Source organism: Desulfomonilaceae bacterium (assembly GCA_041662605.1).
Lineage (GTDB): Bacteria > Desulfobacterota > Desulfomonilia > Desulfomonilales > Desulfomonilaceae > CAJBEZ01.
The window spans coordinates 57,672-115,342 of record JBAZSD010000011.1; the positions used below are offsets into that span (position 1 = coordinate 57,672).

A 57,671-nucleotide genomic window follows, 5' to 3' on the forward strand; every position below is an offset into this window, starting at 1 on the left:
TTATCCAGTAAGTCGGGCTGAATCTCTCCGGCAGCAATTCCTTAAACATTAGCCGATAGAAGATTAACGTAATCAATATGAGATACAATGCGCATCCTACAAGGAACATACCAAGAGAAAAGAATAGAATAGATTCCCGATATGACAGGAATTGATTAGCTAATCTCCCGGCAAGAACAGATAAAGACTGTGCGCTGACCGTAGCGAGAAGCCACGCCCCGTTGATTCCCGCTTCAATCGCTGGTTTGTCGCTCCGGACCATAAGAGCGGTAAATAACCAATAAATCAGAAAGCCCCAAAGGAAGCATGCAGCGCAAAGGAACACAAACCCGAGTTGATATGCTTTATCCAGGATGACAAACTGACTCCCAAGAATGCACGTAGCTGCTACTGTGGTCAAATAGCCGACCCCTCGATTAAAATCACTCAGGTCTTCAAGGAATCGACCGGAGTAGAACACGATACGGGTAATTGTGAATAGCCACAGAAGAACGTAAAACGCTACGTTAAGCCATAATAAAGCCTGTGGAATGACACTGAATCCGACCAGGTCGGCGGCTATCGAAATTATCCCGGTCGCCATGACCATGGAGAAATAAGAAGGAGGAAGCTCTTGTACAATTGAAGATAATCTGTGCAGTTTAGTCAATTTGACGTCAATGCTTGAAAGGTCTTAAATGGTGTCCGCAAATCTTCTACGAAACGAAAGATATGGCCGTAGAAAATAGGTCAGGGGAATGCTCCATATATGAACCAACCGTGTGAATGGAGAAAATCCCAACAACGTGAGCGCCGCCAGGATGTGGATCTTGTAAGACCACGGGACCTCGATCATCAGACGAGGATCTGGATGGAAAGTCACAATGCTCCGTATCCACGGCGCAATAGTGGACAAAACGTCAAAACGTTTAAAATAGGTGTTGTATGTGCCCATGAACACTACGAACACCAACAGCGTTAGGAGAATTACATCATTGATGGATGATGTTGATCGAACTCTAGGTCTAATTAATCTTCTCCTAAGGAGAATCAACAGTCCTAACAGCGCCATAGCGCCAAACACCATCCCTGTGTAAATGGCCATGAAATCATGAATCTCTGCAGTAATACCCAACCTGTCGAGGGCCAATTGAGGGGTCAGCAAACCAAAGAAATGTCCTAAGAAGGTGAAGATTATACCCCAATGGAATATTGAGATCCCAACCTTTAGATTGTCACGGTCAACCAATTCACTTGATTTTGAATTCCAATGGTAAATATCTGAACGATAGCGATAGGAATGCCCGAGAGCAAAAACGGTCAAGGCAATATAAGGGAAAACCAGGAACGCCAGTGTATAGAATAAATTTTCCATTGATTTACTCTCCTTCAGAAATCAATTCCCCGCATGACAATAAAAGGCTTTCCATGACGCAGTCGTAGGGATGCCTAATATGTTTTAATCGTTCAGTCAGAATGCTGATATGAGAGATGTGATTACGCAATACAATGGAGGCGGTTTCATCCGAACATACGGATAGAAATTCGAGGACTATGGGCAGGTAATCCGGCAATTCGGAATTCAACTGCTCATAACCTTCGGTCTTGTATAGTTGTCGAAGCTTCGACAGCGCAGCTCCCCTTTCGCAGGTTTCTCCATGTTCATGATAAGTCAGGTAAAGACAAGTGTCAGCGCTGAAATCAAAGGCTGATGTATATGATTCCTGAATCGCCATCAGGGGAACCGTTTCTAAGGTTTCAAAGAAATGATTCAATTTTGAGGTGGAGTTGCATTCCGAAAAGCTTGCGCACTCCCGTCTAAAGTCCTCTAATGAGTCTATGAGCGTCGCATCGGGATAACTCAGAAGCGCCGAGAATAATCTGAACATTGCTCTTTTGTCTTGCTGAATTGGCATTATCTCATGATCCAAATCCAAGTGTGTCAAAAAAATCAGAGCGGATTATTCCGCGGGCCTTAGGGATTTTGCAGGGAAGCCCAGTCGACCTCGACCCTGATACATGTCTTCGGTTTCCTGCCGTGCTGTAGTAGGTATTACAAATCTGTCTTCATATTTTGCAATAGCCAGGAGTCTATACATTTCTTTCGCTACAACTTCCGTCATTTCCACTTCCTCGAGTGACTTATAATCCGGCTTGTCGGAGACCCGAGTTGATCTCATAAATTTGCGCAACTTTATAAGTTTCTTCAGGGCAAATCTGATAGGAGACTCATCCCCTGCAGTGAGCAAATTGGCCAAATACCTGAACGGAATGCGCATAAAATCGTTCTTTTCTACATCAGTATCCTGATTTTCCACCCCCTGGATCAGTGGGCTCAATGGGGGTACGTACCAGACCATTGGTAGCGTTCGGAATTCAGGGTGAGGAGGAAAAGCCAGTTTCCATTCAACCGCCAATTTATATACGGGCGATCTTTGAGCGGCCACCACAAAATTCTTTGGAACGCCCTGATCTAGAGCTTCACAAATGATCTCCGGGTCATTGGGATTGAGAAGGGTTTCAATATGAGCCTTATAAATTCCTTGATCATCAAGGACAGAGGCGGCCTGCTTAATCCTGTCGGCATCGTAGAGCAAAATTCCCAGGTACCGTATACGGCCGACGCAGGATTGAGCGCAAAGTGTAGGTTGACCACTTTCGATTCTGGGATAGCAAAGAATGCATTTCTCAGCTCTACCCTCCGACCAGTTGAAGTAGACTTTCTTATACGGACAACCTGAAACGCAATAGCGCCAACCTCTGCACCGTTCCTGATCGACCAGAACGATACCGTCTTCTTCTCTCTTATAAAGAGCCCCTGAGGGGCAAGACGCGACACATGCGGGATTGAGACAGTGTTCGCAGATACGGGGTAAATAAAACATGAAAACTTTTTTAAATTTGAGATAAATCTCTTTTTCCATACCAGCAAAGTTAACATCGTCTAATCCGGTTTCATGGACACCCGCAAGATCATCCTCCCAATTCGGTCCCCAATTGATTTCGGTATTTTGGCCAGTTATCAGAGATCTTGGCCTTGCCGTTGGTTGGTGTTGACTCGGAGGACATGATGTGAGTTTTTCATAGTCGTACGTCCACGGTTCATAATAATCGTCAAGGTCTGGCAGATCAGGATTGTGGAATATGCCTACAAACTTTTTCAGCCGTCCGCCGGCCCTAAGCTGAAGCTCGCCGTCCTGAAGATGCCAACCTCCTTTTCGGATTTCCTGGTTTTCCCATTTCTTCGGGTACCCAATTCCCGGTTTTGTTTCCACGTTGTTGAACCACATATACTCAGCGCCTTTTCGATCTGTCCACACGTGTTTGCATGGGATGCTGCAAGTGTGGCAACCTAGACATTTGTCGAGGTTCATGACCATGGCCATCTGTGCTTTAATCTTCATGCCACTTCACCCCCTCGGCTTTTCGGACTGCGACGATCACATCCCTCTCTGATCCTGTGGGACAATAATAGTTGAAAGAATAGCTAAGCTGAGCGTATGCGCCGATCATCAAAGTCGGCTTCATAACAATCCGAGTCACACTGTTGTGGCCACCCGACGTCTGTCCTGAGATTTCCGAGTCCGGGACGATAAGTCTTTCTTGAGCATGATACATGAAAGCCTTTCCAACTGGGATTCTGTGACTTACCACAGCTCTGGCCACGGTCAAGCCGTTCACATTGAAACACTCTACCCAGTCATTGTCTTTGATGTCGACGGAAGTGGCGTCCTCGTTGTTCATCCAGATAGTGGCGCCTCCGCGAAACAGGGTGAGCATAATCAGAGTTTCCGCATACGTGCTATGAATGGACCACTTGGAATGAGGAGAAATATAATTCAAGACTATCGTTTTCGAGGCCCGCTGGTCCAGACGAACAGAACCCAGCGCATCCATGTTGAGAGGTGGACGGAAAATCGGCAATCCCTCTCCAAATGCCAACATCCATTCGTGATCCAGATAAAAGTGCGCTCGGCCCGTGAGCGTACGAAAAGGAACCCGTTCCTCATAGTTGATAACAAAAGCGGAATATCTCCGATTTTCAGACTCTACACCACTCCACGTGGGTGAGGTCATTATTTTTCTGGGCTGAACGGTCAGGTCGGAGAATGTGAGTTTTTCCTCTTCTCTGCCTGCGCTCAAATGAGCCAGTTTTAAGCCTGTTCTTTTCTCCAACTCCGTCCATGACTTGACAGCGACACTTCCATTCGTCTCGGGCGAAAGAGTGAGAATTGCCTCTGCCACCTGTTTGCTGTATTTTAGTTCCGGCATGCCGAATGTTAATCCAGGATCTTTGACCGTCCCGAGGATGCTTCTCAGACGCGTGTATTCCTGGGAGGGGTTCCATGTTACGCCCTTTGCGCCAATGGTTCCGTCCACGAGCATGGGTCCGAGGGCGTTCATCATTTTGTGAGCGTTTGGGAAATCACGGGTCAGTATCTGCAGATTAGGCATCGTCTTGCCTGGTATGGGCTCCGCTTCTCCCTTTTTCCAATCCAGGACACGCGACTGAGCGATTTCTCCTGGGGAATCATGGAGTAGAGGGGTTGCTACAATATCCTTGCGGACTCCGAGATGAGATCCGGATAGCTCCGAAAACTTGGCAGCAATTGCAGAGAAATGGTCCCAATCGCTTTTCGTGTCCCACGGTGGATCAATGGCAGGATTAAATGGGTGAATAAAAGGGTGGAGATCAGTTGTGCTGAGATCGTGGATCTCATACCAACTCGCTGCCGGTAAAACCACATCAGAATATAGATCGCTTGTAGACATACGAAAGTCCAAGGACACCAGAAGATCTAGTTTACCTTCCGGCGCCTGGTCTCTCCATTTTATCTCTCTCGGTCTCAATTTGCTTTCATGCCCCAATATGGAGCTATGTGTTCCCAACAAGTTTTTCAGGAAATATTCGTGTCCTTTTCCGCTTGACCCCAGGAGATTGGAACGCCAGATAAACAGCAAACGTGGGAAATTTACAGGGTTGTCAGGGTCTTCGGCCGCAAAACTCAATCGGCCGTCCTTAAGCTTGCCAACAATGTTGGAGATAATTTCCTCATCTGTTACGCATCCCTCAGAGGTCGCTTGTATGCAAAGATCCAGAGGGTTTTGATCGAACTGTGGATAGCTCGGCAACCAGCCCATACGAGTGGAAATTACATTGTAGTCCGCAGGATGTTCCGGAAGATCGGAAGGAGCAAGAGGAGAAGCGAGGCTTCTTGCGTCGAGAGTATCATACCGCCACTGTCCGGTAGCAAAATAGAAGAAAGACGTCCCGTTGATTTGACGTGGTGGCCTAATCCAATCCAGTCCAAACGCGATCGTTGACCAGCCCACGAGCGGTCGAACTTTTTCCTGACCGGTATAATGGGCCCAACCACCTCCGTTCACTCCCTGGCAACCGCAAAGGGATGTCAAGTTGAGGATCGTTCTATAGGTCATGTCAGAGTGAAACCAGTGATTCGTTCCAGACCCCAACAATATCATGGATTTTCCATGGGTTTTCTCAGCATTCTCGGCGAATTCCCTGGCTACTGCAATTACATCGTTAGCCGGCACTCCTGTTATCCCCTCCTGCCATGCCGGTGTATAGGGGTTCGGATCATCGTAAGCCCGAGTGTTGTCAACAAGAGGCTCACGCTCAATTCCGAGGTTAGCTACCATTAAATCAAAGACGGTAGTGACAAGGATCTCTTCTCCCTGTACGAAAATTCTCTTGACCGGCGCGGTTCCTGTCCTGATCTTTGACCCTTCAAGGCCAAAGAAAGGAAATTTTACGGAAACCCATCGATCATTATCATCAGCAAAACTGAGGGCCGGGTTCACTTCAGATCCCGTAATCGAATCCTCCAGCTTCAGATTCCATCTGCCTTCTTCGTCCCACCGACTGCCCATGGTTCCATTTGGCGCAACAAATGATCTGGAATTTGTATCAAAATAAACAGTTTTCCATTCTGGTTTTTTTGTTGGCAAACCAAGGTCGGACGCCCTAAGAAAACGGTCTGAAACGTATTCATCAAGATCCGGTTTTAGACGAACGGCGAACGGCAGATCGGTAAAACTCTTTGCATAGGTCGTGAAATAATCCGACGGGTGATCAAGATAGAATTCCTTGATCACTACAAATGTCATCGCCATGGCCATGGCAGAATCCGTGCCGGCCTTCGCAGGAAGCCAGGTGTCCGAGAATTTGACATATTCAGTGTAGTCTGGTGAAACTGCGACCACTTTTGCTCCTCGGTAACGGGCCTCAGAGAAGAAATGGGCGTCGGGTGTACGAGTCATTGGTAGATTGGTTCCCCACACGATCATGTAAGTCGACTCGAACCAGTCGGCGCTTTCTGGAACATCCGTCTGTTCACCCCATACCTGTGGAGAGGACGGAGGCAGGTCGCAGTACCAATCGTAAAAGCTTGCCATAGAAGCTCCAATGAGCGAAAGGAATCTGGAACCTGAGGCGTAGCCAACCATAGACATAGCGGGTATCGGCGAAAAACCAAAAATCCGGTCAGGACCGAATTTCTTGACGGTATAGACCAAAGAAGCGGCTATGAGTTCTATGGCTTCACTGGTGGAAACCCTTACAAATCCCCCTTTACCCCTTGACTGCTGGTATTTCTTTTTCTTGAATGGGTCTTCTACTATTGCTGCCCATGCTTTTACAGGATCTGATTCATATTCCCTGGCTTCTTTCCATATTTCGAGGAGAGTGGAGCGTATGTATGGGTGTTTGACTCGTACCGGACTATATGTATACCATGAAAATGAGCTTCCACGAGGGCAACCTCTAGGCTCATGATCGGGAAAATCGGGACCGCATCCTGGATAATCAGTGTTCTGAAGTTCCCAAACTATTATGCCGTCCTTTACGAAAACATCCCACGAACAAGATCCTGTACAGTTGACTCCGTGTGTCGATCTGACTTTTTTGTCATATTGCCATCGACGGCGATACAGATCTTCCCATCCCCGACGTCCACAAACGACTTCAGCCCATCCTTGTGATAATTCCTGGTGGCGGCGAGGGCCGACATCGGCAAGAGAGCGTAGCCATCTCAATGATGACAGCAGCCGCTTTTTGGACATTGGCGCCTCCGTTCACACTGAATCCAGGTCCAATGGTGAGTGCACTAATGGGAGAACAAAGAAAGCAATTGGCCTATATCAAAAACTATTTAATATTCAGTCACCATCCGAAGGTGGGAGTTCCGATCCTGGAAGAATTTCTTGTCGGGGGAATGTTCGGAGAAATAATCTTGAAAGCAAGAGAGCCAACAATGTCGTGACGCATGCCACTTCCATCCAGAACTGCGCAAAATACAATCTGTCGACGTAGAATTGCAGCAGTTTCTCAACTACATGAAATTTGGAACTGGGCTCCCAGTGTCCCCCAAAGGGCCAAAATAGGACTTGGAGTTGCAAAAAATCTCCTACTAGATGGGTTCCCCACATCGCTATTCCTGCGATTAGCGTCCGGGAGCTAAGCTTCAGCCAGGTTCTCAGGAGAAACGCTATCGCAATCATGGCGAAAAAAAATATCAGGGTATGGCTGACACCACGTTCCGGTAATCCTAATAGCATGTTTGCGGGTTTATCTATGAGGTCCGGTCCGAAAGCGGCCAAAGATAAAAAGAGTATATTCTCCTTTTCAAACCAGGTCTGTTTCGCTATACCCGCAATTGCAAGATGGCCAATTATCATAGTTTAGAATATAGTCTCCTGGAGAAGTGATATGCAAGCAATGTGTTGAATTTTCTGTCAACTGGCCTAACAATTTCACATTGAGCCGAAGTGTTGACACATAAAATCCCAACTGTTACAGGTTTTTAACCTTATTAAAATATATGCCTTCTGGAATCATCCAATGAAATGGCTCCTGTTTCTGCTGCGCAAAATAGCGCTGACATCTCTGAATCATCCATATTCGGCGCTAATCACCAGCGCAATAATAGCTGCTCTTGGTTTTGCCAGCATGCCCTTTATTGTGACGAGCACAAACCTCCTGGCAGGCGTAGGCAAAAGTAACCAGGTCATAAATCTTACAAAAGAAAACAATCAATATTTTGGCGAACAAGAATCCCTGGTGCTGGTGCTCGAATTCCCGGAGCCCCCAGGAAGGAACCGACTGCAATATATTCAGGATCTAGGCGAAAGCATAGCAACTGTGCCGGGGGTTGAGCGAGTTAGATACAGGTTGATTGATCCAGACAACCCAAAAGACGTTGAAACGCTCTTCAAGCATTTTTTGCTCGGCATGACAGCAAATGAGAGAAAAGGAATAGAGGCGATACTCAGCCCTGAAGGAGTCAAGGACGCATTCAGAAGGACTCGAAATCATCTAATTTTGCTTGAGAATTCTCATTTGGAGAAACAGTTGCTGAGCGATCCCCTCGAACTTTCCAATTTCGTGGCGCAGTCCATGGAAAAACAAACCGGGCCTATTGGGGTAGGTGATCCTTATCTCCTTATATCCAGCCCTGACGCGACATTATATCTTATTCAGATCACTCCGCAATTTCCAAGCTCAGACATAGTAAAGTCCAAAACGCTGGTCGAACACCTGAACAAATTCATTCCTCCGAAAATTGCTGAACTAAACAAAACCGTAAACGTTGTCAAGGACATCAAAGAACTCAAGTGGGAGTTAACAGGTAAGACGGCCTTTCAGTACGAGTCGGATGTAATCTTTGACGAAGAGACATCAAGGCTTCTTATCATAAGCTTCGGGCTGGTTTTGTTTACATTCCTGGCAATATACAGAAGCTTCATTTCAGCCATCATACTCATGATCCCATTGGCTGCCGGCATAGGCCCGAACTACGGTTTACTCTATCTCGCTTACGATGAGGTCAATCCGGTGGTCATGGGGGCTACAGGAGTTCTGCTCGGACTTGGGGCAGAGTATGGTGTTCATCTTTGGGGTCGCTTCCGCGAAGAGTTCGATCGCCATGGTTCTTGTAGGGACGCAATCCTCACATCTTATGAACAAACGGGACCACCAGTGATCTTAGGCGCTCTCACTGGCATAGTAGCCTTTCTATGCCTATGCCTGTCGAATCAGCCCGCGCTGACTCAATTCGGTTATTTCGGGGCGACAGGTCTTGCCTTGACCATAGTGTCAACACTGTTTCTTCTTCCGGCTATGGTCTCGATTTTATCAAGCCAAAAAAAGGACCGTTACCCGAAGATGATGGTGTCATTCGGATTCCTTGCCGGTCTCTACCGACGTAATCCTGTGATAATTGTAGCGGTATCGATCGTTCTCATTTGCGTGAGCGCCTTTTACGCTTCCAGAGTCACCTACGAGAAGGATCTTTTCAAGGTTTTCCTTGCAAGCGATATGACATCTATGGCCGTATCCCAGAAAATTTCCGCGAAATTTCATTCAAACTTCTCTCAATCAACTCAATTGAGCTTTGATGTTAAAGATTTTCAGGAAGGATTGACTGTTCAGAGAGAGCTTGATCGCATACTCGAATCAATCATGGCCAAATCTTCGGAAATAGCTTCTTTTGATTCTATTTCGCGTTTCATGGCTCCTGAAAAAGTTCAGCGGAAAAACATCGAGATCCTTTCGGGAATAGTTAAATCATGGCCAAATTTGAGAAAGATTTTCGAGCGCGAGCTTCAAAACTCTGACTATTCGACGTTTGCCAAGAACAAACTTGAAGAATCATTCGATTCCACCGGGAAGATGATGTCTGATCTTGTTGAGAGCGATCATAATGACCAGGATGTCAACGATCCCACAGAAAAGGCCATGTTCGTAGCCAAGATAAAGGATAAGTATAGATTCCTTACCGACGTCCGGTATTCAGACGCCATTACCAATCCTGAGGATCTGAGAAAAGTCGATCACGAGATTCTGGAGGCGGTTAAAGGGTTGCCGGTTGTCGTCCATATATCGGGAACACGTCAGACCATGGAGGCCATTTTGTCGAGCCTGGTCGATGAACTCGTGCGTTTGGGAATGTATGCGTTTGTTTCATTAATTCTGATATTTCTGGCCGTATTCCCGAATCCTCTGGGAGTTGGCTTGTGTTTGATCCCGATGATCGGTTCCTTTGCCATGACTCTAGGAGCTGCCGGGTTTGTCGGAGCCGGTCTACCGTTTTCGGTGGTCTGTGTTGCGCCTCTCGTTTTTGGGTTTAGTATCCACAATGGCATCCATGTCGTAATGGGCAGCCTTCACGAGCAAAACAGTGACATTCAGAAAACCATGATCAGAGTGACTCCTAGAGCTGTTCTAACTTCTTTGACCATAATGGCCGGTTTTGTGGCCATGGTAACATCGAGGCATTATTCCATGGAGTTCCTCGGGTGGTCCATGATTGTTGGGATGCTTTCAGCCGTGCCTCTGACTTTGGTTACGCTGCCTGCGCTGTTGCTTTTGGTCCAGAGAAAAAGAATGCCGGAAAACCAAATTGAAAACGTCGGCTGAGATAAATACTATTCCGCTAATTGCTTTGGTCCTGTTTACCTTCAGCTTAAGCCTTGCCCTTTTAATTGGTAACATAGGATTTCAGGGGGATGACTGGTGGCAATTTTCCTGGCCCTACTGGTTCCCCTTTCCTCAATCAATTTGGGAATACGTCAAGGCGTCCAGCCGTCCCATAGAAGGTATTTATACTGTTCTAGTTTTTGATGTGTTCGGCTTAAACAGAATTTTGTATACTCTTTCGGCGCTGATCTTGTCAGCAGGCTCATGTTTGCTACTGGCTAGTACCTTAAAACGTGCATTTCCCTCAAAAGCTTCATTGCCTGTAATAGGGGCTTTTCTCGCATTCTTCCTTACTCCGGTTTCAAACCTCATTTATATGTTTCACACCGACAATTCGCGTCTGTCCATGTTGTTTTTCTGGATTTCGGCATTCAGCTTTCAGCGCTGGGCGCAACGTTCCTGTTCATGGATCGGCTTGATCCCGCCGGCTCTTTTCTACCTACTGGCAGCGTTTACATATGAAAACACGACTTTTATCCTTTTTGGCGTTCCGCTCTTAGTGTGGCCAGTCTATAGCCTGGGCGAAAAAGCCGTCAACGAAAAAGCTTTTTTTATCAGGCTGTTTGCAGGTATTGCTGGCAGCTTCGCCCTATTTGTCTTGGTCCGCTTCCTTGTGTTTTCAGGAGGAGCCGTTAAACAAAGTTCCCTGATCCCCCCTATCGACTTGGTGTTCAAATACTTTTCGAACCTTGTAATTTACGCCGCATTTCCGTTCCATGATATTCCGGGAGACTCCGTGTCCTGGTTGTGGGCGACCCCTGCAGCCCTGGTCCTGGCCGCTCTTGTCTTTTATTCACTGAGAAGGAGCCCTCCGTCACAAGTTCAAAAGTTGGAGCGCTGGAACCAGGGTTTCTTATATATCGGAATGTTGGGGATCACATTTGTAATCTTGGGAATGCTTCCGTACCTCATGGCCGGCTACAATTCAACCATTGGTTTCACGAGTCAGAGCAGGATCTATTCGTCAGCTTCTTTCGGGTTAGCCATTCTTCTCGCATCCATCGTTGTGGCTCCTGCTCATCCAAGAACCAGAGCGCTGACCCACACCCTCGCGATAATTGCCATATGTCTAATGGCCGCGTTCATGGCTGGTCTACGCCACGAGTGGCAGGACGCTGAACGTCAGAGGCAAAGACTAACCCGGACTTTGTTGGAGCAAGCCCCTCAAGTGGCTCCAGGATCTACATTCCTGTTCCTCGATTTGCAGTCCTACATTACCGCCGGAGGAGTAGACCGAGCCGTTGTTTTTCAAGGCGTGGACGGCCTTGGAGAATGGGCGAGGATTCTTTATCGAAACAGGAATATTTACGCATACTTCCTTTATTCACAAGGTGAAGCTTTCAAGGACGATGAAGGAAGAACAGCCTCCGTCTCTCCCCAAGGCGTTATTGCAAGGGGTAGCGTAACAAGAGGACTCATTCCTCTTGATAGTTTGATAATCGTCAAGAGAGACGTGAACAGATTGCGGATCCTCGATAGTCTTTCTGAGCAGGACCATGCGGCGGCGATAAACTGGAAAGGCATTTCGCAGATAACTACAAACCGGAACCTCATCATCCGCCCCTGATACATGTTGGTAAAAAGACCATGAATCCCAGTAGACATGATCACTTGGGAACCTGGACGTCTCGACCGATCTGTCAGTTATTCAGATTTTTTTATTCTGCAGAGGTAACACTTCATCGGTTCGCTTCCTGTTTCAGGGTCGTAGCCGTCATTTCCAAACAAAAGATTCACACTCGAACGTTTCCAGCCATATTCCGGGGGCTTGTCTTCAGGGTACCACCAAGCATGCTGGGCGTAAACCACGTCAGGGGCAATGCCGTCAAAGAGCCTGGCCCTCATTTGAACTGAACCGTATGGAGACTCTATCCACACCCAATCCCCATCTGAAATCCCCAAAGAGTCAGCGGTTTTCGGATGAATTTCAACGATCGGGTCGGGGCTGTTCTTGCGGAGCGAAGCAATTTGATGGAGTTCGGAATGGAAGAAATAACGGTTCTTGGATCCGGAGACAAGAATCAACGGATAATCCAGGGCAAGATCGGGTCGCGATACAGGGGAATACGCTGGTTCTCGATACACGGGTAGGGGAGATGCGCCAATATGCTCAACAATAGTGCTATAGATTTCGAATTTCCCGGTAGGGGTTTGAAATCCATCGGTTCTGTACTTGTGATACCGCATTTTCCCAACTACGATTGATCTTTGACAGAACTCGTCGAAATTCATACCGCTATCTTCAAGCAACCAATCAATATAATTTGACCAGCTTGTCCACGGAAACGCTTCCTGTAGCCCTAAACGGCGCGCAATGTCCAGGATGACATGTCGATCGTCCCGAGATTCTCCAACCTGCGCTACTTTCCTGCGAGCGATTACACACCAGATTTTGTGAAGGCTTACAACGTCGTCCTGTTCAAGCCATGTAGCCGCTGGCAGGACCAGATCAGCAAGCTGAGCGGTAGGTGTAAGAAAGAAATCCGAAACCACGGTAAATTCCATGTGGTCTTTTAGGGCCGCTTCTATTTGGAGTGATTGGGTTTGGGTAAGCAAAGGATTTGACCCTACAATCCACATGGCTTTAACACGGTAAGGGTCGCCACTCACTTGAGATCGCCAGAATGATGGAGCATGCGGCGTTTCAGCCCAGAGCGGAAACATGCCACCTGTCAGCATCCGTTTTCTTGATTCGGGCGGCATGAAGTGTTTACCCGCCTGATCGGGGTTGATGAAAACAGATTTTGGCTTTATTCGTTCCGGAGGAACCCAAAGCGCATCCCCTCCAGGTCTATCTACGTTACCGGTAATCGCGCTCAAAATTAGCAAGGCTCGCGCTGTTTGAAAATTGCACGAGTTCATATCCACTCCGTTACCCCACTGAATGCAAGCCGGAGCAGTCGTGGCGTATGCGCGTGCGACCGATTGAATGGTTTCCGCCGGGATTCGTGTAATGGATGAAGCCCATTCAGGGGTGAAAGTATTGACATGTTCAATCAGTTTGTCGAATCCAAAGGTGTAATTTTCCACGAAATCGTGATTGAACAAATTTTCTCTGATGACAACGTGAATCATTGCGAGCGCCAGCGCTGCGTCAGTACCCGGTCTTATTCTGAGCCAATAGTCAGCTTTTTCGACAGGTCCTATCCGACGTGGGTCTATGACGATTACTTTTTGAGCTTTTTTTATAGCTCGTTCCAGCATGCCCCCGCACATTCCGTCTGCGGCTCCCGAGTGAGTGATGTTGCAGCCCCAAATCAGGATGCAAGCAGGTTTGTCTCCCCCGAAACCATAAATGTCAGCCACCGGAAGTCTCCCGAGAGTCATACCGCTTGCCATAACCCTCGGGATGTAACAAACATGCCCGGGGCCAATGAAATTGGGTGTTCCAAAAGCGTTCGCGAATCGAATGGTAAATTCCGTGTAGGGTCGTCCAGTCCCCTGCGCTACCGCCAAAAATTCCGGGCCGTTTTCTTGTCTTATCCGACCGAATTTCTCGGCCATTTCACCTAAAGCTTCTTCCCAGGAAATTGGCGTCCAGCGATTTTGTCCACGCTCGCCCGTCCGTCTCAGAGGGGTGGTGATTCTGTCGGGGTGATAAAGCAGTTCCGGCGCCGCTTTTCCCTTTGGACAGATGTAGCCCCGACTCGTAGGGCTTTCCGGATCCCCGGTCACTTTTGTCACACAACCGTCCTCAGTGTGGACTAGTACCTGACACACTCCGTGACAACCACGACAGGAAGAACGAACGATCTGTTTCATGTTTGGCGCCCTATCCCCGGTGTTTCTTAGGACGAAAAGTCCCATTCTCACTTAGGCCGGTCTGGACCGCATACAGTTGAGGACAACCTCATTTTGCGGGGCTTAAGGGAAGAGCGACATAGAACGTGGTTCCTCGGCCGACTTCGCTCTTAACCCAGACTCGCCCCTTGTGGCCCAACACGATCTTGCGTACGATTGCGAGACCCAGGCCGGTGCTTTCTTCACCATCAGTTGTCTTTACACTTGTCCTTTGAAATGGTTTGAACAGTTTGTCAAGATCGTTCGCGGGTATTCCCTGACCTTGATCTTTGACTGACAAGATGACTTCATCATCAGTTCGGACAAGGTTCACGTTTATGACACTTCCAGAACTAGAGAACTTCAGGGCGTTAGTTATGAGGTTGTTCAGAACCTGTTCGATCTTTGCCGCGTCGATCTGAATATTGGGAATATGAGCATCATGATTAAAGGTATGCCTAATTTGTTTCTTAGAGGCCATCGCGTTGTTTAGAACAAGGTTGCGCTCAATCAAGCCTATCAAATCAGTGTTCGCGAGTTCCAACTCCAATTTCCCTGACTCAATCTTGGCCACGTCAAGAAGATCATTAACAAGCTGGAGCATAAACCGGCTTGAGGAATGTATTATTGAAACAAACCCCATTTGTTCCTGATTAAGGGCATCAGCGGCTTCATCCAGCAAGAACTCGCTATAAATCTGTATTGCGTTAAGAGGGTTTCGTAAATCATGGGCCGCTATTCCGAGAAAACGGTTCTTTTCTTCATTGAGTTTTTCCAATTCAACATTTTTTTTGGTAACTTCCCGTTGCAAATTTGCAAGCTCGTTATTGAGTCGACCCAATTCATCGTAAAGTGTACTATCTGTCTGCTCTCGGTTTTTTACTAGTTGCTCTCGATCTTTCATCGCTGAACGAAGACTATTGATTTGTTCGGCTCCCATCTGAACCATCTCATTAAGGAGTTTTTCCAACCCGTCAGTAGTTTTGGCTCCGATGATCAATAGCCTTTCATTCCATAGAACACCAGCAAAGCTTAGAATCTCAACACTGTCAAAAATACGCATGCCAAGTTGCCAACCAAAGACAGCGCCATGAGACTTGATCTCTACAATAAAGTTCAGGGACTTGATTAGGCTACCCCTATCCACAATAGTAGAAAGAGGCTTTCCTGGGTGCATTCTGTCAGAAAGGCCAAGCCCATCCTGAATCACTTCCTGGATGGTTCCATCAAGATCGCAAGAGAAGACAATTCCCATTTCAGGTCCGTCAGGTTTCATGAAAGAGACTTTTCCGCGACTATTCGATTTGCCAGCGCAATAGCCTGTTGAGCGTCCTCGGCAAAACCATCTGCCCCGAGGCGTTTCCACAATTCCGGAGACGTACGCAATGTGTAACCGCCTACCAAAATCTTCACTTTCTTATTCGGGTCAAATTCACGAATACTTGAGATCAGGTCCTTTAATGCGCTTCTATGGAGTGGCGTAGAGGACGATATTCCGACGACGTCGGCATGCCGTTTATCTATTGCTTCAATAATGCTGGATGCGGGGGTGTTTGCGCCCATGTAGTAGGTGTCCCATCCTTCCATCTCAAAAAAGTCCGCTACCATGCGGACTCCGATTTCATGAAGCTCACCCCCTACGCAAGCGGCCACCAATGTTCGACCGATTTTCTCATTCGAGAAGATTCGCGAGTAAAGTTGCGACATGATGAGTTGAGTGGCGGCCGAGCAGTAATGTTCCTGAGCTACACTAACTCTATTTGAGTGCCACAGGCGACCAATTTCATACTGGGAACGTTGAAAAACGTACAAGTAAATGTCCTTGATGCTTTCACCCTTGTCAACAGCCTCCATTATGAGAATGGTAGCCAAACGCCTGTCACCGTTCAAAAGCGACTCCAGGTATTGCTTGGCCATGTCATGGAGGGGGGCGTCATGTGTAATAAAAGAGGATTGGGTCCCAACTTCATGTTGTATTTGTTTGTTTGCGGCTATTATGTATTCGCCGGTAATTGACGCCATTTCAGGGGAAAGTCGTTCACGCAGAATTTCATCGGCGAGTTCAAGCATCGTTGGTAAGGCTTCGGGCGGGATTCTTATGCCGTCGAAGAGTTGTTTAACCCACACTACATAATCAGCAAACAGGGAAATGTCAGACTCGTTAAGGGCCGCTACAAGATAACTTAAATGATGATTCGAGTCCCGTAGGCTCAATTGTCTACCTTTTTCCCCGTATGGCTTCCATGTTTCGGGTTGAAGCTCATACTGGCGGGAGACAATGGCTTCAGAGATAGCGTTCCTCTGCTCGTCGATAATTCTGGCTATTTCGTCAGTGATGGGCTCCATTTTGACCCCTCATCCACGGAAAGTCTGGGTGTTGGCGCAACATGGCGCAAAACCAGGGTAAATAAACCTCCCATCATATGATCTTATACAAATAATTCTGTCACAAATTCTGATTATTGTCATATTTTTTCCAGATATCTCTCCGGAAGAAGTTTCTTGATAAAAATATAATAATTTCTTAAAGGTAGGAATTAAACCACTACAATCTCGGATTTTGATTACAATACACTTTTGGATAGGAGCGGATCAGAATGGCGAAAGAATTCATGCAAAGATTGAGAGAGGCAATCATGCCTTTACATGATGAAGCGGAGAAAAGCGGTCCCTTGAGCGCTATTGAACAAAAAACGATTACCCTCGAGCGGTATAAAAAAATTCTTGAACGTCTGTACGGTTTTATTTCCGTCGCAGAGGATCTGATCATACATGAAATCCAACCGAGTGGCCTTGATTTCGGTCCAAGGACCCGGACTAATCATCTGGAAAATGATTTAATATTCCTTGGCCACACTCGGGATTCCTTAACGGAAATACCTCTCTGCGATGACATATCGGCCATCAGGACAATACACGGGGCCCTGGGACTTGCGTACCTGTCTGAGGGATCACGTCTTGGGGGGTTGGTGTTGTCTAAAGATCTCGTAGACTGTTTCGGATTCGTAGATTTTCAGGGATATGCGTATTTCGCCTCCAACGGCATGGATGTTCCATCTCTATGGTTGTCTTTCAAGGATTTTATGGAAAATTATGTTGAGTCACAAGGAGGAGGCTCCGAAATCATTTTAGCGGCGAGAAACGGTTTCGCATCCCTTAACGAATGGCTTGCCGGACCCTGACCTAAGTTAAGCGCCTATCGTGATTTTACTCATATTAAGACACGTGGCCAAGAGAACGTTTAAAAAACTACCAGGTAAAACCGAAGACGAGATACTAATCATCTGCGGACGTGAGGAAGCGTCACAGCAAAAGCAATGGCCAGGACAGGAAAAATGAACATTGAGTATAGTGTTACTGTTAGGTCGTAATGGTCGGCGATTATACCCATTATCGGCACAGAGAGACCGCCAAGTCCAATAGCCGCCCCAAGAGTTACACCCGACGCGACACCGATGTGAGATCGAAGATAACTCTGGCCCAGCAATACTACTGTGCTCGCGCTCCCGATTGTGGTCATACCCACAAGTCCAAGGCAGACCAGTCGAAAAACTCCATGCGTGACCATAAACCCCAGAAGTAGTGGAGGAATAACGCATAGCGAACCCACGAGCAAGTTCTTGAGACCAATACGATCCGCGACAAAACCACCTATTCCTGATCCCAAAGCGCCGGAAATAAGCATGACCGTTAGAGCAAAATTGGCTTCAGGTATGGACACCAGTCTCACATGAACGTAATAAAGGGGGATAAAGGTCATCAAACCAAAATAAAGGCATGTCCTAAGAACAATTACGGCAGTCAGTCTGGAAAAAGCGCCCCATTGAGCCGTGTCATCCACAGCGGTCAATCTTGTCGCCTTTACAGACGGGCGAAAAGAAGATAGTCGGGGCAATTCCCTTATCAGGCCGACAGCCACAACAATCGCTGGTATTATCATGAACATCGTTCCAGGTAGACCGAATTTCAGAATCAGAGGCGTCACCATAACAGGGCCGAGGCTAAACCCTATTGACCCGCCCACCGTGAAATAACTCATACCTGTGGCCCGTTGCCCTGACACATAATTTGCGAATCTGGATCCTTCAGGATGGAACGCAGCCACCCCCAATCCACTAAGAAGGACACTCGCTGCTATTAGCGCATATGTTGGGGCTATACCTGTCAAAGCCAGGCCAAGCCCTCCGGTTAAAACACCAAATGGCATCAACCACGGAAGAGGGCGTCTATCCGAGTAGTAACCCAATAAAGGCTGAATTAGGGAAGACAATACCGTAGCCGCCAATACCAATCCAGATGCAGCGACATAGGACAGGCCCCTATCTGCTACCAGGAACGGGAGGATAGCCGGAACAGCGCCCTGGCTGACATCGTTGAACATGTGACTCACAGCCAGAAACACCAATTCGCGGTGATCCATGGCTTCCTTCTTGTCGGAGGAATTTTGAACGCTGTCCGGATAACTCATTTCTTGGGCAAGCTATGTTCGGGGCTCTTGGACAGAGGATAGCCGACCGTCTGGGCCAGCGTTATTTTCTGATCCGTTCCAAGTTTCATAGCCTCACCGAGCTTCGTCCTGTCGATGCCTGCCCGAACCACTGTGGCGAGGCCTTCTGATGCGCAGTATAAATAGACGTTCTGGCTTATAAAGCCGGTGTCAGCGGCGGAAAGGAATCTTTTTTCAGAGTCCTGAGAGGCCCCCATTTTGGAGAAGTCTGCTACGTAAACGAGGTTAAGCGGCGCATCCTTCACATAGCCCTGAAGACCAGCGAGAGCCCGCATGTCTCCAGTCGCGACTGGGATCAAGAGATTGGGTTTGGGGTCATATCTGTATATTCCAGCCTTAGTGACAACATAGATGTCAATTTCTTGCTTGTTTAGAGCAGAAGGAGCTGTTCGTCTTCCAGATTCCGGCCGGTTTATTCCGAAAGCCGCCCAAAGCAAGTTAGAAAGCGTCTGAGGAGGAATGTCCTCCGGAGCAAACTCGCGAGCGGTCCTTCTTTCACTTAACGCCTGCATAAGAGTTTTACCCTGGAGGATCTGTGGTTGAGGAAGCCGGATGGCTTGAAGTTCTGAGGCTTCAGACATGGTCATGGAATTCAACAGGATGGCCACTCCAAAACACAACACTGGGATTAGTTTAAGTTTCATTTTGATTACCTTTCAGCATATTAATTTAACAACACAATTTCAAAGGACAAGCTTCTGATCATTGACTGCCGCCAATTTCTATGGCTGTCGGTGGATGGAAAATTATCTCTACCTCGGAGATCGACTCCACTTTACCCAAAAGCACAACTATGTCATCGGCGAGGATTTCCTGATTCGCCGATGGATTGGAGATGAAGTCCGTTCCCCTTATGATGGCGAGAACCGTCACGCCGTATTTCTTCCTGATTTCAAGGTTGCTGATAGTACTTCCAACTGCCTGCGCGCCGTCTTTTACCCGAACTGTTGATATTTCGGTCCCGGATATTTTCAAAGGGAGGTCCGATACGGTTGCCGGTTTGTGCGACGGACTTCTTAACATTCTGTAATGATTTGACCTAACCTGCGTCACAAACCTGTAGATATCTTCTCGAGGCGTCAGGTATTTCCTGAGAACCCGCACCAGGATTTCTATGGACGCCTCGTACTCTTCCGGCACGACTTCGTTGGCTCCAAGGACGCACAAGGGTTCTATTTCAGACACGAATCTGGTCCGTGCTATGATGTGGACCGCTGAGTTCAATCGACGGGCGGCATCAATAATACGCCGGGTTGCCCCTGGATCAGAAATCATAATTACAAGAGCCCTTGCGCGAGCGACACCGGCGTGTCTCAATACTGGACCGGTTGTAGCGTCACCGTAATAAATAGGCTGTCCTTTGGAGGCTTCCCTGCGAACAGTGTCTGGATTCAGTTCTATTATTACCCTTGGAATATTAGCGGCAGCAGCTACGTGGGATAGATTTTGCCCACCGAGACCAAACCCGATGATTACAAGGTGGTCTTTGTGTCTCGGGATATTTTGCCGTTCCGCTGTCTTGGAAAATCCTCTTTTTATGATCTTGGGGACAGGAATAGAAAGAACGATCGCTGCGAGTCGATTCCCGGAGTCAATCAGGAAAGGAGCGGCGATCATGGTCATGATTGATAACCCCAGGAAAAGCTGATAGGCGCTTTGGTCAATCAGACCCAATCCGGAACCGGTTTCTGACAATACGAAAGAGAATTCTCCAACCTGACTCAAAGCCACTCCGGTCAAGACAGCGGTTCTCAACGGTAGTCCCAGCGCCATGGCGGAAGTCGCCGCTGTCAGGAATTTGGCTACAATTACGATCAGAGTCACACCTGTTACAGTTACTACATTATTAAGGACAAATCTTATGTCCAGAAGCATGCCGATGGAGACAAAAAAGAAACTGGTAAACAAATCCTTGAAAGGTAAAATGTCCCCAAGGGCCCGCTCGCTAAATTCGGATTCCGAAACGATGAGGCCGGCTATGAAAGCCCCCAGGGCCAGTGAAAGACCTAGAGCGGATGTTAACCACGTAGCCCCGAGCGCGACAAGCACGATTCCCAACAGAAACAACTGCCTGTTTCTAAGACGAGCGACTTGAAACAAAAATCTGGGAGCGATCCATTTAGTGGAAACCAATACAATGAGGGAAATGGCAATGGCTTTTAACGCCAGGACAAGCAGAGCAGTACCTAGAGACGAGCCCTTTCCCGCCATAATGGGAGTGGCAAGCATCATGGCCACTACCGCCACGTCCTGAAATATTAGTATCCCCAGTGTTAGGCGTCCATGAGGGCTTTCGGTTTCGGCCCTTTGCTGCAATATTTTCAGGACTATGGCCGTGCTACTCAGAGACAGCAAAAAACCAAAGAAAATAGACCGGTTGCTATCCATCCCCATGAAGCCGGCCAATAGCGCTCCTGCCACGATGGAAAGCCCTACCTGTATTGCTCCACCCACCAGAACCATAGTCTTGATTTTGAACAGGCTCTTGAAGGAGAATTCAAGACCGATCGCAAACAACAGGCACACGACGCCGATCTCCGCCATCTGTTCCACCTGATGAGTGTTGTTTATCAAACCCATACAGTGGGGACCGGCTAGAATTCCAGTCAGCAGAAATCCAACGGTATCCGGGATGGCGAAACGATGGCAAATAAACGCCACCCCAAGAGCGAGCCCACAGATAACTACGATATCTCTAAGTAACGGAATTTCCATCTATGTCTTACAGTCTTGATCCGAGGAATTCGTCAATGACGTGAGTCAGATCCATGAAATCAAATTTCATCTCCTGCTCCAAATTGCGTGTTTCGTCTGGAGCATAACTTATGCCGAAACGTTGATCTATTTGGATTTCTTTCTCTTCGCAGTATTTGGTGAGAGAAACTTTTGTCATGGAGCCTACAATGAGGGCTCCCACTGAAGCGCCCCATTGAAAGTGCGGCCCATCTCCTCCGCTGTCTCCAATTACAATCACTCTGTTGCTTGGAACTCCGACCGAACTGGCCGCAGCCTCAGTATTCCTGGGTTTGTCCTGTATGTTTTTGACGGTGAATCGATACCGAGATTGGTTCTGGTCGTCAGGATAACTGATTAGAGGATTGGCCGCTACCAGAGGAACTTCGGTTATGAGTTTCTTTTCTATGGCCCTTTGAAAGAAACCCTGCATCCCCGTGGTATTGATCATGAAAAGTATGTCCCTGGTCTTGGCCCATTCGATGAATTCAAGCACCCCACGATAGATGGAAAAAGACGTGTCCAGGAAATTATCCATCTGCGACGTGGAAAAAGGTTCAGGCAGCAAATCGCCAATTCTGCTGACAGCAAGCTCCAGTGATATCCTGTTGCCGGTATACTCTCTGAAAATAGAGCTCAACTCAGGCCCCATCTCTGGATAGGCGTACGCAATGGGATCAAAAGGCCCGCTGGGCGCAAGACACTCATTCCAGTCCGAGGAAATCAAGGCCCTGTATTTCATGGTCTATCTCCAAACGATGACATCTCGCTAAATATTCGTAGTCAATCCAATTTTGCGCTGATTTACTTTACAATCAATACAGTGCAGGGAGAAAATCTCGTTATATTTCTGGATGTTCCGCCCCAAATCCGTTCGAATATCCTGCTGTGACCGGTAAATCCCACAATCACAAGATCGAATCCTCCGTCAGTAGCGAGATCTATAATGCTGTCAACCGCGTGACCAGCGGTTATATGAGTGGTCAAGTTGATCCCGGCCTCATCGGCCAAGTCCTCCGCTTCTTCGTTAAGCTTTTGGAAATAAGCGTCTTTCTGAAGTTTTACCTCAGCGAACTCCCCGATTGTAGCTACGTAATGAGGGAGGTCCACTTCGACACATATCGAATGCAACTCAGATTTGAAAATGGCGGACATTTCCACGGCAACTCTTAGCGCTTTTCTTGAACCTTCCGAGCCGTCAAAGGCGACCAATATTTTCTTGTACATTTTTACCTCCTGTTTAGGAATTCGGCGATTTTTTCCATGAATGAGAAGCGTCAGCCTTATTGGGCTGAAAAAACCACTGGGCTATAAGTGTCGGGACAACGGCGCTGGCAATCACGACGGTAACCAGGATTGTGTATTGTTCCTGACTGATAATTCCTCGATTATAACCAAAAAGAGCGGATATGCTTCCAAACGTTAACCCTGTGCTCATGAGAAGTGTGGTGTACATCCCTATCCGGGATTTAAACCTGAAAAATTCGGCCATAGGATACACCCCCAAGAATTTGGCGGCTATCTTTACACCTAACAAAATCAGGATCAATTCGAATCCATGCAACATGGCCGATAAGGAAATAATTGATCCCGCTTTCAGAAAATAGAAGGGCGTCAGGAGCGCAAAGGTAGCGGTCCGTAAATGGCGAACCATTTGCGGGTTTTCTTTGAATATCCCCGCGACCACAAGGCCAAGCAAATAAGCGGGCAATACAGCCTCACTATTTGCGTGTGTCGCCAGCCATCCCAATCCAACAAGGAGTAAAAAGAGAAATTTAATTTCCGGTTCACTAACATGTCCGCCAAAAGTTCTGAAAAACCATCTGGTAAAACCTTGTGTAGCCAGCAACACGAGCGTGGTGAGGAATACGAAAATCGCCAGCCATATATTATAATGAGCGAACAGGACGCCCAAAGCCACGACGGTTCCGAGATCCGTGACAAAACAAGCGGCAAGAATTATCTTACCCAAGTTCGTTTGATTCAGCCCTGTTTCGACCATCACAGCGTAAACAACAGCCACCGAAGTTGTGGATAGCGCAACTCCGCAAATCTTTGAAGCGTCGGCGCTCCAACCTGCCACATAATATGCGTAAGCCATCGCTCCAAGGAAAGGTAGCAAAAAACTTACTACGCCGATTGCGACGCTTTCTTTACCATACTTTTTAAGAATTTCCGGCTCAATTTCAGCTCCAGCCAGAAATGTCAAAAGAATCGCGCCAAAGCCCGAGAGGAAGCTTATCCATTCAACCTTGGGGTCCAGGCCCAGAAAATTTCCGCCGATGACGCCAACGCAAATTTCCACAAGCGCCACGGATATGGCAGTCCTGATTGATATAATACTTGCGACAAGAGCCAGCCCAAGCCATATCGTCGCCACATACCATGTTTGCTCCATCTTAATCTCCTATCGAACCAGGGTCTGACTGTTCATGAATCACAACCGGTCTCCAAAAATGAAAAACCCACCGGATGGTGGGATCTAAAGGCGCTCTCCCACCGCTATACTACGCGGTAGGAGTCATCATCTCAAACGAAGCTTTTTGGGAGGACTCCATCCTCTTGCTTTTGCTGATGGTTACACACTTGTTTTGACCAAGTCAATTACTTCGGTTATAGGTCAAATTTCATACCGGAATACGGATTGTGAACACGCTGCCCTGGCCAACTCCACTGGTGACATCAATCTTGCCGGAATGCAAATTCACAATGTGTCTGGCGATCGATAACCCGAGGCCGGCTCCTCCTGTTCTTCTATCACGGCCTCTGTCAACACGGAAAAATCTCTCGAAAATTCTTGGGAGTTGATCAGACGGAATTCCAGTTCCCTTGTCCTGAACTTGAATAATGACTTCCTGATCAACCTGTTTAGCTGAAATAGACACTTCCGAATCTCTTGAGCTGTACTTGATCGCATTGTCCACCAGATTGGACAAAGCCTGTTCAAACAGCGGTCTGTTCATCATAATTGTTATGGACTCGTCGCAATCGACAACCATCTTGACGCCTTTGTCCGTAGTTGGAGTGTCCAGAAATCTTACAACAGACTGGACGACATCGCAAACTGAAGCCGATTCCAGCTTCATGGCCCCGAGATCAGCGTCCTGTTCCACTCGGGATAACTTGAGCAGGTCTTCTATTATGTTGGTCAACCTGTCGGTATGCTTTATAGCTATATCCAGGAAACGTTCAGCCGTAGCGCGATCATTAATCGCTCCATCCTTCAAGGTTTCCAAAAAACCCTTTATGGATGTGACCGGTGTTTTCAACTCGTGTGATACATTCGCCACAAAGTCTTTCCGTATTTGGTCAATGGCCTTCAGCCTGGAAATGTCATTCATTACGATGAGCGCTCCAGCAGGTTTGCCCTGAGGATCAGAAATCTGGGCGCCGTGGGCCTGGAGAATCCTATCCGGATTTCCGATAACGGTTAATTCTTCTTCAATTGGCGCCGCACTCGATAGCGTCCTTGTCACAAACTGATTCAAGCCCGTGTTTCTAACAGCTTGAAGGAGGTTTCTTCCTTCCGCGTTCTCGAAAACAGTCTGTAAAATATTTTCAGCGGCCTGGTTCATTCGAACTATTCTTTTTTTCTGGTCCACAACCACTACCGCTTCGACCATCTCGGCGAGTAATGATTCGAGTTCATTTTTCTGTCTGGTCATTATGTCCAGACGTTCGCGAAGCTGTCCAACCATGTCGTTTATGGAAGCTGCCAGTTCAGCGATTTCTCTGGCCCCGCCCGGTTGTAGTGTTACTTGACCAAAGTCCCCTTTCGCGAATCTTTCAGCCGCGTCCCTGATCTCGGCGATAGGTTTATTGATTCGATTGGCGAGTAGAAGGCTTATGATTCCTACAGCCACTATTAGGAACAGGATCATGGCGCCGAGCTTGACATAAAATCCCTTGATGATTTGACTCAATCGCTCTGAAGGAGTTGACACTCGAATTATTCCTTGGAGTTTACCGTCCCTTATGACCGGAATGGCCACGTAAACCATATCAGTGTTGACGGTAAAACTGTATCGTGTTGATGCGCCAATGGACCCGGCCATGGCCGCTTTGACTTCCGGTCTGGTCGCATGGTCTTCCATCCTTGAAGGCGATGATTCTGAGTCCCCCAGAACAACGCCGTCAGGCGCCATTACGGTTATTCTGTAACGAGTCTCAGCGGTTAGCCTGTCGCACAGAGCGTCAATCTCTTGAATATTACGTTCGGAAAGTTTGGGGCCGATAATTTCCGCAACCATCTGAGCCTGTTTCTTGAGGCTTTCTGAGATGGTATAAGATTGTAGTTTACGTAACTCTATTAGAGCGAAATAACCCAAAAAAAGCAGTCCCAATACCAAAACTACCATATGTGAGCTATAGAAGCGCCAGAGTAATGTGGATTTGTCGGATGACATATATAGTACTTGCCTGACGAATTGGTCGCTAAGGTTAAAAACTTATCCCTTCGGGCAAAATTAAATTATAGCCGACGGGTCTGAGGAATATACGCTACGTAATTATAAATCGATCTCAACGGGCAATCATAGCCCGCATCATATCAGAAGAATTCTCCAAATGATCAGCTATGTCTCCGGTTGTTTCGACCAAGCGCACAGTCAGAAAAAATGTCCTGGGGGGAATCGACTCGTCTGCGCACAAACGTATAAAAATGGTCTTTTCAAGATCATCGGATTCTTTTTCCCGCCATCGTATTTCCCGTATCATGTCTTTGACCAACTGACGGTCTTTTTCCGCCCGGCTGTTAAAATAGGTGTGCGCCCTGAGCACCATCTCCGGCATAAGGCCTACGTAATCACCAACTTCTTTCGCTAACGTGATGTAGTCCTTTTGTATGTCTTCGGGCAAAATTAAATTATAGTATGACATCCAGTACAAAGCATTCTTGATGCAATCAATGACCTTGTCCGCCTCGCGTAAAAACGCAAAAAACACCGATTTATCTACAGGCATTAACAGCGAAGCCGGCAAGTGGGCCCTTATGTTTCGTTTAATCCTGTCAGCCTCGGCTTCAAGATCTCTAATTTCATCCTTGAGTATCTCAAACTGGTCTCTATCCCCACCGAAATAGCTCTTGATGGCTGTGACGAAAAGAGGCCCGCATTGCGCAATCCTCACTGAATGCTTAAACACATTTTCGAACGGCGACACCCTAAACAGGGTCGTTAGAGGATTTCTCATCAATCACCTGCCTATAAAAATAGTAGAAAGAATAAAATATATCACAGCGCATGTTACAGCAGCGACCGGCACAGTAATTATCCAATAGAGCATAATTTTCCACAGTACTCCCAAATCTAGAGCGGCCAAGCCTCGAGCTAAACCTACTCCAATATAGGCCCCTACGGCCGCGTGGGTGGTGGAAACCGGCAGTCCCAACATTGAGGCGATGAGTATAAAGGTCGCAGCCGAAAACTCGACGGTAAAACCTCGTATATTGTTAAGCTCTGTAATTTTGGATCCAACTGTTTCGATGACCCGGTATCCCCACGTACAGATACCGACGCAAATCATTGAGCCCCCAAATGCTAGCATCCAGACCGGTATAGGAGAAGATTCCGCTGTTGTTCCCGTAGAGTAGATGAAATAAACACCAGCCAGCGGCCCCATGGCGTTAGCGACATCATTTGCGCCATTTCCAAAAGCAACGTAGCAGGCTGTCATCACCTGCAGATACCGAAAAATTTTGTCGCCTTCCCCGAGAGAACTGTTTCCTCTTCTTAACAATATGCCCAATCCAATTTTGAAAACCATGTAACTTGCAATCCCAACGCCTAAAGACGCGATAAAAGCTCCAGTTACACTCAGACCAATTTTGCTTCCTAACGGAGTGTCAAGTAACAGAGACAGGGTCATTATGCTGAGAGTAGCAGCTATCAAGATGGGAGTTGTCCTGGCAACCCCGCCCGTAGTGTCCATTCTCGCAAGCACCGCTTTGTCGATGAACCGGAACATTACGAAAGCGCCCGCCGCAGTTAATAGTGGGGAGAGGATCCACGAAGTCACGATGTATATCACTTGCTTCCAATTGACAGCGGACAATCCTCCGGCTACGATCCCAAACCCGATCATTGCCCCTACAATGGAATGGGTAGTAGAAACTGGAAGATTCTGGTACGTGGCGAGGCATACCCAGAGTGAAGCGGAAAGGAGGGCTGACAACAGCCCGAGCAAAATTATCTGGGGGTCCCCTATGACCTGAGAATGGACGATGCCTTTCCTTATGGTCTGCGCAACGTGCGACCCAACCAGAGATGAGCCGAGGAACGTGAGCACTGTCGCGAGCACCAAGGCTTGACGTAACGTGATGGCGCGAGCGCCAACCGACGAGGCCATGGAATTAGCCACATCGTTCGCCCCTATGTTCCATGCCATGTAGGCCCCGGCAAAAATGCTGAGGCCGAGAAGATAATAATCCGACATTTGATTTATTGAAAAAAGCCTGTTGATATTAAGTCACTTCAGTTGGACTGGGTTGTCCAAGGAAGCCAAATCAGAATATCAGGAAAGGCGGCGCAATGAACAGTAATTTTTTAGGCATTCGCGTTGGTTTTTGAGACTGAAAATCTGATGTGAAAGGTTGTGCCGACCCCTTCTTTGGTATTGACTGAGATATCACCGCCCCATTTTTTTACAATTCCGTAGCAGATGGAAAGTCCTAAACCAGTGCCTTTCCCCACAGGTTTGGTGGTAAAAAAGGGGTCGAAAATTCTTGGTAATACATAATCCGGTATTCCCGGACCATTGTCGGCAATGTCCACCACTAGATAATCATCCTCTCGTCTGGTTGTGATCTTAATTTCCCCGCCTCTCGATTCAATCTCATCCAGAGCGTTATTTATAAGGTTCACAAATACCTGTTGGGCTTCTGAAGGCGAAATACGGGTGAACTGCAAGCCATCGGCAAGCTCAGCCTTGATCATTTTGGACCCGGACGTGACTCTATGTTCACATAACGTGATGGATTCACTAACTATGTCGTTGATCTTTACCTTCCTGGGGACAGGATCGGTTTTTCGAGCAAAGCTGAGAAGTTTGTGGGTAATCTGTTTACAACGGGAACCCTGGGCTTTGATTTTGTTCAGTGACTGTTCAAATTCATCCACCATCGGGATTGAAGGCCAAAAGCTTTATAAGATAGTTCTTAGTGAAAACCAGCTCAAGGCTATCGGTTGGTCGAGCATGCGTTTAATTTTGGCCGTTCGAAATTTTACTATATGATGAGTAGCCTCAATCTTACATGAGCCGGGCAGTTTTATTTCCTGGCATGCCTAGAAAATTAGCCCAAAGGTAAGTCCACCACCGATAGCATACTTCGTAGAACTGGCTTCAGACGCTGATCCCGACCGGTGAACGCCATTATTTCCGTTGGCGTAATCGAAATCCCCTTCTCCCTTTATGCTCATCCATGTCGCTGAACCCCACATTTGCGCTGATAAAGGCGGAGCCACCTTCGGAAGATCGTAAGACGCATTTGCGCTGAGGAACTGTCCTGGCTTGTTGAAGCTGTATTGGAGTTCAATCGGGGCTAATTGAGAACTTCTCAGGGCCATTAGAGATTGCGCATAGATTAGTGGAGTGTAAATCACCGAGGCTGTCAACCCGCGATCAACAAACTGCAACCCCAGATACGGGGCCCAAGTGTTTATCCAGTAATCAGCTCTCAACGTTTGGTCAGGGAAAGGCCTTGTCCCGGTGCGCGGCTCATTGCATGTGTTGGTGAAGTGGTCCCACAAGCTGCCGACAAGCAACGAATATCCAGGAGCCAGAGTTATGGAGGCTCCGAATTGGCCTAGGCGATATTGCGTGTTTTCTCCCGTGAAATTCACTTCGCTCGGCAAAGCCGTCCCATTTACGCTGGTGGGCAACTGGGCATAAACAGGGTAGGTAGTTGGGATGAATCCCAGGAAGCTTGCGAAGATCGAAACGCTAGGATTAATTACGGCGTTCACGCCCAAGGTCCATGACCACAAGTAAACGTCTTTGAGTTCCATGTCCATTGATCCAATTTGCAGCGTGTTATCCACAGGAAAGACCCGTTCGGTCAATATAGGAAACGAACTGTTCGCCGAAACTCTTTGATAACCAATCTGTACGTAGGGATTGAGTATGACTTTTCCGAGCGCAAATGAACCTGGCGAAAAGTTCGGTTGGAACAATGATGGGATGGAGTTGGATTCAGGAGGGGGAGCAGAACTGGTCGCAGGGGACACGAGCGCTCCTTGAATAGAGGACTGGTCAGCTTGCGCGCCATCAATAGAAATAAGCGCAACTAACAAAGAAATCACAACAAGATGTCTCATAACTATCCTCCCATATCCCAAAACAAAACCTTGCATGTGTTAGTCACATACGGGCTCGAATCACAGACTCAGGCACGGTGGCATAGTTGCATCGAAAGATCTTGAGGGTAATCGTTTCAGGCCGACCCTCCGTCTATATGGAGCTGAAATTCAAAATCCTTGGATTGAGGGAAATATATATTCAAGCACGTTATGAAACAACAAAAAGTTTGTGCCGACTGAATTCGCGCAATCTTTCCATGGGCTTGAAAACTTCAATTTAGCGATGTGGATCGCGATTAGCCCGTCCGAGATTAGAGGATTCTATTGGGCTTGATCAGTAATATCAGAATAGGTTTGCGGATTCGGGCTAAAAGGAATGTAATTGAACTTGTTGCCGCCAAAATCCAGTTTCTTTAAATCTATTTTAGTCACTTCCAGATTTTCGTAAGTTCTCTGGTACATGACCCTGTTGGTAAGGTCTTTGAACGTGGCGAACTGGGTAGTCTCTGAATTTGTCACTTTTCCGTCCCTAGCCTTTTCAATGATCAAGCCTTTCGAGATATCGAATGAATTTACAATGTGTTGGGCTAGATTAAGATTTTTCTCAACATCAGGTTGTCGTTCAACGGATTTTACAACTAGAGCCAGTCTCACAAAGCGGCTTGGCGGAGTCATGTCTCCTGGAACGCCGAACATTCCGGATCCGTGACCTGTGGGATAAAGTTTTTCGTTGTCAAGGACTCCTCGGGCCGGTGTTGAGTTTGTCATGCCTATGTACTGGCGCAAATTTGTCATATGCCAAGGGAATTTCGGAGCGTTTGTAAGTATGCCCAATGGGGCATCGTAGATATTAAGTTTTCCGTCCTCATACTCAATTACAATCATTTTGCCGGTCGCGTCCGATACGGCAAAATGGAGAGGAGGAACCATGTTTAATTCCTTGACGAAGTCCCCGAAGATTACCACGTTGCGCAGTTCTCTCCTCACTTCATCGACAGTGGAGAAATTTCCTAGAATCCATGGCCCTGTCAACACAAGACTCAGAGCTTTGGACTCTTCTCCTGTCTTTACCTCTTGATATTTGGTGTTTGGTTCAAACCACAGTCCTCCAACGGTAAGCCCAACCTCGTTCATACCATCAGCTACCGCTCCTTCTGGACCAGCGCCGTAATATCCGACGAAGCCGTATCTAGTTTTCCAGCTTAATCCAGTTTTGCCGTTTGGAGCCTGGCTTTGGAAACTCATGTTCCGCGGAGAAACAACTATTTTATAATTCAGAGGCACACCAAACTCCATGGTTCTGCTCACCATGATCGAGCCATCTGTAGCCGCCAGGGTGAACCACATGCAGCACGGCGCTACCTTGGGTCCAGTCAATAGAGCCAAGCTCATAAGAGTTATGCTAAATGCGATGAGGCGCTTTGTCATGGTGAGTCCCCTTTCGAAGTTTTTCCAATTCTAGGCTATTGACTTAAACGCCGGAAATTCGGTCCGAGGTAGCAATAACATGGCGTTATTGGCCAAGGAGTCACAGACGCTATCTTAGTAGGTAACATGCGATCATGAGAAGAGTCAAAAATAAATTTGCAGGCAAGTTGCGAACATGAACAAGCATGAACTGGCCGTTTCTAATTATTGCGGGCAATAGCGTGGTCATTACTGAGAAATACTGAGAAGTGACTTGATACTGAAGGATGTTGATATCTCCGGATACAATAATATACTGACGCCAATTCCAAACCAATTGACTTAGGTCAAATACATGTCTCCTAAATCGTTATAAAGTCGTACACAAGACACAAATAGAGGAGCAGAAAAAATGGCGGATACATTTTACAAGGCGTGCGCTCCCGTCCAGATCTCGGATGATGACATTTTCTCAGCAATGCGTGAGATTTCCGGCTATCTTGATATAACACCTTCCGATTTCAAGGAAAGCCCTGGTTCGCTGCTGCGATTGCGGTATCTACCGCCATCGCTGTGATGCATCTTACCCGAACCCTCCATCCGCCAGCCGGCGCAACGGCCTTGAACGCCGTAATAGGCGGGGCCAAAGTCCATCAACTCGGTTTTGTTTATCCGATCCTTCCAGTCGCGTTAGGCGCGTTTATCCTTCTGGCTGTGGCGCTGGTTTTTAACAACATACCTAGAAACCGACGTTATCCGGAATTTTGGATTTAGCATTGAGAGAATTAATTTCGGTAAAAGTTATCTGATGACGCAAGTCACGCCGAGTCAAAAGCGAAGGGTAAATCTCGTATGTTCAGGAGCCAATACACGGCGAGAGATTTACATGCTTGGTTCAACGCTCAGCCGATTCTTTGATGGGCTCGACCTCGGCGCCGTCAGCAATCTTGTTTCCCAGATTAATCGCCACCAGCTCACCTTCGTTGAGGCCGGAACCGATTCTCAGAACCTTCCCGTTACTTTCCTGTATCGAAATTGGCTGAAAGCGTACCCGATTGTCTTGAGTTACGATCGCCACAAATTTCTTTCCATTTCTTATTAATAGAGCCTCCGCAGGAACCTGGGGATATTCCGGGACGCTGAAACTCAGAGTGACCTGCACAGAACTACCTGCAAGAATTTTGTTCTCCCGATTGTCAACGTCAATCTCGACGAGGAGTGTACGAGTCTTAAGATTTAGCTCTCCACTAGTTCTCGATACTGCTCCAGATATTCTCGTATCAGGTCGCGCAGCGTCAACGATTATAGCCTTGTCTCCGACCTTGATTGAACCAGCGACGCTCTGGTCTGGATATACATATACCCTCAATCTGTCGATCTGGGAGACCGCTACTAAAGGTAGGGCGGATGTTTCGGTCGTGGCCGCGCTCTGGACCAGTGCGCCTGGATCAGCGTACCTCGCTGTTACAGTTCCATCAAATGGAGCCGTGATTAACTCATATTCTTTTTGGGCTCTGAGCGCTTCCGCTGTGTTTTTAGCAACCTGGGCAGCCGCTTCTAACCTTTCAGTGTCCTGCCAGGACATGGCCCCTGTCTTGTAAAGACCTCTTGCTCTTTCAGCGTCAGCCTCTTTGTCTTTTGCGTCGGCCAGAGCGGCTTTGTATTGGCTATTCAGCTCAGGAGACTCGATCACAGCGAGAACTTCTCCTGCCTTTACCCGAGACCCCTTATCGACATTTATATCCTTAAGGAACCCGCTGATCTTTGAATACAAAGTTACATTAGCGTATGGGAACGCGTCCCCAACCAGGGAAATTGATCGAGTCGTAGGAGACTTGGTCACAGGGACAACCCGGACTCGATAACTGGATTTCAAACCGGCAAGCCTTGTCTTGCGCTCTTCGCTAAGGTAGTTGTCCCGAATTTTATATTGTGCGACAACGATTGCCAGAGCAACAATGACCACAGCAGCTCCACCAAAAATAAACAGCTTGCCTGCCTTTCCGTTTGACTTCAATTCAGGATTCGAGTTGCGCATTAAAGTTTACCGGACCACTTTTCTCCCCGTTCTTCAGCCAGGAACCTTCTTTCCAGTATTTGCTTTGTGGGAAGATCCTTTCGCAACAGGGAGTAGATAACGGGCACCAGGAAAAGAGTCGCGACCGTGGCCACCAGAAGACCTCCGATTACCGCTCTTCCCAACGGCGCATTTTGTTCGCCGGCCTCGCCTAGGGCCAAGGCCATCGGGAGCATTCCCAAAATCATCGCAAGAGCAGTCATCAAGACCGGCCTCAGCCGTGTTTTACCGGCTTCCAGAGCGGCCTGACCAGGAGACGCTCTGCCCTCGAGACGATAGTCGTTAGCGAAACTTACCAACAAAATAGAATTCGACGTAGCCACACCTACGGCCATAATCGAACCCATTAAAGACTCTACGTTAATGGTCGTCCCGGTAAGAGTGAGAATCCAGAGGATGCCGACCAGGGCTCCAGGGACGGCCATGATGATGATAAAAGGATCCAGCCAGGATTGAAACAACACAACCATTAGCAGATAAACGAATAATACCGCAAGAATCAAACCCATCCCCAGACTCTTGAAGGATCGTTCCATTACTTCATACTGGCCGCGAAGAGCTATGCGTGTCCCAGGTGGAAGCGTCCCCAATTCTTCGATCTTTTTCTGGATGTCTCTGGCTACAGAACCTAGATCCCTACCTTCCACATTAGCGTCGACGTTCAGCACCCGTTGAACGGTATAATGGGAAATGTTTTCTGGGGTTACACTGTGGGTTATGGTCCCGACATTCGCCAACGTCTGGGCTGGTATTGTAGGAACAGCAGTTGGAGCGGGCAGAGTCGACGGAGTGACCAGGTCTCCGGGCGAAAGTGGAGGCGTTAGTGGAATGGAGTTAAGATCATCTATGGATGAAACCAGCTTGATGGGCATCTGGACGACAACATTGTAATTGACGTTGTTATCTGGATTTACATAAAAAGATGGGGCTACAAGAATACTTGAGGAAAGAGAAATCAGAACGCTATTGGCCACATCTCGTTCAGTCAAACCCAGTTTGGCGGCAAGAGTCCTATCTACGTCGACCTGTAGTGAGGGATAATCCAGGACCTGGTTGATATGAACATCAGTAGCTCCTGGGATCTCCATCATGGCATCACGCAATTTGTTCGCGTACCCGTACGATCGGGCTAGGTCGAGGCTCTCTATCTGGACGTCAATTGGAGACGGCGCTCCGAAGTTTAACACCTGTGTAACAATGTCAGCGGGCTGAAAATAGAATGTTGAGTCGGGAAAATCATGTGACAGAACCTTTCTCAATGCGTCAGTATAATGGATAGTTGGTTGATGTCCCGGTTTTAACGCGATTAGGATGTCGGCGTCCATGCCACCTATGTTGTCTGTTTGAACGAAGCCTAGATTATAAAATATCGGGACCCCAATCATGACATTTATCGTGTCTATCTCATCAGGCGGGATTACCTCACGAATCCGTTTTTCCACACGGGAGACAATACGGTCGGTTTCCTCAATTCGGGTGCCGATTGGGGCGCGAAAATGAAGCTTCATCATGCCGGCGTCGACGCTAGGGAAGAAATCGGTCCCTACAATTGTGATCAGAGGCAAACTAATAATGACCAGCAGTCCAGACAATACGAGAGTGTAAATCCTGTGACGTAGAACTGTTTCCAGAGCGCTGCTGTACCTCGCCTGAAGCTTCTCAAACCCACGATCTCTCCAGTGGTTCAATCTTCCGATGATTCGAGAAAAAGCGCCGACTGTCCGCGCCGGTATCTCTGGGTTGGACGATTCATTATGCTCACCGGTCATCAGCATTCTGGCAAGCGTAGGCACCAATGTCCTGGAGAGCACGTAAGAAGCCACCATGGCCATAACGACGGCTAAGGCCAGTGGAGTAAAAAGGTATTTTGCAGGACCGTAAAGCAAGACTACAGGGAAAAATACCACACATACCGCCAACGTGGCTACGATGGCCGGGACCGCCACCTGTCGCGCTCCATCAAGAATCGCCACGGTCGCAGGTTTCCCCATACGCAAGTTCCTGGTTATGTTTTCTACCTCAACGGTAGCGTCGTCAACCAGCATACCTATTGCCAGGGCGAGCCCGCCCAGAGTCATGATGTTGATGCTATGGCCGAGGAGATTGAGTCCTACTATTGACGTCAGTATGGACAGTGGTATGGAAATGATCACGATGATCATGGTGCGCAGGCTTCCAAGAAAAACCAGGATCATGAGTGAAACCAGGATCGAAGCAAGAAGAGCCTCACGAACAACCCCCTCAATCGCAGCTCTGACAAACAGGGACTGATCGAAGTCCAATTTGATTTCGAGGCCTTCCGGGGCAACCTCCTTGATCAATGGTAAGACATCCTTGGTAGCCTGAACCACGGCCAACGTGGAAGCGTCGGAATGTTTTAAAATCGCTAGATATGTCGCCTTCTCGCCGTTTACTCTTACAATGTTGGTCTGCTCCGCATAACTGTCTGTGACAGTCGCCACGTCTCCGAGATACACGACGGCGTCGCCGACAATCTTTATAGGGATGCGGTTGAACTCCTCCAGCAACGCGGGACTTGAATTGATGAGAACGTTGTATTCAAGCTCGCCTATGCGAGCCGTACCTGCAGGAAGTATGACGTTTGACGATTGAAGCGCACTGACTACGTCCGCGGGAGACAGGCTCCGGGAAGCCAGAGCGTTCGGATCAATGTCGACCTTGATATCGCGAACTTTCCCTCCGAATGGAGCAGGAGTAGACAGGCCCGGTATTGTAAAAAGCCTTACTCTGATGAAGTTTAATCCATAGTCGAAAACTTTTTCTTCAGAAAGAGTCTGACTGGAAACTGTCAGTTGGGCCACAGGGACGTTGGACGCGTTAAACTGGATTATGATGGGTGGTTGAATACCTGGAGGGGCTATTCTCAAAAGTGTATTTGAAACTGACGAAACCTGAGCGATGGCCGTCCCTATTTCACTGCCGGGGTAAAAATATAGCTTTATTAGACCTATGCTGGGGATACACTGGGATTCTATCCGCTGAATGCCGTTTACCGTGGTGGAATAAGCCCGCTCACTTATAAGGACAATTCGTCGTTCCATGTCTTCCGGGGAAAGTCCCGGATAATTCCAGACGACCACTACCACAGGTATGTCAATTACTGGGAAAATGTCCACCTGCATTCTGCTGAGCGAAAGGACCCCCAAAACAAAAATCAGTGTCGACATGACAGCAACGGTGTATGGACGGCGTAAAGCAAGACGGACTATCCACATAAACTAGACTCCCGTTAAAATCTCCCGGGTCCACTAACCGCAGGAACTGCGCTAAGAGTTCATAATTGAGGAAGGGCGTCGCCTATAGGTCTTGGAACGACTGAATAGCATTCTTATCTATTAATTATAGCGCGGGCTTGCCCGTTGCGCCAGTAGCGTCTTTGAGAGCAAACAAATCAGTTAGGAAAAAACGTGGTAATCAAATTAGACGAATCAGGAACAGAACTTCGGAAGGTCTAAACGCAGTTACATAATGAACAGAAGAAAACGAGCGCTGTTATCGAAGCCGGACGAAGTTGCGATGAGGAGACTTGTCGTTTATCTCCCCATCGCAATCATCAATCGCTAGTGGAATACTCCAAAAGCAAAAACGAAGATGACCAGCAATACAATTCCTAGAGTCAATGATGAAAAAATCAGCTTCTTTTCGATCGGCAGGAGATCATGCCATTCTTCCGGCCCCATTGCCCCCGCGTTTTCCGCTGTCTTCGCTGTGTTTGTTCTTTCTTGCGCCATATCTTCACTCGCCTTTCTTAGGAAGTTTCAATTATTGGGCTAACACCGGTGGCATGATGCCATGATAGAAGATCCAGGATATAAACAGACCCACCCAAAGGATGAACCCGAATAGACATACAGCGTAGACCGCAACTATACGTCCCATTCCTTCGGCCCACAGTTTCCGGACATTGGTCACCATACCGATCGAGAAAAAACATAGGCCAAAGAAGATAGTCCTCAGCGCGTTTGCATTGCCGGATCCTCTTTCTGCCGCCTTCACTATAGTTGGATCGTTCAGACCCATGACCAACAGAACCACGAATGTAAGAGTGAAACCTATTACGAACTTGGGGAACCTGTCCCATATCTCGCTGGCCGAGACTTTGCCGCCGCTGGTACCGCTAGAAACTCCGGTTTGACCAATCTGGTAAACCGACCAGATGATAGCCAGAACGAAAGCCCACACCCCGATAAAGACGTCGATGAAAACTTTGGTGGTAGTAGCGGCCATAAGCATCCAGCCTTCCTCCCACTTGATTCCCAGATCCGCAAGGGCCTTGGCTCTGATCAGCGAGTCTGTTATCGCCCCACTGGCGACGGCGCCACCATCACTTTTGACCGCAAGTCCCATCCATGCGCCGGCCACCATAGGCTCTTTGTACAGAAAAGCCTGCGCGAGCCAGGGAAGGAAAAGAAGCTCAACAGCGACGAAAACGATGATAACTGCGGAAAGGATTACAGGCACCACGGGGCGAGCCCGTATCGCCCCACCTGTTGCAATCGCGGCGGAGACTCCACAGATGGAGATACCGGAGGCGAGCGGAGCCGCCCATTCCGGCGTAAATTTAAAATATCTGCGTGAGACGTAGTAAACTACAGGCCAGTAAATCAAGTAGGCTTCGGCCACGGCGCAGACTCCACGAACTATAACCGTGCTCGCGAGCCCCAAAGCTCCGACGGCCTTTATTCCGATAGCCGCGCCAAGGATAACTATACCTGTCTTTATGAACCATTCAGGTTTTGCCGCGTCTTCCAGGAATTTGGCGACTGACGGGAAGAAATTCCCAATGATCAGGCCAATAATCATGGCTATGACAAAACCCATTTCGCCTAAACTCAAGGACCATGGTATCTTAAAAGCCGCCTGTTTGTCCGGGGTGGCCGCTATATAGGCGTAGTTACCGGCGACCATGCATCCGAACACGATCCAGAAAATTATGGTGAAACTGACGATGTACCTTTTTAGGTTCTTTCCCATCGCGACAATGCCGATGGATGTGAGGACCAGCATAAAGATATAAGTTAACACGGCGGAGGTTATTCCAGACATGGACGCGTATCCGGCTGAAATTGGTTTGAATGATTTGCTGATGTCAACCCAAACCGTATTCTGGACCACCCAGCCCAGGAGGTCCTTTCCATAGATCGGGCCGAGCCCCAGCAGAAAGACGAACAGCCCTAACCATACAGCCCACCAATCTTCACTTTCGAGAACTGACTGTTTTCCGTAGAGATTTGTTGCTTCTCCTGACATAGCCACATCCTTTCTTAATGGTATATCCCAAGCAAAATTAATGAAACGCGTGAGGACGCGCCGCCGAGACTCAACGATCGCCCCTACAGCAGGCGTTTTCGTTGAACGTAAAACGGGCAGCATTAACTGTGCCAGAAAGTAGTTATTGTAAATTAGTTAGGATGTTCAGGCTGTTATGTCCGGAGCCAGTGCGGTGGAGACATCAGGTCTTGTCTCGATGCGATATAAGAAATGATCAGTAGGGTTGCACAACGTTGAATTGTCTAGACTAGGCCTGTTCAAAATACCTGTGCAACTTTCCGTTGCAGCGCAATTGTTATTGGCGCCCGGACCGAAACGAAGTAATTTTTATCCCCAGTTTCTTGATCAGTTTTTGAAAGTGCTGCCTCTCCAGACCACTTTCACGAGCCGCCGCTGAGATGTTGCCGCCATTGCGCTTCAACGCCTGGGAGAGGTATCTGCCCGTAAAATCGTTCACGAGTTTATCCCTTGCCACTCTAAACGGTAACTTTATGTCTCCGGCATTCTCACGATTTAGATCGGCCTTGTCAGGCTCTTCCTTGAAGTCACCCAACTCCAGGCGCTCTCCCTTGCTGAATATCAAGGCTTTCTGAATCACATTGCGCAACTGCCTTATGTTGCCCGGCCAGGGTTGACTCTCAAGATGTCTTGCAGCTTCGACTGAAATTTTCTTTGGAGGAAGATTGAATTCGCCGGAAGCTTCATGCACGAACCTCTGGGCGAGTATGGGTATGTCCTCGGGAATTTCTCTGAGCGGCGGCATCAGGATCGACACAACGTTAAGTCGGTAGAAAAGGTCTTCCCTGAACGATCTGTCCTCTATTTTGGCCTCAAGATCGCTGTTGGTGGAAGCTATTATTCTCACATCCAGCAACTTGGCTACTGACGAACCCAGTGGTTTTATTTCCTTTTCCTGGATGAGTCTCAGAAGCTTGGTCTGGATAGCCGGCGAAATGTCGCCTATCTCATCCAGAAACAATGTGCTCCCCGCAGCCTCCTGAATAAGGCCCTTTTTCTCGGTATCAGCGCCAGTAAACGCCCCCTTTGAGTATCCGAAAAGCTCCGATTCCAGCAGAGATTCCGGTAGGGTAGGGAGGTTTACCGTGACCATGCGGCGTTCCGACCTTGGGCTGAGCAAGTGAATGTGTCTGGCTGCAATCTCCTTGCCTGTCCCGGATTCACCTCTAACTAGGACCGTAACGTTCAGAGACGCTACAGTCCTGATCGTTCTGACTATCTTTCTAATTCCAGGCCCGCCCCACATGAAAAGATCCGCGGCGGAAGAAGCGGTTAGTTTATTCTTTAAATTAATATTTTCCCTGACAAGGTTATTGCGTTCCAGCGCCTTTTTAAGCAGGCGGTTAATCTCATCCGGCGTAAACGGCTTTTGGACGAAATCATAAGCTCCCTTTTTTATGGCTTCTATCGCTGTTTCTATTGTTCCATAAGCCGTCATTACGACAACGGTGATAAATGGGTCGCGAACTTTAATTTCATCCAGAAGCTCGATCCCATTCATGTCGGGCATTCGTATATCCGTTAGGACTAGTTCCACTGGCTGCCCGTCTATCACGTCCAGGGCTTCAGCGCCGGTTGATGCAGTCAACACCCTGTATGGTATTTCTTTAGGTATGCTTCTGGCCAAACCGCGAAGAAAATCTGGTTCATCATCCACAACGAGCAGCGCAGGCAAATGATTCTGAAAATCCATCTCGCTACCCATGAGCCTGTTCCCTGACTTTTTCGGGGAGAGTGACCGTGAAAGTGGAGCCCTTTGTCAACTCACTCCAAACTGTGATTTCTCCTCCATGATCCTTTACAATTCCGTAGCTTACGGACAGACCCAGCCCTGTTCCTTCCCCTGTCTTCTTGGTGGTGAAGAATGGGTCGAAGATCTTGTTAATAATCTCAGGCGCCATTCCTTCTCCGTTATCTCTTATAGTCACTGAGACTAATCCGCTCTTTTTGTTACAGGACGTGCTCACAGTTATTACGCCGTCGCTGTGCTTGATAGCGTGTCTTGCGTTGAGTATCAGATTCATCCAGACCTGTTTCAGCCTGTTGTCGTCAAAACAAATCGGAGGAAGCGAGCAATCGAAATTTCTCTCTACTCTAATTCCATCTTTCGAGAACTGTTTCTCCAGCACTAGTATCACTTGCTCTATGCTGTCGTTGAGGAGCCCTGGAACCGGTATCGTTTCGACGTTTCTCGAAAAATGGAGCAGATCCCTGACCACGGTGCGGCATGTCTCGGTATGTTTTTCGATTACCTCGATGTCCATGAGATGCCCGGATTCTCCAGGAAGTTCCTTTTTCAGCAGTTCTGAGTAAAAAAGGATCAATCCTAGCGGGTTGTTCAGCTCGTGAGCCACACCCGCCACCATCTGTCCAAGCGACGCAAGTTTCTCGGCCTGCATCATGTGCTGCTCCATCCGCTTCTTTTCAGTTATTGACTTGCAATAATGAACCACACTTTCAACCTGTCCGGTTTGCCTGTTGCGGATGGGATAGAAATGAGCCAGGTAAATCTCCTTATTTCCGTGACATACCTCACCGAATGTCGGTGTTTTCTCGTCAATGGTCTTCTCGAGAAGGCAGCCGGAACAAGGAGTATCGAGTTCATGAATCAGTTGATAACATTTAAGGTCCTGCTGATTTCCGTGTATCTCTGAAATTGAGGCTTTGTTGGCCATAAGGACCGATCTGTCAGGCTTTATCAACATAAGCTTGTCGGTGATACCATCGATGATGGAACGCATCTTTTCACGTTGTTCGTATGATTCAACGAGGAGAGTGTCCCTCTCTTTCATAATATTGTTAAGTTTGTCCGCCATGACGTTGAACGAAGAACAGAGTCTCCCTATTTCGTCATTCTGCTTGGTCTCAATTCTACGACTAAGATCTCCTCCATCGGAAACAAACTCCGAGAAGAATTCCTTAACGAATCCGATTCTGTTAACAACTAATGTTTTGAACAGGGCGATGACCATAATCATCGCGGCCACAATAGCCAGGAGCCCTGGCCCCAACACACCCAAGGCCCGCCTCCGAATCTGTCCCATAGCGCTCTCAACGGGGAACGAAAGCACATCCATCCCGCTAATGTCTCCCTGTTTTCTGCCAAATCCAAATTCCGGTCCGTAAAGTCCTATTAATTTGGCCGGCGCTTCATCAGGGGTCCCATGGCATCTCAAGCAGGAAGTTTCCGTGTATATGGGGGACATCCGTACAAAAAACCGCTCGTTATCTCTTCTGACTATGCCGTGCCATTCCTTCAGACGTGGGTCCTGCTCAAATCTCAGAAGTACGTCCTTTTCGAAAGCGTCCGCTTGGTTTCGTAATTCTCTCGGATTGATCGCCGCTCTTTTGTACCCGAAATCCGGAAAGGTCGTCTGAAACCGTTCCATTATTTGCCTGGAAACATACGCCGTGGACATGGCTTCCAGGATGAACTCGTCGGAAGCAACCAGAGTAGAGACCTTCGGTCTTAATATTTCTGCGACATACTTGCGTGTAGCCTCCAGTTCGGCGAGGATGATCTCGGACTTCTCATACACATTGGAGATCAGGGAATTTTCGAGCTGCCTATACAGGCCGTAAGACAGTAGGCATGTGAATAGCCCCAGTATGGCAATAATACCGAGACTGAACTTGGTCTGTAATGAAAGGGCGTGTGAGGCCGTAGATTCGGTTACCGGTTGCTCTTGCATAAATTACAGCCCTGAATTTGAGTTTATTGAAAACACCGGTAAAAATTCTAGCACTACGGTAAAGAATTTGAAAGTGGCAAGGTTTATTCGAATATTCAGCTTAAAAGAATAGACTTGAATCATTTTTCTTTTGGCTGATTTGAGTTTTTTGCGTAAGAATTACTCAACTCATCTTGAAAGGGTTCCCTATGGCCGACTGTATTTTTTGCAAGATAATAGAAGGAAAGATTCCAGCGAAAATAGTTTACCAGGATGATCTCGTGGTAGCCTTTTGGGACGCAAACCCGGCTTCCCCCATTCACATCCTTGTAGTGCCCCGAATACATATTCCAACCTTGAATGATGTTCCTGATGGCGATCCAATATTGAGCCACATCGGAATGGTAGCGAAGAAATTAGCGCGGGATTTGGGGGTAGCGGATACTGGCTACAGGTTTTTCATCAATGTGAACAAGGGCGGAGGACAGGTCATATTCCACTTGCATGCCCATTTAGTTTCCGGAAAGGACATGGGCACAAAATTCATAAAGACTGCAATTGTCCTTGCCGTTGGATGGCGAAAGCTTGTGAAAATGTTCTCCACCAGGAAGGCTCTCCCCAAAAAGGACCCCGAGTAGATCAGTAACAGGGCGATATTAGGGCGCTGCTTATTTGCGGAAGTGAAAATTCCTCAAAATTTCTTGCTTGACCCCCAATCGATCCTTAATTATTATAAGGGGCTTTAATAATTAAGGATCGATCATGAAATCAAATCAAAACTATGAAATAATATGGCACGGTCGCGGCGGACAGGGGGCCGTTACAGCGGCTAAGATGTTCACTGAGGCTGCGTATTATTCAGGCTTCAAGGGAGTCAGCGCAAAGCCCACATACTTCTCCGAAAGGCGTGGCGCCCCTGTCAGTGTTCACACCCGGATTTCCCCTGAACCGATTCGAACTTTCTCAAATGTTCTGTTTCCTGACATAGCCGTTGTGCTGGATGACAATCTTCTCGAAATGGTGAACGTGACTTCCAATCTTAAAACTGGGGGCCTTCTAGTAATAAACTCTTCTAAATCAGCTAATGATCTGAATTTGCAGGGTCAATTCAAGATTGCGATATCAGACGCATATCACTGTTCAGAAGAGGCGGGGTTGATCATAGAGGGCAACGTCCTTGTTTCCACCTCCATTCTGGGGCCATTGGTGGCTGCGACAAATTTCGTTTCAATGGAAAACGTACGCAAGGCCATAGAGAAGAAATTCAAAGGAAAATCTCTCGAACGAAATATCAAAGCCCTGGATCTGGCTTTTCAAAGAACTGAGGTCTCAGAGATCGGAAGTCTTTCCGTCGCTGCGCATGGATAATGGGCTTGATCCCTATTTCTTCAGCAACTGAATCAGTTTGTAAAACAGGAGCGTATTTTGGCAGAAAATTCCATACCTATCCGAACCATCTCGAAGCCGGCAGAGGGAGAAGCTGGAAAGACAGGGGATTGGCGATCTCAAACACCCAGAATTGATCACGATAAGTGCTCTAAAAAGGATTCTTGCTTATTATGCTGGCTTTATTGCCCGGATGGAGTCATATCCTCTACATTTCCTCTCGAGATCAACTTAACATATTGTAAAGGTTGCGGTATATGCGCCGAAGAATGTCCTAGAAAAGCCATCGAGATGGTAGATGACAAGTAGAATAGTATCCCATAAAACTTTCAACACAATATCGACTTTGATTACTACATCAGCAAAGTCCAATAAATGAAATACAGGTCGTGTAAATGGGGCGAATTGAAATAATAACAGCTAACACAGCCGCCGCTCTGGCGGCAAAATTGTGTCGCGTTCAGGTAATCTCCGCTTATCCTATAACTCCTCAAACCCCAGTGACTGAAGAGCTTGCGGAAATGGTGGAAAATGGGTCACTGAAGGCCGAGTATATTACTGTTGAGAGTGAGCATTCGGCCTTGGCTTCCGTTGTAGCCGCATCCCAGGTTGGAGCGAGGGTGTTTACGGCGACTAGCGCCAATGGCCTCTTATACATGCACGAAATGCTGCACTGGGCGGCCGGGAGCAGGGTTCCAATTGTGATGGCCTGTGTTAATCGTGGAGTCGGGGCGCCATGGACCATTCTCAACGATCAGCAGGATACGGTGTCCCAGAGAGATACCGGTTGGATTCAGATTTATTGCAGGAATTCCCAGGAAGTTCTGGACAGTGTAATACAGGCTTATAGGGTCGCCGAGCGGATTCAGATACCGATCATGGTATGTTATGACGGTTTTATTCTATCCCACACCAGCACCCCGGTTGATGTGCCGTCGCAGGAAGAAGTCGATGGATTCCTACCACCCTTGGAGGACAGATCTGGAATGGACGGGCATACTCTCATGAATGTCAACCCTCTCATTCTGAGCGATCCGAGACCTGACCCTGAAGGTAGGTTGATGCCCGGATACATGGAGTTCCGATATCGTTTGCAACAGGACATCCTTGAGTCTGTGAACGAAATTAAGTCTGCAGATGAGGAATTCTCGGCAATTTTTGGAAGAAGTTGGGGAGCCTCGGTTTGGACGTATCGTATGGATGACGCTGAACACGCCATGGTGAGCATGGGCTCCCTTGCTTCAGAATGCACCCTGGCAGCGGATCAGTTGAGAAACGAAGGCGTTAAGGCGGGTGTTGTAGGTGTTCGAGTTTATCGGCCTTTCCCAAGAGTTGAGATGGTGGAGAGCCTCGCCGGCCTGAAAACTGTAACCTTCTTCGAAAAGGATGTTAGCTACGGATATCAGGGCGCACTGGCCATGGATGCCAAAGCCGCTATGTACGACTCAGAACATAGGCCCCTGATCTCTTCTTATATCGTGGGATTGGGAGGGCGAGATGTTAGGCCTGATCAATTAGCCCAGGCGACCCTTAAATGTGTAGGGGGAGAAACCAAACACTGTTGGCTTGACGTGCGTGACCTCTAGTTCCCTCTAATTGGTTCATCAGAGGGCTTTATTGAAAAAGTAGACGAATTCATCAGGAATTGAAGGTGATTCTTTATGCCTACAAGCTCAATTAGACAACTTCCTAAAACAGAGATGATATTACCTGGCACAAGATCTTGCGCCGGCTGTGGTCTGATGCTCACTTACAGACACGCCCTAAAGGCGCTTGATGAAGGGAAAACCATAGTAGCTGTTCCCGCCAGTTGCATGACGGTCCTGCACGGGGTTTATCCAATAACACCCGTTAAAGTAGTCTGTATCAACAATCCGTTTGCCGCTACTGGGGCTTCGGCAACAGGCATTGTCGCCGGTCTTCGCGCCACAGGGAAAACCGGATACACTGTAGTGGCTTTTGCAGGAGATGGCGGGACTTATGACATTGGAATCCAGGCCTTGTCCGGCGCTCTTGAACGAGGGACAGATTTCATTTATGTTTGTTATGATAATGAAGGATACATGAACACAGGGACTCAGAGATCGAGCGCAAGCCCGGTAGGGGCGGTAACATCCACTACTCCAATTCTTGCCAAGCTTCAGCATAAGAAGGACATGGTCAGGATAGTCGAGGCTCACAATCTCCCGTACATAGCTACAGCCTCGCCGTCATTTCCGTTTGATCTTTACGACAAATTCAAATTTGCCAAGGATGTCAAAGGGCCACGTTACATTGAGGTCCACGCCGCGTGCCCGCCAGGATGGGGGTTTCCAAACAAGGATCTTGTCAAGATGGGAAAACTTGCAGTAGAAACCGGTATTCATGCGCTGTTCGAAATTTCTGAAGGCAAGTTTCGCCTGACCTCACGTTCCCTAGCGCTTGCCGAAAAGGGTCGGAAGAAGACAGTAGCGGATTACGTCAAAGGGCAGACTCGTTTCAGAAAGATCTCGGCTGAGAATCTTTCAAGGTTGCAGGATTTCACCGACAAGAGATGGAATGATCTACTAGAAAGGCATTTCAAGGATAACCCTTAATTTTGAAGAGCCCTACTCCTAAATTTAATGAATTGTTTTCCGAAATTGACCAGATTCTGACTGCCACTGGATATTTTGACCGGATCCCTACGGCGACGAAATCTTCCAGTCAGGTCGCGGTCCCGGCCTATTCTTTCCCAAAACTAAAGGAACTTTTCAATAAATCCAAGAAAATTGACGCTGATTTCAGTGAACTTGGGTCGTTTTTGTACGACGAAGCGGTGCCAAAGCTGAGGCAGTTGGAAAAAATTTCGGAAACTCCTGAAAATAGAGATTTGCTGGCTAGATTTTTAAACCGACTAGAAGGTGGGCTCGAGGAAGTAAGAAACAAGAAAGAAATTGTTCGGTCCTATGGTGAACTTCTATCGCTCTATGTCTCGACACTCTGTCACAGCGCTACAACCGGCCATCAACATCCGCTAATCAGGATGATCCTTAAAAACGTTGTTCGTAGAAAAGCTCCTGAATTGAGCAAACAGGTGGTCTTTCGTTCATTCGCCAAACTTCGTCGAACAATCACTGTTGCGATAATAGCCAAACGCTACGCTGTTTATGTCTTGGCTGTTCAGGGATTTGTAGTTTTGTTCAGGGGCGAAATTGATTTCCGTACCTTTGGTGTCTCGCCCGAGGGCCTGGCTCTCCAGATAATGAACATTCTGATCAAGAATGGAGTCAAGCTAGCCGAGGTGACGGATGTCGTGTGTGGGGGAGGGGATTTGGGGCCCTTGCCGGACGGAATCTATGTGTTAACTGAGAATGTTAGGGATGAATCCTGGAAGCGCCTGCATAATTCTTCGCTCAACCGGAGCGCTCTCATTGCCTGGGAGTTGGTCCAACTCCTGAAAGGTCAGAGGGGTCAAGCAGCGATAAACGCTTCGCTGTGCAGTCCACTGTCATTTTCAACCCTTGCGGCCCAGGATTTAAATTTTCTCTTCCGCCCGGGCTCCAGAGAATTACAACAGAGTCTAAAAGGTTACGTAAAGGTAACCCCCTTAAAGTCTATAGCGGCAATTATTTCCGAACTTAAAGGGATAGAGCAGGATAGTCTCAATCTACTGGCGCTAAGCCTGGATGAGCTTTTTGCCTCGGTAGTGCGCAAGATTGGGCCTCGCATAGTCAGAGAACTGGCTGCTCAGGATGCGAACAAGATCCTGATAAACTTTGATTTTTCAAAAATCGTAGAGCATCTGAAACAGGAAAATTTCACAATCCCCCCTCAATTCAGATTGGCCGCCCTGGATATGGGGACCGGTGTGATGGAAGTCTGTGAGCTGCTCATGATCATCGAATCGGGGAAAATATCCGCGAAGCTCGCAAACTCCCTTAACCACGTGGTTGATTCATACGCAAAAAGCACGGCCATGGCCTTGGAAATGTGTTCTTCGGGCGATTCTTCGGAGCGCCCCAATTTCATCATAGTTACCAGTATGAGAGCAAGCGATCCTTATTTTCAGAAACTTTTCGTTAGAATAAGAGATCGCATTGACAATCCCTTTACTCCAGTCATGTGCGTGGACTCCCTGGAGCACGAATATCTCATAGCCAATCACCTGTTTGAAATGTACGTCAACCCTGCTGAAGGTGAAAGCCGTTTGCATTATGGTTTCGAAACACGCAGCATGAAGCAGGCCCTACATGTTCTCCAATCATCCGGCACACTAACCGAAGCGTTTTCATTTTCCACTCTATTAGATGACGTTACGGGTGAAATAAAAAAGAAAACGATCAACCCGGCAAATCTGGTTCTTGTGGGAGCGGACAACGAAGACGCATTGCTCGCGGCCACGAACGCCAAAGAATATGGACTTGTCCGTAACCTGGCTCTTGTTGGTGATCGAGATGATATCCTATCTGCTATAGAGCGATCCAAGGCGAGATTGTCACTGGTAAATGATCCTGATGTTCATGTTATACCGACTGATCCGCTTGCTGCGGACTATGAGGCGAAAAAGAAATCAATGGCGGAGGAATTTGGAAAATTCCTCGTGGATCATCCTGATTTCATCATCATGAAGGGAAGTATCGATACCGCCGCACTGCTTCATGTGGCCCTCTCGATTTACAAGCAGGACCCTTCAACCGTGGATCCCGACAATCCTCCCAAACGCAAGCTGGCGACGTACAGTGGACTTCTGGTGTTCCCTGACAAGCGATTTTTCGCTCTGTCGGACGCTGCGGTCAATCCGGCTTTTACCAGCGCCCAGACGCTTTTGACAGCGATTGAAAATCAACTTGATGTGGTGCGTCGAGTGGTCGGGAGAGATCTACCTTTGAAACTTGCGATCATCACCGCTGTTGAGAAAGAGACGGCTGCCATACCTGCTACACTGGTTGCCGGAGAAGCTGAGGCTTTATCCAAAGACCTTGAACAAAAGTACGGGCCCCTAATTGTGGAAGGTCCTTTGTCCTTCGATCTGGCGACTGCGCCGGAAGTGGCGGAAGAAAAGCATTATCAGGGCAGGATAATGGGTGACGCGAACTGCCTTGTAGCTACGGAAATAAATACCGCAAATGTTCTCTACAAGATGCTTTCAAAAACTATGGGCAGCCTTGGGTTGATGGTCGATATCGGAGGGATTATCACAGCCGGTCCGGGCACGACTCCAATTGTGTTGACATCGAGGGGAGATACGGCTCAGACAAAGTTCAATTCAATCTTGCTGGCATTGGCCTATTCCGCTTCGATCCGTGACAAACTGGAAAAAGGCAACTGAAAACCCTGTGATGAAGCAAAGTTCGAATTGCGCGATGAAATATTTTCAAATCAGAAGCTGGTTTTGGAACTTTACTCTTGAACCAATAGTCAATTATTAGTAAATTACTAAGTTTTAGCGTAACCTTATTTTATTAAATAGCTCAGACTTCTACCGGAGGATCTACATATGCATTGCGATACTGTCAGAAAAGGCGCGAGTTGTTCATTCATGACCAAAAAAGGTTGTAACTTCAACGGGGGGCGCTGCCTCACCATTATTGACAAATGTCAGGGTTGCAACAGAACATCAAGTTTTGAAGAAGAGGTATATTGCTTGGTAGCGGCTAATCCGGCTTCCAAGTGGAATACTGGAGACTGCAATTTCGCAACCCATCTCGAGAAAAAACAGGTTGAAGAAGCGCAGAAGATTAACCCTTTGAAGGCCTCGAAACGAGCCGCCGCAGCGAAGAAATAACATGATGGCGCCCGGAGTCAGCCACATCGGAGTCCGGGCATTTCCTTCTCCACAAGTATCAGTGGTTTTGCGCTGGGATAGGGGGAAGGTTTCTCTTGGGGAAGCTGACAACAAAAGTAGTTCCTTGGGATGGCCTGGACCGGAAAGTAATGCTACCTCCATGTTCTTTCATGATTTTTTGAGTTACCATTAATCCCAGACCGGTTCCTTTATCTCCTTTGGAAGTAAAAAAGTCCTCGAACACATGGTGTTTCAATTCCTTATCAATCCCGACCCCGTTATCGGCGACCTCAATTATAGTTGAGCCGTCAAAACCCGTTCGAGTTCTAATTTCGAGTAGATGAGTATCTTTCCATAAGTCCATTTTGCAGCCGTCCATCGCATTAGTCACCAGGTTCGTTAAAACAGTGTGCAGACCTTCTGGATCTGCCACGGTTTCTTCCACTGCGGCATCCAAATCGAGATGTATCTCAATTGCGTATCGAGCGGCTAGATCCTTGAACAGATTGTATACTTCCGTTACAACCGCATTCGGGTTTACCAACCTGAAATTTGGTTCTCTCTCTCTTGAACAATAAAGTATATCTTTGACGAGGTGGGAGAGTTTTTCAAAATTAAGGAGCACAATTTCCCACCCGTCCTTGATCTCCTTTTGATCATTCCCCTTTATCCCACTGTTAACAATATATATTCCACCGTCAAGGCCCATCATTATATTCTTGATACTGTGAGCCATCCCAGCCACGGTTTGCCCCACCATTATGAGTTGTTTCTGCATTTCCTTGACAGAGGTAATATTGACCGACGTCACAATTATTCCAACCAGTCTGTCAAGGTTGTCATAAAATGGGGATGAGTAAGCGACCACGCTAACTCTTGTCCCCTTCTTCAAGACCAGGGACAGTTCCCTTGAGTGGACAGCGCCATCCTCGAGGGTCTTTTTGACTATACAGTCGCCGCATTGGGATTCCTTAATCTTATATAATTTCCTGCATGTCCTCTCCTTGATGGCGCCAAAATCCCGTCGATGGGCGCTATTGCTCCACAAAATATTCAGTTCACTGTCCTGAAGCGTAACATAACATGGTAGGGCATCGAGCAAGCGTTTCCAATCGTAGTTGGGAAGCTCCGGCATTGTAACTCTCCGTCCTAAAAATCAAATAGGGATCGATTTTAAAACCGGTCCCTATGGAATGCGCGTCGATAGAAGAACTAAATTAATTTGCCTAAGATACTCTGAAAGATCACGAAATAACTTTTACCGGCGCTTGCGCTATCCTATAGCCTTCTTGATCTCCAGGAGTAAAGCATCCCTGTCAATAGGTTTGTCAAACACGGCGAAAGGCTTGGACACCGCAAGGTGACGTCCGGGAAGGCCGCTTATAATTATCACCGGCAGATCCTTGAACGATTTATGCTTTGTCATGTTCCGGTAAAACCGTGTGCCGGTTTCATTAGGCATCTGGAGGTCCAATGTTACCAGGTCAGGTTTTTCTTTCTGTAGGACTTCAAAGGCTTCTTCTCCGTTTGAGGCAAAACAGGTTTCATATCCGCAGTCCTCAAGAAACGTGGTCAAATATTTTACAAGATGAGCCTCATCATCCACTACCATAATTTTCTTTGCCATGGTTTTTACCTCGAAGAAACAATCCGTCAATGTTCTTCCGGTTCATAATCAGGGTGCTCATAGAGTATCGGCATCCTATTCATAATCCATTGAAATGTCAAAATTCCAATTGTTACCACCGTAATGGTCAGTACGACTTCCATCCAGGATGGAAAATACCTGTCTTTCCACGCGAGATGCCAGTTGTATGCGATTATCGAGTGGTCCAGACGATTCAAAATTATTCCGAAAACCGTATAGATTGCGCAACCTCTTACCCAGCCGGCCAGGTTGTTCTGTACGGCGTACATAAATATCATAGCTGGGAGTAAAACAAATCCGAAAACCTCTACCAAATATAAATATCCATAAGGCGTATCAAGATACGACCAGGTGTCACCGTGAGCCAGGCCGATCATTTTCATAAAAAAATAGGCAAAAAGAGTTACAGACGCAGCTTTCCCCAATCCCAGAGTTACTCTGTTCAGATGTTCGGGATCGTGTACTTTGATCTGATGGCTAAAAATTTTGTGAGAAGCGCTGCTCTCTATTATTGTCATAGCGATTCCGCCAACAACCGCTGACATGAAAAAAAATAAAGGAATGTATTCTGAATACCATAAAGGATGAAGCTTTTCCGGCATGAGCAAGAAAATTGATCCCAGCGCAGACTGGTGAAGCATGGAGAGGCAAACTCCAAATATTGTAGCACCTAATGTAGCTTTAATAAATATTTTACGAGCCTTTTTCATATTGAGCCACTCGAAAATGGCCGGGCACCACTCTACGAACTGACAACTAAGATATAGCGCCACATGCCAGGCTACGAGAAACAGCACCGAACTTACGCCCCACGACACAAACATTGGATAGGGTAGTCTATAATATCTTCCCAAATCGAAAGTCAGGGCAATAATTGCGAAGAGGTATCCCAAAAAACCTGTCAGGACTGCAGGCCGAAAAAGAAATCCGTATTCTTTCATGCCGAAAATGTGGACGGCCGTTCCGATCACAAATCCACCGGCAGCCAGCGCAACTCCGCAAAGCATATCAAACCCTATCCATATTCCCCATGGATTGTTGTCGGAGAGATTGGTCGATGGGCCCAATCCAAATATGATCCTATACAATATTACAGGAATCCCCACTAACAGGATGAGGGCGACGACTGCGTTAAACTTCGTAAAGTTACTGCGTACATAATCTCCCCAGGTCATGCCTAAAAAGATTTTATCCCGCATCCAGGAGGATTCGAGCTTCATCGTCGCGGGAGTCGATTCCATTATTTGCCCTCCTTTTTCTCCAGAGCCTTTTTGATTTCATCTTTTTCAATCTCGTCCCTACGCTTCTTGAAGCTATACATCCCCATAGCCAGAGCTGGAACCACGATAAATACAGGAGAAACCAGAGACAGGAACGGTTTACTTAGCGTCGGTATCGGTGTAGTTCCAAGATCAGTGCGAAATCCGATTTTGTCAAATGGCACGGCCGATAGATACATCCAGCTAGTGCCGCCGACCTCGGTTTCACCATAAACGTGATTCACATATCTTCCCGGATTGTCCATAATTTTCTTATGAGCAAGGTCGATCAGATCAGTCCGTTTCCCAAAAGTCATGGTCTCGACAGGGCATATAGATACACAAGCAGGAATTCCGCCTTCTTTGGAAATCCGATCGAAACAGAATGTGCATTTGGTGACTTCCGGTGTCCACGGGTTGTCATATTGGTAAGCGGGGATGTCAAATGGACACGCAGCCATGCAATAACGACATCCTACGCAAAGAGAAGCGTCGTAAGTGACCGGTCCGATAGGTCGCTTGGTAAACGCTTTGACAAAACATGAAGATGCGCAACCTGGCTCGTAACAGTGCATGCACTGTTTCTTTACGAATATGGGTTTGGATGAATCCCTAGGGTTTTCAAAACGATTTACTACCGTGTATGTGTTAGCATGGGTACGCCTGACGTCTTGAAACACGCTCTGATCTTTTTCATATTCCTTGAGGTCCATCTGATCGGGTAGCTTGTTCCACTCTTTGCAGGCCCACTCACATCTTCTGCATCCAATGCACACGGTCGTATCGACCAGGACCCCGAACTGATTAGGATACCCTGGAAGTAGGCCGCCATCAGCCCTGGCAATGCTCGTGCCGCCAAGTGAAGCTGACAAGCCAAGACCTGCTAGTACCCTAAAGAAATTTCTTCTACTGTTGTCCATCTTTGACAGTCTCCTTTTTTGGTCCCCTTGATCCGGCGCAACACGTTCCTGGTTATATTCAATCTTTGTCCTTATATGTCAGGAACCTCCAGAAAGAGATAAATAGGAAGAGATACATGATTACGATAAGATATTCCATTTCTTTTGTATGAGTGAAAAATTCCCAAAGAATGTGCGGCATCTTGGTCTCCTTTTTGTTAAAGCTTTGACGAGCTTACTTTTGTGGAGGTTCTTCCGTAGTCTGCAAGTTGACCTTTCTCGGGGTCTTTTTTTCAGCGTGGCATTTTACACATTCCAGCCCAAGCGGTTTTTGGTTCATTGCCTGGTGACACCCTATACATTGGCGGTGGTACGCCCCCAGGGTTCCTAGTTTGCCAGGATTGCTTGGATTAAACGGTTTTCCGTGGCAGGTCGCGCACGCTGGAAATTTATTGGGCTGATTTCCGCTGGACGCCAACCCATGATGGCAACCGAAACATATAGTGTTCTGGCCCTTTGCGGCATGAAACGTTCTGGCTAGTGAGCTGTCGTTGGAAATCAAATTCAATTTGTTGGCAATTTTTGCGTGAGGAAAATCCACCGCCTTGAATTCCTTTTCCAAGCCCTTGATTATGACTTTCTCGGGAAATTTGTCCTTATCCAGATCAAGAGTAATCGGTGGCGCTTCTGGAAATTTTCCTTGTGATGGTCCCTGATGACAAACAGGGCAAGATGATTGAGGTAGAGCGCTTGACTGTCTCCACTGATGACATCCATAGCATTTTTGACTGGTGACCGTGGTCTGATGGCATCCGGCGCAGGAATCTTTGGCGCTTATCAGGTGAAAGGCCTGTTCATAGCTAATTCCGCCACCCTTTTTGGTGTCACCGGTGAGTGAGTGGCAATTGGAACATTTTTCGAGTGAGTGATGATGACATGAGTTGCAGAATTGCGCTCTTGGTTCATGAGACTTGTGGTTAAAGGGCACAACCTTCATCCTGGGACCTTGCCCTGGTATCTGCTGAGCATCAGGCTTTTCAGGGGTCGTAAGATCAATTACGTCCTTCTGGCCTCTATCAAGCCTCGGTATCAGGGCTATATCTTTGAGGGGAAGAGATTTGTGATCCCCATGACATCCTTTGCATTCAATCGGGCCGGTCTTTTTTTCCTGTTCCTTGGCTTCATGCTTCCGGCCGGATTTTTTACGTTCCTTTGCGATCACATCCCCGACCTTCATGTGACATCCTATACAAGCCGCATGGGACACGTCCGAAATGGATCTGACATTTTTCTGAGTCGTTGATTTGTGGCAGGAGGAACAACTGTTTTCCGTGTTTTCTTTATAGTACAGGCTTTTTAGCTTCTCATCATACAGATGATGGCAGACCATACAGTTCTTGTTTGCATCCTTTACATCTCCAACAACCTGCACTTTTCCCGCAATATTCAAAGGGACCGAACCTTCGAGTTTCTTGACTGTTTCTACGTGCTTTGCGTGGTCCTTGTAATTAAATATCGGTTTCCAGGACCATGACATTTTGGTTGTTTTGGCCTTCCGGTCGTGACATTTGCCGCACATTCCAATTTCCGGCCCACTCTTCTTACCTTCTGATCGCATCTTCTTGTGGCAGTTTATGCACTGGTTGTGGTAGGCGTACATGATGGCCGGCTTGTCGTTCATATCGACACTTGTCTTTGGGAACTTAAACACGAGCGCCTCAGAACCCACTAGAGACGGATCCTTCTCCTTCACTATATGACACAAGGCGCAATTATCCGGATTGTCCTTAAGGAGGACCTTGGTGTGTGTGTCATGATCAAAGACCACAGGAGCACGATCCAGCTTTACTGCGTTTCCCTTGTGGTCGATGATTATAGGCGTGCTCAATTCTTTTGCAGGCTGCTGGCTTACGGGAGACTTGGAGTGGATAAGCTTTGTCCCACCGATAACCATCGCTGCGCAAAGAGCGAGCGTAACTAGAGCTATTCTCAGATTTGTCTTACGCATGTATCCACTCCCTTTTTCTGGGCATTTTGTGAATTAAAAACTTTCATCAGTTAAACTTTGATCTCGTCAGGGATTTCCATCACTTCCATGAGTATCTCGCTAAAAAACTTTACGTGCATGCCCAACTTGTAACCACCGACGATGTCTTCGATTCCACTGTGACAATTGTGACAGGGCGTGATAATAATTTTGGCTTTCGTAGCAGCCAACTGCTCAGCCTTCACCCTGTTCCCCTTAACTCTTGATGTTTTCCAGGGAGGACCACAATTGATCGCACCTCCACCTGCTCCACAACAATAATTGTGTTCGAAATCAGGATCGGGTGGTCGAAAATCTTCACACGTCGCCGCAATTATTTCTCTGAGCTTTTGCCCCAATCCCCGCCCTCTGACGATATTGCAAGGTTCCTGGACCGTGACTGGTGTCTCAAATTTCTTGGCGATCTTTATGCGGCCAGTCGTGATGAGTTCATGATAGAAATCTACGGCGTGTATCAGAGGAATAGGGGGCTGCCGCCACCCGAGCCATTTCGGACCGTCATAGGCAGCTCCTCTGAAAGCATGTCCACACTCTCCCATAACAATCCTTCGAGCTTTGAGCTTTAGAGCCGCCTCATGGTGATATCTTTCTACACGACCCATGGTCTCGAAATCACCCGAGTACATCGCCATGTTGCTATTGTCCCATCCGTCAAAAGATGGCATCGTCCAGTCAACTTTTGCTACAGCCATGATTTGAGCAATGTTGCCGATAAGTTGAGCAAGAATTTTGGGTTCAGGCGCTATCACCGAATAGAAAACGTCCGCTCCCTCCTTATCCAAAGGAATGCGTGCGGTCTTTATTTCTCCCCTGGCTTCTTCTTCCTGCCACTGCAACGTATCAATCCACTCATCCTGTTTGACCCACATCTGGTTCTGAGTGACCGAATGGCTGTTGACAGTATCCTGAAGAAACTGAGGAACCATTCCCAGTTCACTACAGATCCGGCGGACAACCATAATCATGTATGCTATGTCAATACCGAAGGGGCAATACATGCTACATCTTCGGCACACATTGCATTCAGTATGAGCTATCCGAGAACATTCCTTAAGAAAGGCGGGATTCAGAGAATCTTTCCTCCGGATTATTTCCCAAAGAGTCTGTTTAACCTTTCCTACCGGCGAAAATCGCGGATCTCGATCATTAGACAAAAACCAATGGCAAGCGTCCGAGCAGAGACCACAATGAACGCAGGTCTTCATGTAGACCTTGAACCTCGCTGCCGTTTCATTGTCTAATATCCTGTTGACAACGTTTGCTATCTTTTCCGGGGTGAGCTCCTTAACGGTTTCATCCAAACCAGGATCGCTAACTATCGGAATCGCTGGTAAACCCATGGGCTGTATCCTCCGTTTCAATCTCTTCTTACCAATCCTTGGCGTTGCGAACCGCGCCGAATTCAGACCCCATGTAAGCCCTTGTAAAGGGAAAGAAGAGCATGTGGCTCAATCTTGTAAAAGGGATAACCATCAGCATTACTGATCCGGTGATCATATGAACTACCACAGTTGTTTGGTAGTCAAACCACTGCTGGTTGGCGGCCAGACCGGTGAAAAATGGGGCCGCCGCGACTGCAAGCAACAAATAATCTGAGGGGTAGGTTACGAATTGAATTTCGGGCATCATCAGTCGCCTAATTAAGAAAAACAAGCTTGCCAGGACAACGATTATCGTCATATAAGTCCCGGCCACCTGGGATAAAGCCCCCCATTTCAAACCCCAAGCAAACTCGAACATGGCTATGTGCGCAAGTAGGAATATAGGGACCAGAATCAAGCAAATATGAAACAGAAAAGTCACAATAGTCACTTCATATCTGGCCCTCATATTTCTGGACGCAAATGGGATCATCCAGTGAAACAATGACCTAAGCGAATATTTTAGGCTCATATACGGATAGATAACCTTGTCCTTCTTAGCCGATCTAAGCATGGTCACGAATTGATAGACCATCCCTGATACAAACACTATGAAGGCTATCCAAACCAACGGGCCGCTGACGAACTCGTACATCGCTTACTCCTTGGCCATCAGACCAAATCTTTTAAATCAACTATCCGTCGAATATATCGACCATTATCAATGGGTTTAATAAGCAGCTTGGAGCCATCTGGACTGAAAACAGGCTCCCTCATGTCATCAAACGCCTGCGTGACAATTTTCCCGTCGACGATCACGAAATAATCCGTTCCTCGAGCAGCCCTAGTTGCCAAGTGAAGACCGTCAGGGCTAAAAACCGGATCCCACATCATGTCAAAAGTCTCTTTCCAGGGAACATCGTCGACTATGACGCTCCAATTCCCTGAGTCTTTGGCCACTGCCGCAACTCGGCGCCCATCAGGGCTGAATACTGGAGCCAAAACGACTTCACCGAAGGTATTTCTCCATACATTGCCTTCAACCCCAATGGTCCATCTACCGAATTCC

The 57,671-nt window shown here is 47.5% G+C and carries 47 protein-coding genes and 1 riboswitch (2 of these 48 cut by a window edge); of the genes, 12 read left to right on the forward strand and 35 right to left on the reverse strand.

Features of this window, described 5'->3' with window-relative positions; translation table 11 throughout:
* From WC647_10625 to WC647_10650, 6 genes are all read right to left on the reverse strand, one after another.
* A protein-coding gene (locus WC647_10625) for a tellurite resistance/C4-dicarboxylate transporter family protein (GenBank protein MFA6222753.1) crosses the window boundary here: on the reverse strand, positions 1-649 show its 5' portion. Its footprint begins 428 nt before the window's first position; only the first 649 of its 1,077 coding nucleotides appear in the window; it begins with the start codon at positions 647-649; its stop codon lies beyond the left edge, outside the window.
* Positions 650-673: 24 nt separating this feature from the next.
* The gene (narI, locus tag WC647_10630) at positions 674-1,354 is read right to left on the reverse strand and encodes a respiratory nitrate reductase subunit gamma (protein MFA6222754.1); all 681 of its coding nucleotides are present in this window, start codon (positions 1,352-1,354) and stop codon (positions 674-676) included.
* 4 nt (positions 1,355-1,358) lie between these two features.
* Complete coding sequence (gene narJ, locus WC647_10635) at positions 1,359-1,895, reverse strand: nitrate reductase molybdenum cofactor assembly chaperone (GenBank protein MFA6222755.1); 537 nt, start codon at positions 1,893-1,895, stop codon at positions 1,359-1,361.
* A gap of 45 nt (positions 1,896-1,940) precedes the next feature.
* A complete protein-coding gene (narH, locus tag WC647_10640) occupies positions 1,941-3,383 on the reverse strand; it encodes a nitrate reductase subunit beta (GenBank protein MFA6222756.1) in 1,443 nt (480 codons plus the stop codon).
* Positions 3,373-7,062, reverse strand: a complete 3,690-nt coding sequence (locus WC647_10645; GenBank protein ID MFA6222757.1) for a nitrate reductase subunit alpha — start codon at positions 7,060-7,062, stop codon at positions 3,373-3,375. Before WC647_10645 ends, narH begins: the two co-directional genes overlap by 11 nt.
* A 96-nt stretch (positions 7,063-7,158) precedes the next feature.
* Complete coding sequence (locus WC647_10650; GenBank protein MFA6222758.1) at positions 7,159-7,677, reverse strand: metal-dependent hydrolase; 519 nt, start codon at positions 7,675-7,677, stop codon at positions 7,159-7,161.
* A gap of 163 nt (positions 7,678-7,840) precedes the next feature.
* On the opposite strand from WC647_10650, the gene WC647_10655 reads away from it, so the two are divergent.
* The gene (locus tag WC647_10655; GenBank protein ID MFA6222759.1) at positions 7,841-10,417 is read left to right on the forward strand and encodes an MMPL family transporter; all 2,577 of its coding nucleotides are present in this window, start codon (positions 7,841-7,843) and stop codon (positions 10,415-10,417) included.
* The gene (locus tag WC647_10660) at positions 10,401-12,044 is read left to right on the forward strand and encodes a hypothetical protein (GenBank protein ID MFA6222760.1); all 1,644 of its coding nucleotides are present in this window, start codon (positions 10,401-10,403) and stop codon (positions 12,042-12,044) included. Before WC647_10655 ends, WC647_10660 begins: the two co-directional genes overlap by 17 nt.
* 77 nt (positions 12,045-12,121) lie before the next feature.
* Here WC647_10660 and WC647_10665 read toward each other — a convergent pair whose 3' ends face one another.
* The 3 genes from WC647_10665 to WC647_10675 form a co-directional block, all read right to left on the reverse strand.
* A complete protein-coding gene (locus tag WC647_10665; GenBank protein MFA6222761.1) occupies positions 12,122-14,239 on the reverse strand; it encodes a molybdopterin-dependent oxidoreductase in 2,118 nt (705 codons plus the stop codon).
* 88 nt (positions 14,240-14,327) lie between these two features.
* Complete coding sequence (locus WC647_10670; GenBank protein MFA6222762.1) at positions 14,328-15,533, reverse strand: HAMP domain-containing sensor histidine kinase; 1,206 nt, start codon at positions 15,531-15,533, stop codon at positions 14,328-14,330.
* Complete coding sequence (locus WC647_10675) at positions 15,530-16,603, reverse strand: cobalamin-dependent protein (protein MFA6222763.1); 1,074 nt, start codon at positions 16,601-16,603, stop codon at positions 15,530-15,532. Before WC647_10675 ends, WC647_10670 begins: the two co-directional genes overlap by 4 nt.
* 251 nt (positions 16,604-16,854) lie before the next feature.
* On the opposite strand from WC647_10675, the gene WC647_10680 reads away from it, so the two are divergent.
* A complete protein-coding gene (locus WC647_10680) occupies positions 16,855-17,439 on the forward strand; it encodes a biliverdin-producing heme oxygenase (GenBank protein MFA6222764.1) in 585 nt (194 codons plus the stop codon).
* A 98-nt stretch (positions 17,440-17,537) separates the two neighbouring features.
* Here the strand turns inward: WC647_10680 and WC647_10685 are convergent, their stop codons facing one another.
* From WC647_10685 to WC647_10740, 12 genes are all read right to left on the reverse strand, one after another.
* On the reverse strand, positions 17,538-18,677 hold the full coding sequence (locus tag WC647_10685) for an MFS transporter (protein ID MFA6222765.1): 1,140 nt from the start codon (positions 18,675-18,677) through the stop codon (positions 17,538-17,540).
* Between the two features lie 44 nt (positions 18,678-18,721).
* Positions 18,722-19,408, reverse strand: coding sequence for a SagB/ThcOx family dehydrogenase (locus tag WC647_10690; protein MFA6222766.1), 687 nt, complete (start codon positions 19,406-19,408; stop codon positions 18,722-18,724).
* A 58-nt stretch (positions 19,409-19,466) separates the two neighbouring features.
* Complete coding sequence (locus WC647_10695) at positions 19,467-21,479, reverse strand: cation:proton antiporter (protein ID MFA6222767.1); 2,013 nt, start codon at positions 21,477-21,479, stop codon at positions 19,467-19,469.
* Between the two features lie 7 nt (positions 21,480-21,486).
* Positions 21,487-22,239, reverse strand: coding sequence for a hypothetical protein (locus WC647_10700; GenBank protein MFA6222768.1), 753 nt, complete (start codon positions 22,237-22,239; stop codon positions 21,487-21,489).
* 62 nt (positions 22,240-22,301) lie between these two features.
* Positions 22,302-22,724: a universal stress protein gene (locus WC647_10705; GenBank protein ID MFA6222769.1), complete on the reverse strand. Its 423-nt coding sequence runs from the start codon at positions 22,722-22,724 to the stop codon at positions 22,302-22,304.
* A gap of 13 nt (positions 22,725-22,737) precedes the next feature.
* Positions 22,738-23,895, reverse strand: coding sequence for a cation:proton antiporter (locus tag WC647_10710; protein ID MFA6222770.1), 1,158 nt, complete (start codon positions 23,893-23,895; stop codon positions 22,738-22,740).
* A gap of 110 nt (positions 23,896-24,005) precedes the next feature.
* Positions 24,006-24,068: riboswitch (Fluoride riboswitch) on the reverse strand.
* Positions 24,069-24,124: 56 nt separating this feature from the next.
* Positions 24,125-25,903: an ATP-binding protein gene (locus WC647_10715; GenBank protein MFA6222771.1), complete on the reverse strand. Its 1,779-nt coding sequence runs from the start codon at positions 25,901-25,903 to the stop codon at positions 24,125-24,127.
* A 115-nt stretch (positions 25,904-26,018) separates the two neighbouring features.
* The gene (locus WC647_10720; protein ID MFA6222772.1) at positions 26,019-26,687 is read right to left on the reverse strand and encodes a DUF47 family protein; all 669 of its coding nucleotides are present in this window, start codon (positions 26,685-26,687) and stop codon (positions 26,019-26,021) included.
* A 3-nt stretch (positions 26,688-26,690) separates the two neighbouring features.
* Positions 26,691-27,929 carry an inorganic phosphate transporter gene (locus WC647_10725; protein ID MFA6222773.1) on the reverse strand — a complete coding sequence of 413 codons (1,239 nt, stop codon included), beginning with the start codon at positions 27,927-27,929 and terminating at the stop codon, positions 26,691-26,693.
* A gap of 110 nt (positions 27,930-28,039) precedes the next feature.
* Positions 28,040-28,615 (reverse strand): HAMP domain-containing sensor histidine kinase, encoded by a 576-nt coding sequence (locus WC647_10730; protein ID MFA6222774.1) that lies wholly within the window; start codon positions 28,613-28,615, stop codon positions 28,040-28,042.
* A gap of 162 nt (positions 28,616-28,777) precedes the next feature.
* The gene (locus tag WC647_10735) at positions 28,778-29,809 is read right to left on the reverse strand and encodes a hypothetical protein (GenBank protein MFA6222775.1); all 1,032 of its coding nucleotides are present in this window, start codon (positions 29,807-29,809) and stop codon (positions 28,778-28,780) included.
* Positions 29,810-30,112: 303 nt separating this feature from the next.
* Complete coding sequence (locus WC647_10740) at positions 30,113-31,219, reverse strand: choloylglycine hydrolase family protein (GenBank protein MFA6222776.1); 1,107 nt, start codon at positions 31,217-31,219, stop codon at positions 30,113-30,115.
* A gap of 391 nt (positions 31,220-31,610) precedes the next feature.
* Here WC647_10740 and WC647_10745 point away from each other — a divergent pair, with 391 nt between their 5' ends.
* Positions 31,611-31,775, forward strand: coding sequence for a hypothetical protein (locus WC647_10745; GenBank protein MFA6222777.1), 165 nt, complete (start codon positions 31,611-31,613; stop codon positions 31,773-31,775).
* Entirely contained in the window at positions 31,775-31,972 is a 198-nt protein-coding gene (locus WC647_10750) for an HPP family protein (protein ID MFA6222778.1), read from the forward strand. The genes WC647_10745 and WC647_10750 overlap by 1 nt, the downstream gene beginning before the upstream one ends.
* Positions 31,973-32,093: 121 nt before the next feature.
* Here the strand turns inward: WC647_10750 and WC647_10755 are convergent, their stop codons facing one another.
* The 6 genes from WC647_10755 to WC647_10780 all read right to left on the reverse strand — a co-directional run bounded on the left by WC647_10755 (position 32,094) and on the right by WC647_10780 (position 42,277).
* Entirely contained in the window at positions 32,094-33,236 is a 1,143-nt protein-coding gene (locus tag WC647_10755; protein MFA6222779.1) for an efflux RND transporter periplasmic adaptor subunit, read from the reverse strand.
* On the reverse strand, positions 33,236-36,511 hold the full coding sequence (locus tag WC647_10760) for an efflux RND transporter permease subunit (protein MFA6222780.1): 3,276 nt from the start codon (positions 36,509-36,511) through the stop codon (positions 33,236-33,238). The genes WC647_10755 and WC647_10760 overlap by 1 nt, the downstream gene beginning before the upstream one ends.
* A 345-nt stretch (positions 36,512-36,856) precedes the next feature.
* On the reverse strand, positions 36,857-37,027 hold the full coding sequence (locus WC647_10765; GenBank protein ID MFA6222781.1) for a hypothetical protein: 171 nt from the start codon (positions 37,025-37,027) through the stop codon (positions 36,857-36,859).
* Positions 37,028-37,058: 31 nt separating this feature from the next.
* Positions 37,059-38,546, reverse strand: a complete 1,488-nt coding sequence (locus tag WC647_10770) for a putative sulfate exporter family transporter (protein MFA6222782.1) — start codon at positions 38,544-38,546, stop codon at positions 37,059-37,061.
* Positions 38,547-38,862: 316 nt separating this feature from the next.
* Positions 38,863-40,290, reverse strand: a complete 1,428-nt coding sequence (locus tag WC647_10775; GenBank protein MFA6222783.1) for a sigma-54 dependent transcriptional regulator — start codon at positions 40,288-40,290, stop codon at positions 38,863-38,865.
* Positions 40,283-42,277 carry a DUF3365 domain-containing protein gene (locus WC647_10780; GenBank protein MFA6222784.1) on the reverse strand — a complete coding sequence of 665 codons (1,995 nt, stop codon included), beginning with the start codon at positions 42,275-42,277 and terminating at the stop codon, positions 40,283-40,285. Before WC647_10780 ends, WC647_10775 begins: the two co-directional genes overlap by 8 nt.
* Before the next feature lie 188 nt (positions 42,278-42,465).
* Between WC647_10780 and WC647_10785 the strand changes: the two genes are divergently transcribed.
* From WC647_10785 to WC647_10815, 7 genes are all read left to right on the forward strand, one after another.
* The gene (locus WC647_10785) at positions 42,466-42,894 is read left to right on the forward strand and encodes a histidine triad nucleotide-binding protein (GenBank protein MFA6222785.1); all 429 of its coding nucleotides are present in this window, start codon (positions 42,466-42,468) and stop codon (positions 42,892-42,894) included.
* Between the two features lie 124 nt (positions 42,895-43,018).
* Positions 43,019-43,624, forward strand: a complete 606-nt coding sequence (locus WC647_10790; GenBank protein MFA6222786.1) for a 2-oxoacid:acceptor oxidoreductase family protein — start codon at positions 43,019-43,021, stop codon at positions 43,622-43,624.
* A gap of 57 nt (positions 43,625-43,681) precedes the next feature.
* Positions 43,682-43,951 carry a 4Fe-4S binding protein gene (locus WC647_10795; GenBank protein ID MFA6222787.1) on the forward strand — a complete coding sequence of 90 codons (270 nt, stop codon included), beginning with the start codon at positions 43,682-43,684 and terminating at the stop codon, positions 43,949-43,951.
* Between the two features lie 86 nt (positions 43,952-44,037).
* Positions 44,038-45,228 carry a transketolase C-terminal domain-containing protein gene (locus WC647_10800; protein MFA6222788.1) on the forward strand — a complete coding sequence of 397 codons (1,191 nt, stop codon included), beginning with the start codon at positions 44,038-44,040 and terminating at the stop codon, positions 45,226-45,228.
* A 75-nt stretch (positions 45,229-45,303) separates the two neighbouring features.
* Entirely contained in the window at positions 45,304-46,218 is a 915-nt protein-coding gene (locus WC647_10805) for a thiamine pyrophosphate-dependent enzyme (GenBank protein MFA6222789.1), read from the forward strand.
* Positions 46,219-46,220: 2 nt separating this feature from the next.
* A complete protein-coding gene (locus WC647_10810) occupies positions 46,221-48,932 on the forward strand; it encodes a phosphate acyltransferase (protein MFA6222790.1) in 2,712 nt (903 codons plus the stop codon).
* A 168-nt stretch (positions 48,933-49,100) separates the two neighbouring features.
* Positions 49,101-49,388: a PxxKW family cysteine-rich protein gene (locus WC647_10815; GenBank protein ID MFA6222791.1), complete on the forward strand. Its 288-nt coding sequence runs from the start codon at positions 49,101-49,103 to the stop codon at positions 49,386-49,388.
* A 58-nt stretch (positions 49,389-49,446) separates the two neighbouring features.
* Here WC647_10815 and WC647_10820 read toward each other — a convergent pair whose 3' ends face one another.
* The 8 genes from WC647_10820 to WC647_10855 form a co-directional block, all read right to left on the reverse strand.
* Complete coding sequence (locus WC647_10820) at positions 49,447-50,523, reverse strand: ATP-binding protein (GenBank protein MFA6222792.1); 1,077 nt, start codon at positions 50,521-50,523, stop codon at positions 49,447-49,449.
* Positions 50,524-50,661: 138 nt separating this feature from the next.
* On the reverse strand, positions 50,662-51,015 hold the full coding sequence (locus WC647_10825) for a response regulator (GenBank protein MFA6222793.1): 354 nt from the start codon (positions 51,013-51,015) through the stop codon (positions 50,662-50,664).
* A 26-nt stretch (positions 51,016-51,041) separates the two neighbouring features.
* Complete coding sequence (locus WC647_10830) at positions 51,042-52,277, reverse strand: hypothetical protein (protein MFA6222794.1); 1,236 nt, start codon at positions 52,275-52,277, stop codon at positions 51,042-51,044.
* The gene (locus WC647_10835; GenBank protein ID MFA6222795.1) at positions 52,277-53,215 is read right to left on the reverse strand and encodes a 4Fe-4S dicluster domain-containing protein; all 939 of its coding nucleotides are present in this window, start codon (positions 53,213-53,215) and stop codon (positions 52,277-52,279) included. Before WC647_10835 ends, WC647_10830 begins: the two co-directional genes overlap by 1 nt.
* A 214-nt stretch (positions 53,216-53,429) precedes the next feature.
* Entirely contained in the window at positions 53,430-55,202 is a 1,773-nt protein-coding gene (locus WC647_10840; GenBank protein ID MFA6222796.1) for a cytochrome c3 family protein, read from the reverse strand.
* A 50-nt stretch (positions 55,203-55,252) separates the two neighbouring features.
* Positions 55,253-56,581 (reverse strand): (Fe-S)-binding protein, encoded by a 1,329-nt coding sequence (locus tag WC647_10845; GenBank protein ID MFA6222797.1) that lies wholly within the window; start codon positions 56,579-56,581, stop codon positions 55,253-55,255.
* A 28-nt stretch (positions 56,582-56,609) separates the two neighbouring features.
* Positions 56,610-57,257, reverse strand: coding sequence for a nitrate reductase (locus WC647_10850; protein MFA6222798.1), 648 nt, complete (start codon positions 57,255-57,257; stop codon positions 56,610-56,612).
* 17 nt (positions 57,258-57,274) lie between these two features.
* Positions 57,275-57,671, reverse strand: partial view of a hypothetical protein gene (locus WC647_10855; protein MFA6222799.1) — the final stretch only. The gene runs 881 nt beyond the window's last position; only the last 397 of its 1,278 coding nucleotides appear in the window; its start codon lies beyond the right edge, outside the window; the stop codon is at positions 57,275-57,277.

Bases quoted from the DNA above. Each gene is read 5' to 3' on its own strand.
- WC647_10730 (MFA6222774.1), bottom strand. From the start codon at position 28,615: ATGGTGGATGAATTTGAACAGTCACTGAACAAAATCAAAGCCCAGGGT.
- WC647_10780 (MFA6222784.1), bottom strand. From the start codon at position 42,277: ATGCAAGAGCAACCGGTAACCGAATCTACGGCCTCACACGCCCTTTCA.
- WC647_10850 (MFA6222798.1), bottom strand. From the start codon at position 57,257: ATGTACGAGTTCGTCAGCGGCCCGTTGGTTTGGATAGCCTTCATAGTG.
- WC647_10735 (MFA6222775.1), bottom strand. From the start codon at position 29,809: ATGAGACATCTTGTTGTGATTTCTTTGTTAGTTGCGCTTATTTCTATT.
- WC647_10715 (MFA6222771.1), bottom strand. From the start codon at position 25,903: ATGTCATCCGACAAATCCACATTACTCTGGCGCTTCTATAGCTCACAT.
- WC647_10695 (MFA6222767.1), bottom strand. From the start codon at position 21,479: ATGGAAATTCCGTTACTTAGAGATATCGTAGTTATCTGTGGGCTCGCT.
- WC647_10845 (MFA6222797.1), bottom strand. From the start codon at position 56,581: ATGGGTTTACCAGCGATTCCGATAGTTAGCGATCCTGGTTTGGATGAA.
- WC647_10790 (MFA6222786.1), top strand. From the start codon at position 43,019: ATGAAATCAAATCAAAACTATGAAATAATATGGCACGGTCGCGGCGGA.
- WC647_10690 (MFA6222766.1), bottom strand. From the start codon at position 19,408: ATGAAACTTAAACTAATCCCAGTGTTGTGTTTTGGAGTGGCCATCCTG.
- WC647_10765 (MFA6222781.1), bottom strand. From the start codon at position 37,027: ATGGCGCAAGAAAGAACAAACACAGCGAAGACAGCGGAAAACGCGGGG.
- WC647_10700 (MFA6222768.1), bottom strand. From the start codon at position 22,239: ATGAAATACAGGGCCTTGATTTCCTCGGACTGGAATGAGTGTCTTGCG.
- narI (MFA6222754.1), bottom strand. From the start codon at position 1,354: ATGGAAAATTTATTCTATACACTGGCGTTCCTGGTTTTCCCTTATATT.
- WC647_10785 (MFA6222785.1), top strand. From the start codon at position 42,466: ATGGCCGACTGTATTTTTTGCAAGATAATAGAAGGAAAGATTCCAGCG.
- WC647_10820 (MFA6222792.1), bottom strand. From the start codon at position 50,523: ATGCCGGAGCTTCCCAACTACGATTGGAAACGCTTGCTCGATGCCCTA.
- WC647_10710 (MFA6222770.1), bottom strand. From the start codon at position 23,895: ATGGAGCAAACATGGTATGTGGCGACGATATGGCTTGGGCTGGCTCTT.
- WC647_10745 (MFA6222777.1), top strand. From the start codon at position 31,611: ATGGCGGATACATTTTACAAGGCGTGCGCTCCCGTCCAGATCTCGGAT.
- WC647_10770 (MFA6222782.1), bottom strand. From the start codon at position 38,546: ATGTCAGGAGAAGCAACAAATCTCTACGGAAAACAGTCAGTTCTCGAA.
- WC647_10815 (MFA6222791.1), top strand. From the start codon at position 49,101: ATGCATTGCGATACTGTCAGAAAAGGCGCGAGTTGTTCATTCATGACC.
- WC647_10665 (MFA6222761.1), bottom strand. From the start codon at position 14,239: ATGAAACAGATCGTTCGTTCTTCCTGTCGTGGTTGTCACGGAGTGTGT.
- WC647_10755 (MFA6222779.1), bottom strand. From the start codon at position 33,236: ATGCGCAACTCGAATCCTGAATTGAAGTCAAACGGAAAGGCAGGCAAG.
- narH (MFA6222756.1), bottom strand. From the start codon at position 3,383: ATGAAGATTAAAGCACAGATGGCCATGGTCATGAACCTCGACAAATGT.
- WC647_10670 (MFA6222762.1), bottom strand. From the start codon at position 15,533: ATGAAACCTGACGGACCTGAAATGGGAATTGTCTTCTCTTGCGATCTT.
- WC647_10650 (MFA6222758.1), bottom strand. From the start codon at position 7,677: ATGATAATTGGCCATCTTGCAATTGCGGGTATAGCGAAACAGACCTGG.
- WC647_10705 (MFA6222769.1), bottom strand. From the start codon at position 22,724: ATGTACAAGAAAATATTGGTCGCCTTTGACGGCTCGGAAGGTTCAAGA.
- WC647_10725 (MFA6222773.1), bottom strand. From the start codon at position 27,929: ATGTCGGATTATTATCTTCTCGGCCTCAGCATTTTTGCCGGGGCCTAC.
- WC647_10830 (MFA6222794.1), bottom strand. From the start codon at position 52,277: ATGGAATCGACTCCCGCGACGATGAAGCTCGAATCCTCCTGGATGCGG.
- WC647_10685 (MFA6222765.1), bottom strand. From the start codon at position 18,677: ATGGATCACCGCGAATTGGTGTTTCTGGCTGTGAGTCACATGTTCAAC.
- WC647_10740 (MFA6222776.1), bottom strand. From the start codon at position 31,219: ATGACAAAGCGCCTCATCGCATTTAGCATAACTCTTATGAGCTTGGCT.
- WC647_10840 (MFA6222796.1), bottom strand. From the start codon at position 55,202: ATGCGTAAGACAAATCTGAGAATAGCTCTAGTTACGCTCGCTCTTTGC.
- WC647_10800 (MFA6222788.1), top strand. From the start codon at position 44,038: ATGGGGCGAATTGAAATAATAACAGCTAACACAGCCGCCGCTCTGGCG.
- WC647_10645 (MFA6222757.1), bottom strand. From the start codon at position 7,062: ATGTCCAAAAAGCGGCTGCTGTCATCATTGAGATGGCTACGCTCTCTT.
- WC647_10655 (MFA6222759.1), top strand. From the start codon at position 7,841: ATGAAATGGCTCCTGTTTCTGCTGCGCAAAATAGCGCTGACATCTCTG.
- WC647_10680 (MFA6222764.1), top strand. From the start codon at position 16,855: ATGGCGAAAGAATTCATGCAAAGATTGAGAGAGGCAATCATGCCTTTA.
- WC647_10675 (MFA6222763.1), bottom strand. From the start codon at position 16,603: ATGGAGCCCATCACTGACGAAATAGCCAGAATTATCGACGAGCAGAGG.
- WC647_10825 (MFA6222793.1), bottom strand. From the start codon at position 51,015: ATGGCAAAGAAAATTATGGTAGTGGATGATGAGGCTCATCTTGTAAAA.
- WC647_10750 (MFA6222778.1), top strand. From the start codon at position 31,775: ATGCATCTTACCCGAACCCTCCATCCGCCAGCCGGCGCAACGGCCTTG.
- WC647_10805 (MFA6222789.1), top strand. From the start codon at position 45,304: ATGCCTACAAGCTCAATTAGACAACTTCCTAAAACAGAGATGATATTA.
- WC647_10775 (MFA6222783.1), bottom strand. From the start codon at position 40,290: ATGGGTAGCGAGATGGATTTTCAGAATCATTTGCCTGCGCTGCTCGTT.
- WC647_10835 (MFA6222795.1), bottom strand. From the start codon at position 53,215: ATGGACAACAGTAGAAGAAATTTCTTTAGGGTACTAGCAGGTCTTGGC.
- WC647_10760 (MFA6222780.1), bottom strand. From the start codon at position 36,511: ATGTGGATAGTCCGTCTTGCTTTACGCCGTCCATACACCGTTGCTGTC.
- narJ (MFA6222755.1), bottom strand. From the start codon at position 1,895: ATGCCAATTCAGCAAGACAAAAGAGCAATGTTCAGATTATTCTCGGCG.
- WC647_10720 (MFA6222772.1), bottom strand. From the start codon at position 26,687: ATGAGAAATCCTCTAACGACCCTGTTTAGGGTGTCGCCGTTCGAAAAT.